51 protein-coding genes (2 of these 51 only partly in view) are annotated in these 57,671 nt (G+C 54.1%); 27 read left to right on the top strand and 24 right to left on the bottom strand.

What is annotated here, in order from left to right; all coding sequences use genetic code 11:
- Positions 1 to 315, bottom strand: the beginning of a protein-coding gene (locus RY075_RS20940) for an efflux RND transporter permease subunit (RefSeq protein ID WP_232967673.1). It extends 2,799 nt beyond the left edge of the window; 315 of the gene's 3,114 nt are visible here — the first part of the coding sequence; it begins with the start codon at positions 313 to 315; the stop codon falls past the left edge of the window.
- Between the two features lie 11 nt (positions 316 to 326).
- On the bottom strand, positions 327 to 1,466 hold the full coding sequence (locus RY075_RS20935) for an efflux RND transporter periplasmic adaptor subunit (protein WP_032660585.1): 1,140 nt from the start codon (positions 1,464 to 1,466) through the stop codon (positions 327 to 329).
- A 398-nt stretch (positions 1,467 to 1,864) separates the two neighbouring features.
- Here RY075_RS20935 and envR point away from each other — a divergent pair, with 398 nt between their 5' ends.
- On the top strand, positions 1,865 to 2,512 hold the full coding sequence (gene envR / locus RY075_RS20930) for an acrEF/envCD operon transcriptional regulator (RefSeq protein ID WP_302378268.1): 648 nt from the start codon (positions 1,865 to 1,867) through the stop codon (positions 2,510 to 2,512).
- Here the strand turns inward: envR and RY075_RS20925 are convergent.
- From RY075_RS20925 to RY075_RS20860, 14 genes are all read right to left on the bottom strand, one after another.
- Positions 2,507 to 4,591 (bottom strand): bifunctional diguanylate cyclase/phosphodiesterase, encoded by a 2,085-nt coding sequence (locus RY075_RS20925; RefSeq protein ID WP_003860371.1) that lies wholly within the window; start codon positions 4,589 to 4,591, stop codon positions 2,507 to 2,509. The genes envR and RY075_RS20925 overlap by 6 nt on opposite strands.
- A 140-nt stretch (positions 4,592 to 4,731) precedes the next feature.
- The gene (locus tag RY075_RS20920; RefSeq protein WP_003860373.1) at positions 4,732 to 4,896 is read right to left on the bottom strand and encodes a DUF2556 family protein; all 165 of its coding nucleotides are present in this window, start codon (positions 4,894 to 4,896) and stop codon (positions 4,732 to 4,734) included.
- Positions 4,897 to 5,074: 178 nt separating this feature from the next.
- Positions 5,075 to 5,371: a DNA-binding transcriptional regulator Fis gene (gene fis, locus RY075_RS20915; protein WP_000462905.1), complete on the bottom strand. Its 297-nt coding sequence runs from the start codon at positions 5,369 to 5,371 to the stop codon at positions 5,075 to 5,077.
- Positions 5,372 to 5,394: 23 nt separating this feature from the next.
- The gene (gene dusB, locus RY075_RS20910) at positions 5,395 to 6,360 is read right to left on the bottom strand and encodes a tRNA dihydrouridine synthase DusB (RefSeq protein ID WP_022651936.1); all 966 of its coding nucleotides are present in this window, start codon (positions 6,358 to 6,360) and stop codon (positions 5,395 to 5,397) included.
- 329 nt (positions 6,361 to 6,689) lie between these two features.
- Positions 6,690 to 7,430 carry a carbonic anhydrase family protein gene (locus RY075_RS20905; RefSeq protein ID WP_109948887.1) on the bottom strand — a complete coding sequence of 247 codons (741 nt, stop codon included), beginning with the start codon at positions 7,428 to 7,430 and terminating at the stop codon, positions 6,690 to 6,692.
- A 137-nt stretch (positions 7,431 to 7,567) separates the two neighbouring features.
- Positions 7,568 to 8,449 (bottom strand): 50S ribosomal protein L11 methyltransferase, encoded by an 882-nt coding sequence (gene prmA / locus RY075_RS20900; protein WP_017382703.1) that lies wholly within the window; start codon positions 8,447 to 8,449, stop codon positions 7,568 to 7,570.
- An 11-nt stretch (positions 8,450 to 8,460) separates the two neighbouring features.
- Positions 8,461 to 9,912 carry a sodium/pantothenate symporter gene (gene panF / locus RY075_RS20895; protein WP_023323805.1) on the bottom strand — a complete coding sequence of 484 codons (1,452 nt, stop codon included), beginning with the start codon at positions 9,910 to 9,912 and terminating at the stop codon, positions 8,461 to 8,463.
- Positions 9,902 to 10,144, bottom strand: a complete 243-nt coding sequence (locus RY075_RS20890) for a YhdT family protein (protein ID WP_022651933.1) — start codon at positions 10,142 to 10,144, stop codon at positions 9,902 to 9,904. Before RY075_RS20890 ends, panF begins: the two co-directional genes overlap by 11 nt.
- A gap of 108 nt (positions 10,145 to 10,252) precedes the next feature.
- Positions 10,253 to 11,602, bottom strand: coding sequence for an acetyl-CoA carboxylase biotin carboxylase subunit (accC, locus tag RY075_RS20885; RefSeq protein WP_003860388.1), 1,350 nt, complete (start codon positions 11,600 to 11,602; stop codon positions 10,253 to 10,255).
- A 10-nt stretch (positions 11,603 to 11,612) separates the two neighbouring features.
- Positions 11,613 to 12,077, bottom strand: coding sequence for an acetyl-CoA carboxylase biotin carboxyl carrier protein (accB, locus tag RY075_RS20880; RefSeq protein ID WP_003860389.1), 465 nt, complete (start codon positions 12,075 to 12,077; stop codon positions 11,613 to 11,615).
- A gap of 21 nt (positions 12,078 to 12,098) precedes the next feature.
- Complete coding sequence (gene aroQ / locus RY075_RS20875) at positions 12,099 to 12,551, bottom strand: type II 3-dehydroquinate dehydratase (RefSeq protein ID WP_003860391.1); 453 nt, start codon at positions 12,549 to 12,551, stop codon at positions 12,099 to 12,101.
- A gap of 234 nt (positions 12,552 to 12,785) precedes the next feature.
- The gene (gene msrQ, locus RY075_RS20870) at positions 12,786 to 13,385 is read right to left on the bottom strand and encodes a protein-methionine-sulfoxide reductase heme-binding subunit MsrQ (protein ID WP_032660525.1); all 600 of its coding nucleotides are present in this window, start codon (positions 13,383 to 13,385) and stop codon (positions 12,786 to 12,788) included.
- Positions 13,386 to 14,387 (bottom strand): protein-methionine-sulfoxide reductase catalytic subunit MsrP, encoded by a 1,002-nt coding sequence (gene msrP, locus RY075_RS20865; RefSeq protein WP_003860395.1) that lies wholly within the window; start codon positions 14,385 to 14,387, stop codon positions 13,386 to 13,388.
- A 77-nt stretch (positions 14,388 to 14,464) separates the two neighbouring features.
- Positions 14,465 to 15,439, bottom strand: coding sequence for an MDR family oxidoreductase (locus tag RY075_RS20860; protein ID WP_032608003.1), 975 nt, complete (start codon positions 15,437 to 15,439; stop codon positions 14,465 to 14,467).
- Between the two features lie 182 nt (positions 15,440 to 15,621).
- Between RY075_RS20860 and csrD the strand changes: the two genes are divergently transcribed.
- From csrD to tldD, 8 genes are all read left to right on the top strand, one after another.
- A complete protein-coding gene (gene csrD, locus RY075_RS20855; protein ID WP_003860399.1) occupies positions 15,622 to 17,562 on the top strand; it encodes an RNase E specificity factor CsrD in 1,941 nt (646 codons plus the stop codon).
- Between the two features lie 282 nt (positions 17,563 to 17,844).
- Positions 17,845 to 18,888: a rod shape-determining protein MreB gene (mreB, locus tag RY075_RS20850; RefSeq protein WP_000913396.1), complete on the top strand. Its 1,044-nt coding sequence runs from the start codon at positions 17,845 to 17,847 to the stop codon at positions 18,886 to 18,888.
- A 62-nt stretch (positions 18,889 to 18,950) separates the two neighbouring features.
- Positions 18,951 to 19,967 (top strand): rod shape-determining protein MreC, encoded by a 1,017-nt coding sequence (gene mreC, locus RY075_RS20845; protein ID WP_003860400.1) that lies wholly within the window; start codon positions 18,951 to 18,953, stop codon positions 19,965 to 19,967.
- A complete protein-coding gene (gene mreD, locus RY075_RS20840) occupies positions 19,967 to 20,455 on the top strand; it encodes a rod shape-determining protein MreD (RefSeq protein WP_003860402.1) in 489 nt (162 codons plus the stop codon). The genes mreC and mreD overlap by 1 nt, the downstream gene beginning before the upstream one ends.
- A gap of 9 nt (positions 20,456 to 20,464) precedes the next feature.
- Positions 20,465 to 21,058, top strand: a complete 594-nt coding sequence (locus RY075_RS20835) for a Maf family protein (RefSeq protein ID WP_109948889.1) — start codon at positions 20,465 to 20,467, stop codon at positions 21,056 to 21,058.
- Positions 21,048 to 22,517 carry a ribonuclease G gene (gene rng, locus RY075_RS20830; RefSeq protein WP_003860405.1) on the top strand — a complete coding sequence of 490 codons (1,470 nt, stop codon included), beginning with the start codon at positions 21,048 to 21,050 and terminating at the stop codon, positions 22,515 to 22,517. The genes RY075_RS20835 and rng overlap by 11 nt, the downstream gene beginning before the upstream one ends.
- A 42-nt stretch (positions 22,518 to 22,559) precedes the next feature.
- A complete protein-coding gene (gene yhdP, locus RY075_RS20825) occupies positions 22,560 to 26,366 on the top strand; it encodes an AsmA2 domain-containing protein YhdP (protein WP_022651930.1) in 3,807 nt (1,268 codons plus the stop codon).
- An 83-nt stretch (positions 26,367 to 26,449) separates the two neighbouring features.
- Positions 26,450 to 27,895, top strand: coding sequence for a metalloprotease TldD (gene tldD / locus RY075_RS20820; RefSeq protein ID WP_003860414.1), 1,446 nt, complete (start codon positions 26,450 to 26,452; stop codon positions 27,893 to 27,895).
- A 49-nt stretch (positions 27,896 to 27,944) separates the two neighbouring features.
- Here the strand turns inward: tldD and aaeR are convergent, their stop codons facing one another.
- Positions 27,945 to 28,871: an HTH-type transcriptional activator AaeR gene (gene aaeR / locus RY075_RS20815; protein WP_003860415.1), complete on the bottom strand. Its 927-nt coding sequence runs from the start codon at positions 28,869 to 28,871 to the stop codon at positions 27,945 to 27,947.
- A 179-nt stretch (positions 28,872 to 29,050) separates the two neighbouring features.
- Here aaeR and aaeX point away from each other — a divergent pair, with 179 nt between their 5' ends.
- The 5 genes from aaeX (at position 29,051) to RY075_RS20790 (ending at position 34,026) form a co-directional block, all read left to right on the top strand.
- Positions 29,051 to 29,254 carry a p-hydroxybenzoic acid efflux pump operon protein AaeX gene (gene aaeX, locus RY075_RS20810; RefSeq protein WP_003860416.1) on the top strand — a complete coding sequence of 68 codons (204 nt, stop codon included), beginning with the start codon at positions 29,051 to 29,053 and terminating at the stop codon, positions 29,252 to 29,254.
- Between the two features lie 7 nt (positions 29,255 to 29,261).
- A complete protein-coding gene (aaeA, locus tag RY075_RS20805; protein ID WP_003860417.1) occupies positions 29,262 to 30,194 on the top strand; it encodes a p-hydroxybenzoic acid efflux pump subunit AaeA in 933 nt (310 codons plus the stop codon).
- Positions 30,195 to 30,199: 5 nt separating this feature from the next.
- Positions 30,200 to 32,167, top strand: a complete 1,968-nt coding sequence (aaeB, locus tag RY075_RS20800) for a p-hydroxybenzoic acid efflux pump subunit AaeB (RefSeq protein ID WP_338627950.1) — start codon at positions 30,200 to 30,202, stop codon at positions 32,165 to 32,167.
- An 86-nt stretch (positions 32,168 to 32,253) separates the two neighbouring features.
- Positions 32,254 to 33,708 (top strand): NAD-dependent succinate-semialdehyde dehydrogenase, encoded by a 1,455-nt coding sequence (locus RY075_RS20795; protein ID WP_045332468.1) that lies wholly within the window; start codon positions 32,254 to 32,256, stop codon positions 33,706 to 33,708.
- Between the two features lie 45 nt (positions 33,709 to 33,753).
- On the top strand, positions 33,754 to 34,026 hold the full coding sequence (locus RY075_RS20790; RefSeq protein ID WP_003860424.1) for a barstar family protein: 273 nt from the start codon (positions 33,754 to 33,756) through the stop codon (positions 34,024 to 34,026).
- A 59-nt stretch (positions 34,027 to 34,085) separates the two neighbouring features.
- Here the strand turns inward: RY075_RS20790 and yhcN are convergent, their stop codons facing one another.
- Both yhcN and argR read right to left on the bottom strand, forming a co-directional pair.
- Positions 34,086 to 34,349, bottom strand: a complete 264-nt coding sequence (gene yhcN, locus RY075_RS20785) for a peroxide/acid stress response protein YhcN (protein ID WP_003860426.1) — start codon at positions 34,347 to 34,349, stop codon at positions 34,086 to 34,088.
- 378 nt (positions 34,350 to 34,727) lie between these two features.
- Positions 34,728 to 35,198: a transcriptional regulator ArgR gene (gene argR, locus RY075_RS20780; protein WP_003860428.1), complete on the bottom strand. Its 471-nt coding sequence runs from the start codon at positions 35,196 to 35,198 to the stop codon at positions 34,728 to 34,730.
- A 397-nt stretch (positions 35,199 to 35,595) separates the two neighbouring features.
- On the opposite strand from argR, the gene mdh reads away from it, so the two are divergent.
- Positions 35,596 to 36,534: a malate dehydrogenase gene (mdh, locus tag RY075_RS20775; protein ID WP_003860429.1), complete on the top strand. Its 939-nt coding sequence runs from the start codon at positions 35,596 to 35,598 to the stop codon at positions 36,532 to 36,534.
- 51 nt (positions 36,535 to 36,585) lie between these two features.
- Here the strand turns inward: mdh and degS are convergent, their stop codons facing one another.
- The 3 genes from degS to zapG form a co-directional block, all read right to left on the bottom strand.
- Positions 36,586 to 37,653: an outer membrane-stress sensor serine endopeptidase DegS gene (gene degS, locus RY075_RS20770; protein WP_003860430.1), complete on the bottom strand. Its 1,068-nt coding sequence runs from the start codon at positions 37,651 to 37,653 to the stop codon at positions 36,586 to 36,588.
- A gap of 92 nt (positions 37,654 to 37,745) precedes the next feature.
- Positions 37,746 to 39,113 carry a serine endoprotease DegQ gene (degQ, locus tag RY075_RS20765; protein ID WP_003860431.1) on the bottom strand — a complete coding sequence of 456 codons (1,368 nt, stop codon included), beginning with the start codon at positions 39,111 to 39,113 and terminating at the stop codon, positions 37,746 to 37,748.
- 170 nt (positions 39,114 to 39,283) lie between these two features.
- Positions 39,284 to 39,682, bottom strand: coding sequence for a Z-ring associated protein ZapG (zapG, locus tag RY075_RS20760; protein ID WP_003860432.1), 399 nt, complete (start codon positions 39,680 to 39,682; stop codon positions 39,284 to 39,286).
- Between the two features lie 189 nt (positions 39,683 to 39,871).
- Between zapG and zapE the strand changes: the two genes are divergently transcribed.
- From zapE to RY075_RS20705, 11 genes are all read left to right on the top strand, one after another.
- Positions 39,872 to 40,996, top strand: coding sequence for a cell division protein ZapE (gene zapE, locus RY075_RS20755; protein ID WP_003860433.1), 1,125 nt, complete (start codon positions 39,872 to 39,874; stop codon positions 40,994 to 40,996).
- A 292-nt stretch (positions 40,997 to 41,288) separates the two neighbouring features.
- Entirely contained in the window at positions 41,289 to 41,717 is a 429-nt protein-coding gene (rplM, locus tag RY075_RS20750) for a 50S ribosomal protein L13 (protein ID WP_003860434.1), read from the top strand.
- Positions 41,718 to 41,732: 15 nt separating this feature from the next.
- Positions 41,733 to 42,125 carry a 30S ribosomal protein S9 gene (rpsI, locus tag RY075_RS20745; RefSeq protein ID WP_003860436.1) on the top strand — a complete coding sequence of 131 codons (393 nt, stop codon included), beginning with the start codon at positions 41,733 to 41,735 and terminating at the stop codon, positions 42,123 to 42,125.
- Between the two features lie 307 nt (positions 42,126 to 42,432).
- Entirely contained in the window at positions 42,433 to 43,071 is a 639-nt protein-coding gene (gene sspA / locus RY075_RS20740) for a stringent starvation protein SspA (protein ID WP_003860438.1), read from the top strand.
- Between the two features lie 5 nt (positions 43,072 to 43,076).
- Entirely contained in the window at positions 43,077 to 43,574 is a 498-nt protein-coding gene (gene sspB, locus RY075_RS20735; RefSeq protein ID WP_003860440.1) for a ClpXP protease specificity-enhancing factor, read from the top strand.
- A gap of 372 nt (positions 43,575 to 43,946) precedes the next feature.
- Positions 43,947 to 44,624, top strand: a complete 678-nt coding sequence (locus RY075_RS20730) for a DUF1120 domain-containing protein (RefSeq protein WP_023323800.1) — start codon at positions 43,947 to 43,949, stop codon at positions 44,622 to 44,624.
- Positions 44,625 to 44,752: 128 nt separating this feature from the next.
- Positions 44,753 to 45,457, top strand: a complete 705-nt coding sequence (locus tag RY075_RS20725; RefSeq protein ID WP_023323799.1) for a fimbria/pilus chaperone family protein — start codon at positions 44,753 to 44,755, stop codon at positions 45,455 to 45,457.
- Positions 45,458 to 45,471: 14 nt separating this feature from the next.
- Positions 45,472 to 47,889, top strand: coding sequence for a fimbrial biogenesis outer membrane usher protein (locus RY075_RS20720; RefSeq protein ID WP_109948892.1), 2,418 nt, complete (start codon positions 45,472 to 45,474; stop codon positions 47,887 to 47,889).
- Positions 47,886 to 48,452, top strand: coding sequence for an outer membrane protein (locus RY075_RS20715; protein ID WP_023323797.1), 567 nt, complete (start codon positions 47,886 to 47,888; stop codon positions 48,450 to 48,452). Before RY075_RS20720 ends, RY075_RS20715 begins: the two co-directional genes overlap by 4 nt.
- Positions 48,453 to 48,620: 168 nt before the next feature.
- Entirely contained in the window at positions 48,621 to 49,286 is a 666-nt protein-coding gene (locus tag RY075_RS20710; RefSeq protein WP_023323796.1) for a DUF1120 domain-containing protein, read from the top strand.
- Between the two features lie 198 nt (positions 49,287 to 49,484).
- Positions 49,485 to 50,156 (top strand): DUF1120 domain-containing protein, encoded by a 672-nt coding sequence (locus RY075_RS20705; RefSeq protein WP_032607996.1) that lies wholly within the window; start codon positions 49,485 to 49,487, stop codon positions 50,154 to 50,156.
- A gap of 56 nt (positions 50,157 to 50,212) precedes the next feature.
- Here RY075_RS20705 and gltD read toward each other — a convergent pair whose 3' ends face one another.
- Together gltD and gltB are read right to left on the bottom strand one after the other, a co-directional pair.
- Complete coding sequence (gene gltD, locus RY075_RS20700; RefSeq protein ID WP_017382721.1) at positions 50,213 to 51,631, bottom strand: glutamate synthase subunit GltD; 1,419 nt, start codon at positions 51,629 to 51,631, stop codon at positions 50,213 to 50,215.
- A gap of 9 nt (positions 51,632 to 51,640) precedes the next feature.
- Positions 51,641 to 56,101: a glutamate synthase large subunit gene (gltB, locus tag RY075_RS20695; protein ID WP_047054288.1), complete on the bottom strand. Its 4,461-nt coding sequence runs from the start codon at positions 56,099 to 56,101 to the stop codon at positions 51,641 to 51,643.
- Between the two features lie 687 nt (positions 56,102 to 56,788).
- Between gltB and RY075_RS20690 the strand changes: the two genes are divergently transcribed.
- Positions 56,789 to 57,671 carry the 5' portion of a TIGR01212 family radical SAM protein gene (locus RY075_RS20690; RefSeq protein ID WP_096888951.1) on the top strand. It continues 59 nt past the right edge of the window, so only the first 883 of its 942 coding nucleotides appear in the window; it begins with the start codon at positions 56,789 to 56,791; its stop codon lies off the right edge, out of view.

Here is a 57,671-nt window from a genome sequence, read left to right as displayed (position 1 = left end):
CACCTGCGCGATATCAGGATCCGTACCCGACTCGAACGTCAGCGTAATGGTGACGTTACCGGCGGAATCACTGGTGGACGACATGTACATCAAATTATCGATACCGTTCATGTTCTGTTCGATAACCTGAGTTACGGTGTCCTGTACCGTCTGGGCATCAGCGCCAGGGTAGGTTGCTGTCACCGCCACCGCTGGCGGCGCAATGGTCGGATATTGCGCCACCGGCAGTTTTAAAATGGCCAGCCCGCCCGCAATCATCAGAATGATGGCGAGCACCCAGGCGAAAACAGGCCGTTGAATAAAGAAATTAGCCATGTCGTTATTCCTTAACTGGCTGGAGTCGCGGCGGTATCAGGAATAGCCACGACGGTAACGCCAGGGCGAACTTTTTGCAGGCCGCTGATAATGACGCGGTCGCCGTTTTTCAGGCCTTCCGTGATCAGCCAGCGATCGCCAATCGCCTGCGGTGCAACGACAGTGCGCGATTCCACCTGGTTTTTATCGTTTACCACAAGCACGGTGGCATCCCCGCGCGGTGTACGGGTTACCCCCTGCTGGGGAACAAGAATGGCATCAGGCTGTGTACCTTCGTCAATGCGTGCACGGACAAACATACCCGGTAACAGCATGTGCTGAGGGTTAGGGAAGAGGGCGCGAAGGGTGATTGAGCCGGTACTTTCATCTACCGTGACATCAGAGAACTGGAGCGTTCCTTTCAGTGGATAAGGCTGGCCATTTTCCATCAGCAACTCGACGCTGCTGGTGTCTCCCTTTTGCAGGCTCGTCTGCTGCTTCAGACGCATAAAATCGCTGCTGGATTGCGTCACATCGACATAAATGGGATCGAGCTGCTGAACCGTCGCCAGTGCAGTCGACTGACCATTTGTAACCAACGCCCCTTCGGTGACGCTGGATTTACCTATACGCCCGTTGATTGGGGATGTGACTTTGGTATAAGCCAGGTTGATCCGCGCGCTTTCAACGCCAGCCTTCGCGGCAACGACGCTCGCATCCGCCTGCTGGGCGGTTGCCACCGCCTGATCGTACTCCTGCTTGCTCACATATTGCGTACCGACCAGCGGAACGTAACGTTTCACCGTCAGATGAGCGATATTGGCCGCCGCCTGTGCTTTTACCAGTTCACCTTTCGCATTGTCGTAGGCTGCCTGATACGTGGCCGGATCGATCTGATAAAGGGATTCACCCGCTTTGACGTCGCTGCCTTCGGTAAAATTACGGTGCAGAATGATACCACTTACCTGGGGACGAACCTCCGCAACACGATACGCGTCAGTTCTGCCAGGCAATTCTGTCTTTACGGCCAGTGGCGCGCTTTTAACAATATGAACACTGACCTGAGGAGCTTGCGCATGCTGCTGTGGGTTTTCTTGCCCATCGCACCCGGTAAGCAGCGCGGCACAGACAATGAAACCGGATAAGGGTAAGCATCTGAAGTGATTCGTCATTACTGTTCCTTAAACTACCCCTGAACCGATATTTGTCATGAATCGGTGAAAGGGTGTGAGGCAAAAAAAGAAATGTAGCTGCGTATAATAATGAGGGTATTTAATGTTTTTTAATTTATAAGTGCTGATGGAGCTTTTAAAAAGTAAAAATCGGAATCTGACCCAGTGCATTCGACACTCTATTTCTGTCAGGATAATCAACGAAATGCTTTTTGGTGAAAGCTATACATATGTTTTATGTATTTAATATATTCAATTTATTCACGAGGTTTATAAATTAAACGAATTGACTTTTTTTGTGCAAAACTAACACGGATTTTGGTTAATACTTTGTCTGACACGACCACGGCAATATCCTTTGATAACGTATCAATCTTGTAAGTAACGAGTAGCAGGTAATGGCGCGCAAAAAGAAAGAAGAGGCTCAAAAGACCCGCCAGCAGCTGATTGAAGCCGCTATCAGGCTATTCGCGACGCGTGGTGTAGCCAGCACCACGCTTACCGACATTGCCGATGCAGCTCAACTCACTCGCGGGGCGGTTTACTGGCATTTCTCGAGTAAAGCGGAAATATTTAACGCAATATGGGAACAGCAATTGCCGCTGCGTGAAATCATTCGTGACAGGCTAATGCTTTCCGAAAATGACGACCCTTTGTTAATGCTTCGTGAACAATTTATTGTTGCGCTGCAATATATTGCGAGCGAACCCCGACAGTATGCGCTTTTACAAATTCTGTATCATAAGTGTGAATTTCATGACGATGTGATTTCAGAATGTGAAATACGCAAGCGGATCGGTTTAAACGATGATTATCTTCGCAAGACGCTTAAGCGATGCATTGTTCATAACATTATCTCTTCGCAAACTAATATTGAACTGGCGCTGATTGTTTTCCATGCCTTTTTTAGCGGAGTCATTAAAAACTGGTTAATGGATAACACCAGTTTTAATCTGTACAAACAAGCGCCGGCGCTGGTGGATAATATTCTGGCGACACTAAATATCACCCGAGTGGCGCCAGTGGTTTACGATACAGCCTTATGACTGCGCCCGGGGTGGCGACATCTCCCCGTGCTGGCACTGTTCCATAATAGCTTGCGCGGTAATTGGTTTGCCCAGCAGATAACCCTGTAGCGTATTGCATCCCAGTTCTGTCAGGAAGGTCTGCTGCGCTGCGGTTTCGACCCCTTCCGCCACGACCTTCAGATTCAGCGTTTTTGCCAGGGCGACAATCGCCGAGACAATTGTCGCATCTTCGCTCTCTCCACTTAACTCTTTCACAAAAGCGCGATCGATTTTCAACTCGCAGGCGGGAAGCCGCTTAAGATAGAGAAGGCTTGAGTAACCTGTACCAAAATCGTCTATTGAGGCTTTTACTCCCGCATCCGTCAGCGCTGTCAGGACGCGTACGCTTTCGTCCGGATTGCTCATTGCCGTGGTTTCAGTCACCTCCAGGATCAACATGCCGGGCGGCACGCTATGGCGCGTCAGACAATCGAGAACCGTTTTAACCAGCGACGGCTGTTCGAACTGCAACGTAGAAAGATTCACCGCCATTGACCAGTCCGTATGGCCCTGAAGATGCCATTCACGCAGCTGGCGGCAGGCCTCGTCGATTACCCAGTTTCCAATCGGAATAATCAGCCCTGTTTTCTCTGCCAGCGGTAGAAACAGGTCGGGGGAGAGTAATCCCTGTTTGGGATGCTGCCAGCGTAACAGCGCTTCGAACCCGATGACCGGCCCGGCAGGGGCGTGGAATTTAGGTTGATAAAGCAGGCGTAACTCATCACGGTCGATGGCCTGCCACAGATCATTCATCAGCTGTAGATGCGTCTGCGCCAGCGTATTCATTGACGGCTGGAAGAAGTGATAGCCGTTGCGACCCATATGTTTCGTGTGGTACATCGCAGCATCAGCGTTAAACATTAGTTCACGATCGGTTTTGCCATCGTGTGGATAGAGCGCAATGCCAATGCTCAGGGTGACCATCAGTTCGTAAGGATCGAGATGGAACGGGCTATCAATGACGCGCACCAGTGAATTTGCCAGTGAGGCAGCATCATCCGGGGTGGCGGTTTCGGCCAGCAGCACGAATTCATCCCCACCGATACGCGCCAGCGTGTACTGACCTTTCAACTGCAACAGCAAACGCTGAGTCACCGCTACCAGAAGCTTGTCACCGACATCATGACCATAGGCATCGTTGACGGTTTTAAAGCCGTCGAGATCCATAAACATCAGCGCGAAAGGGCTTCCTTCGCGATCGGCCTTGCTGATGGCCTGATCGAGGCGATCCTCAAGCAGAATACGATTGGGTAATCGCGTCAGCGTATCATGCAACGCCAGCTGTGCGAGTTCACGATTAGCTTCTGCCAGTGATGAGGCCAGCAGCGAGGTACGAGCCTGAAGGCGGGCATCAAACATCGACACCAGCAGCGTAATCCCCAGAATAGCGAGCGCGACCACGCTAACCAATATCGCCAGCCAGCTCCCGTTAATGCCATGATGGTGGACCATCGTCGACATCGGAAATTGTGCTGCTTCCATGCCAGCGTAATGCATGCCAGCGATAGCGATGCCCATGGTGATCGCCGCCCCCAGCCGCATCAACGCCATTCGTGCGGCTTCCTGACGTAAACGGAACGTCAGCCAAAGAGCGGCCAGTGAAGCGGCAAGGGCTATGACCACAGAGATAGCCACCCACGTTTTATCCCAGACAATACCCGGTGTGACCTCCAGGGCAGCCATACCGGTGTAGTGCATGGCAACAATGCCCGTTCCCATCACGACGGCGCCAGGCAGCAGCCGGCGCAAACGTAGCTGCTCGCCGCTAACGAGCCACAGGGCAAACATTGACGAGCTAATGGCGATAACCATCGAAAGCACGGTCAGGGCCGCGTTGTAACTCATGCTCATGGAAAGATCCATCGCCAGCATACCGATGAAATGCATCGCCCACACGCCAATCCCCATCGAAACACCGCCACCTGCCAGCCAGACGCGTGCAGCGACGCCCTGGCTTCCGGCAACGCGCGCAGCCATATTCAGTGCGGTATAGGCGGCAAGAATGGCAACAACAAAGGAGATGACTACGAGGATTTGGTTGTATTGGCTAACCAGCATGGTCTGTTCACTCGTGTGAGACGTTAAGCAAGAGCGGTTGGAAAGGGGACAGACATTATCGTCGTCAGGAAATGACGAAAAGTGATTTAAGTCCCTGTTTTTATTGGGTGTTAACAGGGTTTTATACAGGATGGAAGCGGTTAGTCCAGCTCTGAGCAGTTGACCAGTTTAAGCGGGTTCACGGAATTCATATTGCGACATTTATCGGTTTCAGTGCTCATCAGTTCAATCCACTGCATCAGCAGCGCATCGAAAATGAAAACAGAGACAGCAAAAACGACCAGCCACCAGTATTTACGAATCATGTGTCATTCCGCGAAAAGAGAGCCTGTAAGTTGGTGGAAATATACACGAAAAGCGGGCGTTGAAAAGTGGGGAAAGGGAAGGTTTACAAAGCGTTGACGGTTGCTCGCCCGAACGATAAAAAAGGCGCTTCCCCATGCCGAAGAGCGCCTTTTTAAACAAGCACTTAACTGATTAGTATCAGTTCATGCCGTATTTTTTCAGTTTCTTACGCAGGGTACCACGGTTGATGCCCATCATCAGGGCAGCGCGGGTTTGATTACCACGGGTGTATTGCATCACCATGTCCAACAGTGGCTGTTCAACTTCAGCCAGTACCAGCTCATACAGGTCATTAACATCCTGACCGTTCAGTTGAGCAAAATAGTTCTTCAGTGCCTGTTTAACCGAGTCACGCAGGGGCTTTTGAGTCACCTGATCCTGAGAGTTAACGGTAGAAACGGTCAGTACGTCAGAATTTACGCGTTGTTCGAACATAGTTCTGTCAGCTCTTTATTTCATTACGCAAGATTTTCGAAGTATGCCTCCAACGCCTCCAGCTGTTCGCTGGCATCCTCAATGGCGTTGAATGTGCGCCGAAACTGGTCATTTGGAGCGTGCTCCTGGAGATACCAGGAGACGTGTTTACGCGCAATTCGGTACCCTTTTGCCTGGCCATAGTGGTCATGCAATTCCCGAACATGCGAACAAAGCAAGCGCTTGACCTCTGCCAGAGGCAGCGGGGCAAGCAGCTCCCCAGTGTCCAGATAATGCTGGATTTCCCGAAAGATCCAGGGTCTTCCCTGAGCGGCACGTCCTATCATCAGAGCATCAGCTCCCGTATAGTCGAGCACAGCTCTGGCTTTAAGCGGGTCAGTAATGTCGCCATTCGCGATAACCGGAATGGAAACTTTCTGCTTAACTGCCCGAATGCTGTCGTATTCAGCTTCACCGTTGAACAAACAGGCGCGAGTGCGTCCATGAATGGTCAGGGCCTGAATGCCACAGTCTTCGGCCAGTTGGGCAATCTCTACGCAGTTACGGTGTTCCGGCGACCAACCCGTGCGAATCTTCAACGTAACAGGAACGTCCACTGCGCTGACAACCGCCGTCAGGATTGACTTCACCTGGTCGGGGTATTGCAGAAGGGCTGAACCTGCAAGCTTGCGATTCACCTTTTTGGCCGGGCAACCCATATTGATATCAATAATCTGGGCGCCACTTTCCACGTTAATACGCGCGGCATCTGCCATTTCTTCAGGCACGCTTCCGGCAATTTGCACGGTGCGGATACCTGGTTCATCCACGTGCACCATCCGAAGGCGGGACTTGTCGCTTTCCCAAACCTGCGGGTTAGACGACATCATCTCGGAAACGGTTAATCCTGCTCCCATCTCGTAGCACAGCGTCCTGAACGGCCGGTCGGTAATACCTGCCATTGGGGCTGCGATCAGGCGATTTCTGAGCTGGTGGTGTCCGATGCGCATGAGTTAAGAAATGACCATACTGTGACTGCAAGGCGGCGTATATTACGCATTTTTTGCACGAGATGAAAGGCCAAACTTTGAACAATCCTCTGTTGTAGATCAAGGAATCGCCAGTCATTCTTTTGGGATAAGATTATTCGCTATTTAAATCATTGTGTTATGAATAAATGAACATTTTGTGGGCGCTTACAATTTCCCGTAACTTCTCATCATTTCTGAATAAATGGATCAATTGTTCGGGATAATCTGCTGCTATAAGCAGCAGATTATGGCGCTTCTTTGCGATCTGCGTCGCATTTCAGCACAGGATATCAACGTAAAAAATCGACTTATTCAACAACCAGACGGCCATGAAGCCGCTGAACCGGGCGGCTGTTTTCGTGGTGCAGAGTGTGAGTAAATTTTTGCAGCTGTTCAGCAGAGACGGTCAGCGGATGCTTGAGGACCAGCCACGTTACCCCTTCTGAACACGGTGGGGTGGTCAGAGAGCCGCTAAAACGCCAGTAAGTTTTATCCGCGGGCAGTAATTTATTCATATCAAGGGTTGGCTTAATCGTGACGTTCTGGTCAACCTGTCCCGGCATCACGCCCCAGAGTTTATCCAGTTCAGTGTTTGCAGCGCCCTGATCGAACATAACGGCAACGACCGTCAGTTCGCCGTCAGCGTTTTTATGGACCAGATGCATTTCCATTGCGTATTTTTTACCGTGCACCGTGTTTTCGGATGGTGCATGGAAATGGAACTGCTGTAACGTCCAGCGCTGTTTATCAAGCGTGATGCTGTCGCGTGTATCGGCATTTTCACTCGCCTGGATAGTATGGCCGTTATTTGTCAGAATGACCGGGCCGTCGATATAGTGCGTTTCCAGCGGAGAGATGTGGGCTTTGACCGTGTTATCTATGTTGACCGGCGACTGATACATTCCGCTTTTACACGTCTTGTACGCCTCGTCCAGTTCGCCCCAGTGTTCCGGTGCGCCTTCTCCTTGATAGCTCCAGTGTGATGCGTAAGCCGTAGCCGAAATCATGCTCAGCGCCAGCAGCGCTGCCTTGCCTGAAATGTGTTTCATCATATTCTTCCTGTGAATTTTATTATCCAAATCAATAATTAACATTGTGATTTGTGGGGTTATTTTATCGAAGAAAGGAAGAAGGCGGGAGAAAAAACCGAAGGGAAAAGGCGTGGTCAGACGACCACGCCAAACGCTTATTTTTTACGACCGGTGATGCGACACCACTCTTCTTTCTCGACCACCGGGTCGAGCGCAAAGAGATCGGCGTAGGCTTCACAGACGCTGTCTGCCTGGCTGGCAAGGATACCGGACAGGCCCAGCAGACCGCCTTCAACCGGCAGCACGCTGATTAACGGCGCCAGCTCGCGTAATGGGCCAGCCAGGATATTCGCGACCACCACATCGGCTTTCATCGCCTCTGGCTGTGCATCGGGCAGATACAGTTCAAGGCGATCGGAAACGCCATTACGCTCGGCGTTATCACGGCTGGCCTGAATCGCCTGCGGATCGATGTCGATCCCGATGGCTTTTGCCGCGCCCAGTTTCAGTGCTGCGATAGCAAGGATCCCGGATCCGCAACCGAAGTCGATCACGGTTTTGCCTTCCAGATCCAGGCCATCCAGCCATTGCAGGCACAGGGAGGTTGTCGGGTGGGTACCGGTGCCGAACGCCAGACCCGGATCCAGCATCACGTTGACGGCGTTTTCATCGGGCACTTCACGCCAGCTTGGGCAGATCCACAGACGCTGACCAAACTGCATCGGATGGAAGTTGTCCATCCACTCGCGTTCCCAGTCTTTGTCTTCCAGCTGTTCAATTTTATGCGCGAAACCCGCGCCCAGCAGCGGATGGTTTTCCAGAATCGCCACGACCTCTTTCATATCGGTTTCTGCATCGAACAGGCCGATAACGTCCGTATCACCCCACAGGCGCGTTTCGCCTGGCAGCGGCTCAAAGACCGGCGTGTCATGCGTGTCCTGGAAGGTGATAGAGACCGAACCGGCCTCCATCAGCGCATCACTCAGTTCTTCGGCGTTCGCGCCGGTTGTGTTCAGTTTTAATTGGATCCACGGCATGGCAAAACTCTTTATTTGTCAGTAGAAATCAGGGCAGTTTGTGGCACCGGTCGACCAAAACGGTTTCCCACCACAAACGCCAGTAAACTTAACAGTAACGAAGGCACGATCGGATGGAAGCCCAGATACTGAATTTTAAACGTAGCGAGAACGGCATACAGGACGCCCCCGACAATCATGCCGCTTAATGCACCCGCGGCATTCGCGCGTTCCCAGTACAGCCCCAGCACCAGCGGCCACAGGAAAACGGCCTCCAGCCCGCCAAAGGCGAGCAGGTTTAGCCAGATGATCATCTCCGGTGGACGCCACGCGGCCAGCAGCAGTAACGCCCCCAGCACCAGGGTAATCACCGCCGACATACGCTTGAGGCGTCGCTCATTTTCGACCTGTTCAGGGCGCAAATTCAGATAGAGATCTTTAATGATCGTAGCGGAACTTTGCAGCAACTGAGCGTTGATGGTCGACATAATGGCCGCCATGGGTGCGGCGAGGAAAATCCCGGCGGCAAACGGCGGAAGCACTTTCACCATCAGGGTCGGAATGACCAGATCCGGTACGGTAAGGTCAGGGATCACCGCGCGGCCCAGCGCGCCCGCCAGGTGCATACCAAACATCAGGATCGCCACCACAATTGTCCCGATAATGATCCCGCGGTGCACCGCTTTGCTGTCTTTATATGAGATGCAGCGCACGGCAGTATGCGGCAGGCCAATCACGCCAAAGCACACCAGCACCCAGAACGAGGTCATAAAGGTTGGAGAGAGGATGTCATCCGCCCCCTGCGGCGAGACCAGTTTCGGATCGATCGCTTCCAGGGTTTCAACCGCATGGCTCAGGCCCCCTGCGGCATGCACGATACCCACCAGCAGAACGAGAGTGCCAATGAGCATCACCATCCCCTGCATCGTGTCGTTGAGTACGCTGGCGCGGAACCCGCCAAACGCGGTATACAGCGCGATACTCACACCGAAAATGACCAGGCCCGTCTCATAGGGGATACCGGCTGCCGTCTCCAGCAGACGTGCGCCGCCGATAAACTGCACCGTCATTGCGCCAATAAACGCCACCAGCAGACTCAGGCTTGCCAGCCATACCAGCAAGCGACTCTGATAGCGGGCAAACAGCATATCGTTCAGCGTTACGGCATTGTAGCGACGGGCCAGAATGGCAAACTTTTTACCCAATATGCCCAGAGAGAGCCAAATGGCAGGCAGCTGGATCATGGCCAGCAGTACCCAGCCCAGCCCGTACTTATAAGCGGCGCCCGGGCCACCGATAAACGAGCTGGCGCTGATGTAAGTAGCGGTCAGCGTCATGGCCAGCACGACGCCACCCATTGAGCGGCTCCCGAGGAAATACTCGTTCAGAAAGGTGCCGGTCGAACGTTTACGCATCGCATAAACCGACAGGCCAAACACCAGGAACAGGTAAGCGATAAGGGGCAGAATGACTTCAAGCTGCATCATCGTCCTCCAGTGAAATATCGCGATAGATGAATTTCACCATCGCCCAGCACAGCAGGATAAACATCAGCGGCAGCAGCAGGCAGGCCATTTCAAACCAGTGCGGGAGGCCGGTAATGCCAATCGCCGAATCAGGTAAGTAAGCAGTTACTAACCATGCGGCGAGATAGAGAAGGGTCAGCCACAGCGCCCAGCGCGCTTCTTTATGGGCCTGAACAAAACGTTTGTCCATTTTTTGTCCCTTGTGGATGAAGAAAGCGGGGATTGTACATGATGGGGCTTAGCGATCCCCAGAAATAAAAAAGGCCGGATAATCCGGCCTTTTAGCAACACTGATCTCTTACTTCTCGTTCAGACCGAGTTTTTTCTCCAGGTAGTGGATGTTAGTCCCACCATTCTGGAAGTGCTCGTCGCTCATAATGCGCATCTGGAGATCAACGTTGGTTTTGATCCCGTCGATGATCAGCTCCTGAAGGGCGTTCTTCATGCGGGCAATGGCCACGTCACGGTTTTCGCCGTAGCAGATCAGCTTACCGATCATTGAGTCATAGTACGGCGGTACGGTGTAACCGGCGTAGATATGGGACTCCCAGCGCACACCAAAGCCACCCGGCGCGTGGAAACGCGTGATTTTACCCGGGCTTGGCAGGAAGGTGTTCGGGTCTTCGGCGTTGATACGGCACTCTACCGCATGGCCTTTAACCACAACTTCTTCCTGTTTGATGGACAGCGGCTGACCGGCTGCGATACGCAGCTGTTCTTTAATCAGGTCAACGCCGGTGATCATTTCGGTAACCGGGTGTTCAACCTGAATACGGGTGTTCATCTCAATGAAGTAGAACTCGCCGTTTTCGAACAGGAACTCAAAGGTACCCGCCCCGCGATAGCCGATATCGACACACGCTTTGGCGCAACGCTCACCGATGTAGCGACGCAGTTCCGGCGTAATGCCCGGCGCTGGCGCTTCTTCGACGACTTTCTGGTGACGACGCTGCATGGAGCAGTCACGTTCTGCCAGATAGATCGCGTTACCCTGACCGTCAGCCAGCACCTGAATTTCGATGTGGCGTGGGTTTTCCAGGTATTTTTCCATGTACACCATGTCATTGCTGAAAGCCGCTTTCGCTTCCGCTTTGGTCATGGAGATGGACTGCGCCAGTTCAGCATCGCTGCGTACAACGCGCATACCGCGACCGCCGCCGCCGCCGGACGCTTTGATGATCACCGGGTAGCCAATGCGTTTAGCATGGGCGCGGTTAGCATCCATATCGTCGGTCAGCGGGCCGTCAGAGCCCGGTACGGTTGGCACGCCAGCTTTTTTCATCGCGGTGATGGCAGACACTTTGTCACCCATCAGGCGAATGGTGTCAGCTTTCGGGCCAATGAAGATAAAGCCAGAGCGTTCAACCTGCTCAGCAAAGTTGGCGTTCTCAGAGAGGAAACCATAACCCGGGTGAATCGCGACCGCGCCAGTGATTTCGGCGGCGCTGATGATCGCCGGGATGTTCAGATAGCTTTTTACGGACGGAGCCGGACCGATACAGACCGTCTCATCCGCCAGCAATACGTGTTTTAAATCGCGATCCGCGCTTGAATGCACGGCCACGGTCTTGATGCCCAGTTCTTTACAGGCACGAAGAATACGCAGTGCAATCTCGCCACGGTTGGCGATAACAATTTTATCCAGCATGTTCGCCTCGTTACTCGATGACGACCAGCGGCTCGTCAAATTCTACCGGCTGACCACTTTCGACCAGGATCGCTTTCACAGTACCTGATTTGTCTGCTTCGATCTGGTTCATCATTTTCATGGCTTCAACGATGCACAGGGTATCGCCTACGTTGACTTTCTGACCCACTTCGATGAACGCCTTCGCGTCCGGGCTCGGGGTGCGGTAGAAAGTACCAACCATTGGGGAACGTACGATGTGACCACTGATTTCTGTTGCAGCCGCAGGTGCCGCTTCTGCTGCCGCTGGCGCAACGGCTGCGGAGAGCGCAGGCTGCTGCACTGGCGCAGCATAAGCTTGCTGCATTACCGGGAAGCTAGCGGCTGGGGCTGCACGGCTGATGCGTACAGACTCTTCGCCTTCAGAAATTTCCAGTTCGGAGATGCCTGATTCTTCAACCAGCTCGATCAGTTTTTTAATCTTACGAATATCCATGAGTGGGTTCCGTACTCTTGTTTAGTGTGATTGTGACAAGCGTTTTACCGCTGTCTGTAAAGCGTATGAATAGCCGTCTGCACCCAGCCCACAAATCACGCCAGCGGCGATATCTGACAGGTAGGAGTGGTGGCGGAACGGCTCTCGGGCGTGCACGTTACTCAGGTGAATCTCGATAAACGGGATACTCACCGCGAGCAGTGCGTCGCGTATAGCAACACTGGTGTGCGTAAACGCGGCCGGATTGATCAGGATATAGTCCACAGTGTCTTTAGCCTGATGAATACGGTCGATGATTGCGTACTCCGCGTTAGACTGAAAATGGTCCAAATCCACATTCAGCGACGCTGCTTCCGTACTCAGACGGTTAACAATTTCGCTCAATGTTAGCGTGCCGTACTTCTCTGGCTCACGGGTGCCGAGCATGTTCAGGTTCGGTCCGTTTAAAACTAAAATTTGGAATTTATCAGCCATTATGCCGCTATCTCCTGCGATTTTCGGGTAAAAAACAACATATACCCTCAAAGCGCAATTGTCACCCTTTCAGAGGCCTAAAACCCCTGTCCGGAAAACCGAAGTCGCACATTATAACGATTTCGTAGCATTTGGCAGCTAAATACTGGTCTTATCAGGGAAGATTATCAACCGCTATCCGAAAAAGATTCGCGGTTGATAAATAATCTGCGGGAAAACGCACAGTTTCGTGAACTATCGCAACCACTGGCGGAACTTCTTGTAACGCCACGCTAAAAGGGCCAGGGCCAGCAGGGCGTAGATGACCGGCTGAGGGGATAAAATCTTCACCGACCACAGGTAATGAATAGGGGCGAGGATCGCGACAAGATAGACGAAGTTATGCAGTAGTTGCCAGCGTCGACCCAGTTTTCGCTGCGCATACTGCGTGGATGTCAGCGTCAGCGCCAGTAAAACCAGCCAGCTTACGATACCCAGCGTCAGATAGGGACGCGTCACCAGTTCGCTGCCAAGGAGTGCCAGGTTGTTAATGCCCAGTTCCAGCAGGGCGTAGCTGGTGAGATGCAGCGTTGCCCAGGCGAAACACCATAGCCCTAAAAGCCGACGGGTGCGTATCAATAATGGCTGTTTAGCGTAGCGCGCCAGCGGTGAGACGAGCAAGGTCGCCAGCAAAAATTTCAGAGCCATCCGACCCGTAAAATGCTGAATATCTTTCGCCGGATCGGCACTGAACTGTCCCTGGCTGGCTGCCCAGAAGAGCCAGATAAAGGGGAGAAATCCGGCTAAATGCAGGAGTACCTTCAGCCAGGTTATCTGCTTTGCCGTTAAACGCACTTAGAAGTTCTCCCGTAAGTTCAGACCACGGTAGAGGGATGCCACCTCATCCGCATAGCCGTTAAATAGCAGCGTTGGCTGGCGTTTAACATCCAGCGCGCCGCCGGAACCGATAAAACGTTCTGTTGCCTGCGACCAGCGCGGATGGTCAACGTGCGGGTTAACGTTGGCAAAAAAACCATACTCGTCAGGCGCTGCCAGGTTCCAGGTGGTGGGGGGGCGTTCACGGGTGAGCTTAATGCTGACGATCGATTTGATGCCCTTGAAACCGTATTTCCACGGTACGGTCAGGCGAATGGGCGCCCCGTTTTGCGGCGGCAGCGCTTTGCCATAAACCCCGACGGTGAGCAGCGTAAGCGGATGCATGGCTTCGTCGAGACGTAAACCTTCAACGTAGGGATACTCCAGCCCGCCGCCGATAAACCGATCCTTCTGGCCTGGCATCTCGTCCGGGGCATAGCGCGTCTGGAAAGAAACATACTTCGCGTTGCTGGTGGGCTCAACCAGCGCCAGCAGTTTATGCAAAGGGAAACCTACCCACGGCACCACCATCGACCAGGCTTCCACACAGCGCATACGGTAAATGCGTTCTTCAAGGGGGAAGCGGGTGGTGAGGTCATGATGATCCAGCGTCAGCGGTTTTGCCACCTCGCCATCTATCTTCAGCGTCCAGGGATCGGTTTTCATGCTCCCGGCGTTGGCGGCAGGATCGGCCTTATCAAGACCAAACTCATAGAAGTTGTTATAGCCGGTGACTTTATCTTCCGGCGTCAGCGTCAGTTTATTCTGCCACTGTGCCGGTTTGGTGAAGTCAAGCGGTGCGCCGGAGGGGGCTTTCGGGCGATCGTTGCCCTTAAACCAGTCGAGCAGATCGGCATGGGCCGCAGGGGTGAGCGTCAGGGCAGTGGCGCTGATGCCAAGCATTTTCAGGATCTGGCGGCGCTGTAGCATAAAGACAGATTCAGACGTTACGTCGGCTTCCGTCAGTTTTCGGGTTTTCATGGCATCCTCCGTCAGGCGTTTTTCTAAGCATGACGGAGGAGGAGGGTTAGCGCGAATATGTCACGAAAATTTGAAGATTAGGCGATTTTAACCAGCGCACGACCGTGGAACTGGTTGTCCATGATTTTATTGGCGAACTCTGGCGCCTGGCTCAGGGTGATCTCAGTGGCGCTCTGCTCATAGAATGAGGCTGGCAGATCCTGCACCAGACGTTCCCAGGCCTCAGCCCGCCGCTCGGCTGGGCTCATGACCGAATCGACACCCTGAAGACGCACGTTACGCAGAATAAATGGCATCACCGTCGTCGGCAGGGCAAAACCACCCGCCAGACCACAGGCCGCCACGCAGCCGCCGTAATTCATTTGCGCCAGCACCTTCGCCAGCACTTTGTCGCCGACGGTATCTACTGCGCCAGCCCAGATCTGTTTTTCCAGCGGGCGGGTCTCGGCGAATTCGTCGCGGCTCAGAATACGGCTTGCGCCCAGCTGACGTAGATAATCATGCGTACTTTCGCGGCCAGAGACGGCGGCGACCTGATACCCCAGCTTGTGCAGCAGCGTGACGGCCGTGCTGCCCACGCCGCCGCTGGCGCCGGTGACGACAATTTCGCCCGAGTCAGGACGAATCCCGGCCTCTTCCAGCGCCATCACGCACAGCATGGCGGTGAAGCCTGCCGTGCCGATGATCATCGCCTTACGACCGTCCAGGCCTTTCGGCATCGGGACCAGCCAGTCACCTTTGACGCGCGCCTGTGCTGCCAGTCCGCCCCAGTGGTTTTCACCTACGCCCCAGCCGGTGAGCAGCACCTGCTGTCCGGCGTGAAAACGCGGATCTTCACTGGTATGCACGCGGCCTGCAAAGTCGATTCCTGGCACCATCGGGAAATTTCGGATGATTTTACCTTTTCCCGTAATCGCCAGTGCATCCTTATAGTTCAGGCTGGACCAGTCGATATCTACGGTCACGTCGCCCTCCGGCAGGCGGTTCTCCTCAATGGCTTGCACCGAGGCAACGGTTTTGCCGTCCTGCTGTTCTAAGATCAAAGCCTGCATACAGGGTCCTCACTAGGTTTGATGATGGGAAAATATGTCCTGATGACTATACTCGCTCAATGAAACGCAGTGCCGATTTAACGCAATAAATTGCCAGATACACCAGGTTTGGTAGTATGTCGCATTTAAAATGCAAGTTAGTGCTCACTTGCCCCCCTTCAACCCACGGAGTAATCTCAAGGATGCGATTAACGACGAAGTTCTCAGCTTTTATTACCTTGCTGACGGGGCTGACCATATTTGTCACGCTAATCGGCTGCTCGCTGAGCTTTTACAATGCCATCCAGGATAAGCTGGTTAACCGGGTTGAATCGGTTGCATCGGTTATCGACACTCGCCTGATAACGTCCTCCTTCCCGGCGCTTTCGCGTGAGCTGGATGAGTTAATGGTGCCTGTGGATATAGTGCAGATCGACATTAAACAGGGGAAGCAGACCGTTTTCAGCCATACCCGCCAGGGCAGCTATCGTCCTGCCGGCACGGTAGATCAGTATCGGGACGTCACGGTTAATTCACTTAAACATCCGGGTATGACAATTCATCTGATGTACCAGGATCCGATGAGCAACTATTTACGCTCGCTTATGACCACCGCGCCCTTAACCATCGCCGTTGCTTTTATCGTACTGCTGATTTTCCTCGCCGTTCGCTGGCAGCGTCGTCAACTTTCCGGCCAGGAACTGCTGGAAACACGCTCCGTGCGGATACTGAATGGCGAGCGGGGTCCGCAGGTGCGGGGATCGGTTTATGAATGGCCATCACGCACCAGTAGCGCCCTGGACGTGCTGCTCTCCGAAATCCAGTTTGCCAGCGATCAGCGTAGCCGTATGGACACGTTGATTCGCTCTTATGCCGCGCAGGATAACAAAACGGGCCTCAACAACCGTCTCTTCTTTGATAATCAGCTGGCTACGCTTCTTGATGACCCCGAAAAGGTGGGTACGCATGGCGTGGTAATGATGATTCGCCTGCCCGACTTCGATCTGCTCCGTGATACCTGGGGTCAGCGCGTGGCGGAAGAGAACCTCTTTACGCTGATTAACCTGCTGTCCACCTTTATTATGCGCTACCCCGGCGCGTTACTGGCACGCTACCACCGCAGCGACTTTGCCGTCTTGCTGCCGCATCGCACCTTAAAGGAATCCGAGAGTATCGCCAGTCAGCTGCTGAAAGCCGTCGATGCGCTGCCCCAGAGCAAAATGCTCGACAGAGACGACATGGTGCATATAGGCATCTGTGCCTGGCGCGGCGGTCAGTCGACGGAGCAGGTGATGGAACATGCGGAAGCGGCAACGCGTAACGCCGTATTGCAGGGGGCGAACGGCTGGGCGGTCTATGATGATACGCTGCCGGAGAAAGGGCGCGGCAACGTGCGCTGGCGAACCCTGATTGAACAGATGCTGAGCCGGGGCGGACCGCGCATCTATCAAAAACCGGCGGTCATGAAGAGTGGTCATGTCCATCATCGTGAGCTGATGTGCCGTATTTTTGATGGCACCGAAGAGGTTATCTCCGCAGAATATCTGCCCATGGTGTTGCAATTCGGATTGTCCGAAGAGTATGACCGTCAGCAAATCACCCGCCTCATTCCGTTTTTATCGTACTGGCCTGAAGAAAATCTGGCTTTACAGGTGACCGTCGAATCGCTGATCCGTCCGCGCTTTCAGCGCTGGTTACGTGACACGTTAATGCAATGCGAAAAATCGCAACGCAAACGCATTATTTTTGAACTTGCAGAGGCAGATGTAGGTCAACACATCAGCCGGTTGCGCCCGGTGGTGCGTTTAATCAATGCGCTTGGGGCTCGCGTGGCGGTAACCCAGGCGGGTCTGACGCTGGTGAGCACCAGCTGGATCAAAGAGCTGGATGTTGAATTATTGAAGCTGCATCCGGGTCTGGTAAGGAATATTGAAAAACGCACGGAAAACCAGCTGCTGGTACAAAGCCTGGTGGAAGCGTGCAAAGGAACGCAAACGCAAGTATTTGCCACAGGCGTACGTTCACGAAGTGAATGGCAGATGTTGACAGAGCGCGGCGTGACGGGCGGTCAGGGGGATTTTTTTGCCGCCTCTCAGCCGCTTGACACCAATGTGAAAAAATATTTGCAAAGATACTCTGTTTGACCTGCCGTTTACTTTGTTTTCACGTAGAATATCGCGCCTGTAGCTTTGAGTAAGACGAGCATAAAAGCCAGTGAACGACCTTTAATGGGTTACAAGTGAAAGTGAGGGACGCTGCTGTTTACTCAGCCCTGAGGGATTCAGGGGATGAATTTGTAACAAAGGAAACGTGCTGCACTAATTTTCACCGTAGCAGACGATTTTTGCGCCTTGTCGCTGCTGCGTGTGGTTGGTAAAGTAAGCGGATTTTGTTTTCCGCCCCAGCTTTCAGGATTATCCCTTAGTATGTTGAAAAAATTTCGTGGCATGTTTTCCAATGACCTGTCCATTGACCTGGGTACCGCGAATACCCTTATTTATGTAAAAGGACAAGGCATCGTATTGAATGAGCCTTCCGTTGTGGCCATTCGTCAGGATCGTGCCGGCTCGCCAAAAAGCGTGGCCGCAGTAGGTCATGATGCGAAGCAGATGCTGGGCCGTACGCCGGGCAACATCGCCGCGATCCGCCCAATGAAAGACGGCGTTATTGCTGACTTCTTCGTGACCGAAAAAATGCTTCAGCACTTCATCAAGCAGGTTCACAGCAACAGCTTCATGCGCCCAAGCCCGCGCGTGCTGGTGTGTGTGCCGGTTGGCGCGACCCAGGTTGAACGCCGTGCAATCCGTGAATCTGCTCAGGGTGCCGGTGCGCGTGAAGTCTTCCTGATTGAAGAACCGATGGCTGCGGCAATTGGTGCGGGTCTGCCGGTTTCTGAAGCAACCGGTTCTATGGTGGTGGATATCGGTGGCGGTACCACTGAAGTGGCCGTTATCTCCCTGAACGGCGTGGTGTACTCCTCTTCCGTGCGTATCGGCGGCGACCGTTTCGACGAAGCTATCATCAATTACGTTCGCCGTAACTACGGCTCTCTGATCGGTGAAGCGACCGCAGAGCGCATCAAGCACGAAATCGGTTCTGCCTACCCGGGTGATGAAGTGCGCGAGATCGAAGTTCGCGGTCGTAACCTGGCGGAAGGCGTGCCACGCGGATTCACCCTGAACTCCAACGAAATCCTGGAAGCGTTGCAGGAGCCACTGACCGGTATCGTGAGCGCGGTGATGGTTGCGCTGGAACAGTGCCCGCCAGAGCTAGCCTCCGATATTTCCGAGCGCGGTATGGTTCTGACCGGTGGTGGTGCGCTGCTGCGTAACCTCGACCGCCTGTTAATGGAAGAGACAGGTATTCCTGTCGTAGTTGCAGAAGATCCACTGACTTGCGTCGCCCGTGGTGGTGGCAAGGCGTTGGAAATGATCGACATGCACGGCGGCGACTTGTTTAGCGAAGAGTAGTCGGGTGTGAGAGGGTAGCAATTTGCTACCCTTTCTCTCTGACGCGAGAATACGCATAGCCTATGAAGCCAATTTTTAGCCGTGGCCCGTCGCTACAGTTTCGCCTGATCCTGGCGGTTCTGGTTGCGCTCGGGGTCATTATTGCCGATAGCCGCCTCGGTACGTTCAGCCAGATCCGAACGTACATGGATACCGCCGTCAGTCCTTTCTACTTTATTTCAAATGGTCCCCGTGAACTGCTCGACTCCGTGTCGCAAACGCTCTCATCGCGTGACCAGCTCGAACTCGAAAACCGTGCGTTACGCCAGGAATTGCTGCTGAAAAACAGCGAGCTGCTGATGCTGGGGCAATATAAGCAGGAAAACGCACGCCTGCGTGAACTGCTTGGCTCGCCGCTGCGCCAGGATGAACAGAAAATGGTCACCCAGGTGATCTCCACCGTAAACGATCCGTACAGCGATCAGGTGGTGATTGATAAAGGCAGCGTGAACGGCGTATACGAAGGTCAGCCTGTCATCAGCGATAAAGGCGTCGTGGGCCAGGTTGTGGCGGTTGCCAAACTGACCAGCCGCGTGCTGCTGATTTGCGATGCCACCCATGCACTGCCGATTCAGGTGCTGCGTAACGATATTCGCGTGATTGCCGCCGGTAACGGCTGCACGGACGATCTGCAACTGGAACATCTGCCCGCCAACACGGATATCCGCGTGGGCGACGTGCTAGTGACGTCCGGTCTGGGCGGTCGTTTCCCTGAGGGCTACCCGGTTGCGGTTGTCTCTTCCGTGAAGCTCGACACTCAGCGTGCCTACACCGTGATTCAGGCGCGTCCAACGGCCGGCTTGCAGCGTTTGCGCTACCTGCTGCTGCTATGGGGCGCCGATCGTAACGGAGCTAACCCGATGACCCCGGAAGATGTGCATCGCGTGGCGAATGAACGCCTGATGCAGATGATGCCGCAGGTACTGCCTGCGCCGGATGCGATGGGACCACCTGCACCCGTACCGGCTCCGGCGACGGGGTTAACGCAGCCGCTGCCGGATGCGCCGCCACCGCCGCAAGTCTCGGGTGGAGGGCAGTAGTGGCCAGTTATCGTAGCCAGGGGCGCTGGGTAATCTGGCTCTCATTCCTCGTTGCACTGTTGCTGCAAATTATGCCCTGGCCGGACGACATTCTTGTTTTCCGGCCAAACTGGGTATTGCTCATTTTGCTCTACTGGATCCTTGCCCTGCCGCACCGCGTAAATGTCGGCACAGGTTTTGTGATGGGTGCCATACTGGATCTTATCAGTGGCTCTACGCTTGGCGTCCGCGCCTTATCCATGAGCATTATTGCGTATCTCGTCGCACTCAAATTCCAGCTCTTTCGTAACCTTGCGCTCTGGCAACAGGCGCTGGTGGTGATGTTGTTGTCGCTCGCTGCGGATATCGTTGTTTTCTGGGCAGAGTTTTTAGTGATCAACGTCTCTTTCCGACCGGAAGTGTTCTGGAGTAGTGTAGTAAACGGTGTGCTCTGGCCGTGGCTGTTCCTGCTGATGCGTAAAATTCGCCAGCAGTTTGCCGTGCAATAAAAGGTTTCTATGACGTCTTTGTATCTTGCCTCCGGTTCTCCGCGTCGCCAGGAACTGCTCTCGCAGTTGGGTGTCTCCTTCGAACGCATCGTTACCGGTATTGAAGAAAAACGTGCTGAGGGTGAAAGCGCTCAGCAGTATGTCTCTCGTCTGGCGCGTGAAAAAGCGCAGGCGGGCGTGGCATGCGTGCCGCGTGACTTACCGGTGCTGGGTGCGGATACCATTGTCATTCTCAATGGTGAGGTGCTTGAGAAACCCCGCGACGCAGACCATGCGGCGCGGATGCTGCGTAACATGTCCGGACAAACCCATCAGGTGATGACGGCGGTAGCGCTGGCAGACAGCCAGTACGCTCTGGATTGCCTTGTGGTAACGGAAGTGACGTTCAGAGTACTCACCGACGAGGAGATCGCCGGCTATATCGCCAGCGGTGAACCTATGGATAAAGCAGGTGCATACGGTATTCAAGGGTTGGGTGGCTGTTTTGTCAGGAAGATAAATGGCAGCTATCACGCCGTAGTCGGCTTACCGCTGGTGGAAACGTATGAGTTGCTGAGCAATTTTAACTCACTGCGTGAGGGAAGGGATAATTATGACGGCTGAATTGTTGGTAAACGTAACGCCATCGGAAACCCGTGTGGCCTACATTGATGGTGGCATTCTTCAGGAAATTCATATTGAGCGTGAAGCGCGACGCGGAATCGTAGGCAATATCTACAAAGGTCGTGTCAGTCGTGTCCTGCCGGGTATGCAGGCGGCTTTTGTAGATATTGGGCTCGATAAGGCGGCGTTTTTACATGCCTCCGATATCATGCCGCACACCGAATGTGTGGCAGGCGAAGAGCAAAAGCAGTTTGCCGTGCGCGACATCTCTGAGCTGGTGCGTCAGGGCCAGGATCTGATGGTGCAGGTGGTAAAAGATCCGCTGGGCACTAAAGGCGCGCGTCTGACCACCGACATCACCCTGCCTTCACGCTACCTGGTGTTTATGCCGGGGGCGTCGCACGTCGGCGTGTCACAGCGTATTGAGAGCGAAAGCGAGCGTGAGCGCCTGAAAAAGGTGGTCAGCGCCTACTGCGACGAGCAGGGCGGGTTTATTATCCGTACCGCGGCGGAAGGGATCAGCGAAGAAGATCTCGCCTCGGATGCGGCCTACCTGAAGCGCGTCTGGACCAAAGTGATGGAGCGTAAAAAACGCAACCAGACCCGCTACCGGCTGTACGGTGAGCTGGCGCTCGCTCAGCGCGTATTACGTGATTTCGCCGACGCCCAGCTTGACCGCATCCGCGTGGACTCCCGTCTGACGTACGAAGCCTTACTGGAGTTCACCGCCGAGTACATCCCGGAAATGCCGGGTCTGCTGGAGCATTACACCGGACGCCAGCCGATATTTGACCTCTATGACGTTGAAAACGAAATCCAGCGTGCGCTGGAGCGTAAGGTTGAGCTGAAATCGGGTGGCTATCTGATCATCGATCAAACCGAAGCGATGACCACCGTCGATATCAACACCGGCGCGTTTGTCGGCCATCGCAACCTCGATGACACCATCTTCAACACCAACATCGAAGCGACGCAGGCCATCGCGCGTCAGCTTCGCCTGCGTAATCTGGGCGGCATTATCATCATCGACTTTATCGATATGAACAATGAAGATCACCGCCGTCGCGTGCTGCACTCTCTGGAGCAGGCGCTGAGTAAGGACCGCGTGAAAACCAGCATCAATGGCTTCTCGCAGCTCGGTCTTGTGGAAATGACCCGGAAACGGACCCGCGAAAGCGTGGAACATGTCCTGTGTAATGAGTGTCCAACCTGCCATGGACGCGGAACGGTAAAGACGGTGGAGACGGTCTGCTACGAGATCATGCGTGAAATTGTCCGTGTCCATCATGCCTACGACTCAGACCGTTTTCTGGTCTATGCTTCCCCTGCGGTGGCGGAGGCCCTGAAAGGGGAAGAGTCGCACGCGCTGGCGGAAGTGGAAATCTTTGTCGGCAAACAGGTAAAAGTGCAAATTGAGCCGCTCTATAACCAGGAGCAGTTTGACGTCGTCATGATGTAAACGCAGTTCGCTGCGAGATTTAAGGCTGACAAGGAGAGACGCGTGAGGCGATTGCCGGGGATTTTACTGCTTACAGGGGCAACGCTGGTCGTGATTGTCGCGTTGCTCGTGAGCGGGCTGCGTCTCGCCTTGCCGCATCTGGACAGCTGGCGTCCGCAGATACTGGCAAAAATCGAATCCGCCACCGGCCTGCCGGTGGACGTGAGTCATATCGAGGCAAGCTGGCAGAACTTTGGCCCGACGCTAGATGCGCGGGATATCCGCGCCAGCCTGAAAGATGGCGGCCACCTCAAAATCAAACGCGTCACCCTGGCGCTGGATGTCTGGCAAAGCCTGCTGCATCTGCGCTGGCAGTTTCGCGATCTCACCTTCTGGCAACTTCAGCTGATGACTAACACGCCGCTGCAAAGCGGCGACAGCGATCGAGGGCTGGAAACCAGCCGTATCAGCGATCTGTTCCTGCGGCAGTTCGATCATTTCGATCTGCGCGACAGCGAAGTGAGCTTTATTACTCTTTCCGGTCAGCGCGCTGAGCTGGCGATCCCACAGCTGACCTGGTTAAACGGGAAAGATCGCCACCGCGCCGAGGGGCAGGTGAATCTCTCCAGCCTGAACGGGCAGCACGGGGTTATGCAGGTGCGGATGGATCTGCGTGACGACAATGGCCTGCTGAACAACGGCAGGGTCTGGCTACAGGCGGACGACGTGGACGTGAAGCCGTGGCTCGGTGAGTGGCTACAGCAGAACATGCAGCTGGAGACCGCGCGCTTCAGCCTGGAAGGCTGGATGACGCTGACGAACGGGGCGTTCGCCAGCGGCGATATCTGGCTTAAGCAGGGGGGCGCGAGCTGGAAAGGGGAAAACCATCAGCATCAACTTTCCGTCGATAACCTCACCGCACACGTGACGCAGGATAAAGGCGGCTGGCAGTTCGCCATTCCGGATACGCGCATCTCCATGGATAACAAACCCTGGCCGCGCGGCGCGCTGACGCTGGCGTGGATGCCGGAACAGGACGTCGGCGGGATAAACGGTAAACGCAGCGACGAGCTGCGTATCCGCGCCAGTAACCTGGATCTGACGGCGATCGAAGGGCTGCGTTCAATGGCCGCAAAACTTTCACCGGAGCTGGGCGAAATCTGGCTGGCGACGCAGCCGAGCGGGCAGATAAACCGACTGGCGCTGGATATTCCGCTCCAGGCTACGGAAAAGACGCGTTTTCAGGCGGCATGGAAAAATCTCGCATGGAAACAGTGGAAATTGCTGCCGGGTGCCGAGCACTTCAGCGGTAAACTGGAAGGCAGCGTGGAAAGCGGCAGGCTGACGGCAGAAATGCAGGACGCGAAAATGCCGTACGAAACGGTCTTCCGTGCGCCACTGGAGATCGAAAAGGGAAATGCCACTCTCAACTGGCTGAAGAATGACAAAGGTTTTCAGCTCGATGGCCGCGATATTGATGTAAAAGCCAAAGCGGTACATGCCCGCGGTAATTTCCGTTATCTACAGCCTGAAGGCGATGAGCCGTGGCTGGGTATTCTGGCGGGCATCAGCACGGATGACGGTTCGCAGGCGTGGCGCTACTTCCCGGAAAACCTGATGGGGAAAGCGCTGGTGGACTATCTCAGCGGCGCTATTCAGGGCGGCCAGGCGGATAACGCCACGCTGGTCTACGGCGGCAACCCGCACCTGTTCCCGTATAAGCACAACGAAGGCCAGTTCCAGGTTCTGGTGCCGCTACGCAACGCCACCTATGCCTTCCAGCCAGACTGGCCGGCGCTGAAGAATCTGGATATTGAACTCAACTTCCTGAATGACGGCTTGTGGATGAAGACGGACAGCGTCGCGCTGGGCGGCGTAACGGCAAGCAACCTGACGGCAAACATCCCGGATTATTCCAAAGAGAAGCTGCTGATTGATGCGGATATTAAGGGGCCGGGTAAAGCGGTTGGCCCGTACTTTGAAGATACGCCGCTGAATGACTCCCTGGCAGCCACCCTTCAGCAGTTGCAGTTAGATGGCGATGTGAATGCTCGCTTACATCTGGATATCCCGCTGGACGGTGAATTGACCACCGCCAAAGGCGACGTTCGCCTTAATAACAACAGCCTCTATATCAAGCCGCTGGACAGCACCCTGAAAAACCTCAGCGGTCAGTTCAGCTTTGTTAACGGCACGCTGAAAAGTGAGCCGCTTAAAGCGACCTGGTTCAATCAACCCGTTAATATCGATTTCTCCACCACCGAGGGCGATAAAGCCTACCAGGTGGCGGTCAATATGGACGCGAACTGGCAGCCGTCACGCATGGATGTTCTGCCGAAGCCGATTGAGAATGCGGTGGACGGTGCGGTGTCATGGAATGGCAAGGTCGCCATCGACCTGCCTTATCATGCCGGTGCGCGCTATAACGTCGACATTACGGGCGATCTAAAAAACCTCAGCAGCCAGCTTCCCGCGCCGCTGAATAAAAAAAGCGGTGAAGCATTGCCCGTCAACGTTAAGGTTGCGGGCAACCTTAACAGCTTCGATTTAACCGGAAACGCGGGCGGAACAAACCACTTCAACAGCCGCTGGCTGCTTAACCGCAAGCTGACGCTGGACAGGGCGATCTGGACGACGGACAGCCGTACCACGCCGCCGCTGCCGGAGCAGGCGGGCGTTGAACTGAATCTCCCGCCGATGGATGGCGCAGAGTGGCTGGCACTGTTCCAGAAAGGTGTCGGGCAAAACGTCGACCAAACGGCGCAGTTCCCGCAGTCCATTACCTTGCGCACGCCTGCGCTGACGCTGGGCGGGCAGCAGTGGAACAACCTGAGTATTGTCTCCCGGCCGACGGTAAACGGCTCAAAGGTCGAGGCGCAGGGGCGTGAGATCAACGGTTCGTTGATCATGCGCGATCACGCGCCATGGCAGGCGGCTATCCGTTATCTCTATTACAATCCGACCTTTACGGCGTCTAAAGCAGAGTCGACAAGCACTTCTCCTGTCAGTGGCAATGGGACGTCGCGCGTGGATTTCAGCGGCTGGCCCGATCTCCAGCTGCGCTGCGCGGAGTGCTGGCTGTGGGGACAGAAATATGGCCGTATCGACGGTGATTTTGCCATTCAGGGAAATACGCTGAGCCTCTCTGGTGGGCTGGTGGATACCGGCTTTGGCCGCATGACTGCCGCGGGCGAATGGGTGAACAAACCGGGTGAACAACGCACCTCGCTGAAAGGCGATATTAAAGGCAATAAGCTGGACGCCGCGGCTAACTTCTTCGGCATTAGCACGCCGCTTCGCGGATCGTCCTTCGATGTGAATTACGATCTGCACTGGCGCGCTGCGCCGTGGACACCCGATGAAGCTTCGCTTAACGGCATCCTGAAAACCAACTTCGGTAAGGGTGAGATTGCCGACGTGAGCACGGGGCGCGCCGGGCAGATCCTGCGCCTGCTGAGTTTTGATGCGCTGCTGCGCAAGCTGCGCTTCGATTTCAGCGACACCTTCAGCGAAGGTTTCTACTACGATTCCATTCGCAGTACGGCGTGGATCAAAGACGGCGTTCTGCATACGGACGATACGCTGGTGGATGGCCTGGAAGCGGATATCGCCATGAAAGGCTCGGTCAACCTCGTGCGTCGCGAACTGGATATGGAAGCCGTGGTGGCGCCGGAAATATCCGCAAGCGTGGGCGTTGCGGCGGCCTTTGTGGTGAACCCGATTGTCGGTGCGGCGGTGTTTGCCGCCAGTAAAGTGCTGGGGCCGCTGTGGAGCAAGGTCTCTATTCTGCGCTATCGCATTACCGGTCCGGTCGATAAACCGCAGATTAACGAGGTGCTGCGCCAGCCGCGCAAAGAAGCACCGCAATGATTTGACGTGGGCAGGTAATTGCCTCACTCTCAATAAATACGATCTTTATACCGCCACGGGCGGCAACGAACGAGTAGCAATAGATGAGTCTGAACCTGGTAAGTGAACATTTGCTCGCAGCGAACGGCCTGAGCCATCAGGACCTGTTCTCCATTCTTGGTCAACTGACCGAACGCCGCCTCGACTACGGCGATCTCTATTTCCAGTCGAGCTATCACGAATCCTGGGTTTTAGAAGACAGCATCATTAAAGATGGCTCTTACAACATCGACCAGGGCGTCGGCGTGCGCGCCGTCAGCGGGGAGAAAACCGGTTTTGCTTATGCCGATCAGATTAGCCTCGCCGCACTTGAGCAGAGCGCGCAGGCCGCGCGCACCATTGTGCGTGATACCGGAGATGGTCGCGTGAAAACGCTGGGTGAAGTGCAGCACGCTGCGCTCTATACCAGCATCGACCCGCTGCAAAGCATGAGCCGCGAAGAGAAGCTCGACATCCTGCGTCGCGTGGACAAAGTGGCTCGCGCGGCGGATAAACGCGTGCAGGAAGTCTCTGCCAGCCTGACCGGTGTTTATGAACTGATCCTGGTGGCGGCGACGGACGGTACCCTGGCGGCGGATGTTCGCCCGCTGGTGCGTCTCTCTATCAGCGTGCAGGTTGAAGACGACGGCAAGCGCGAGCGCGGCTCAAGCGGTGGCGGCGGTCGTTTTGGCTACGACTGGTTCCTCGGCGACGTTGACGGCGAAGCGCGCGCGGATGCGTGGGCAAAAGAAGCCGTGCGCATGGCGCTGGTCAACCTGTCTGCCGTGGCGGCTCCTGCCGGTACGCTGCCGGTGGTTTTGGGCGCAGGCTGGCCTGGCGTGCTGCTGCACGAAGCGGTCGGTCACGGCCTTGAGGGTGATTTCAACCGTCGCGGGACGTCCGTATTCAGCGGTCAGATGGGGCAGCTTGTCTCCTCCGAACTGTGTACCGTGGTGGATGATGGCACCATGCTCGACCGTCGCGGCTCGATTTCTATCGACGATGAAGGCACGCCGGGCCAGTACAATGTGCTGATCGAAAACGGCGTACTGAAAGGCTACATGCAGGACAAGCTTAACGCGCGCCTGATGGGCGTAGCGCCAACGGGTAACGGCCGTCGTGAATCCTACGCGCACCTGCCGATGCCGCGCATGACCAACACCTACATGTTGCCGGGCAAATCCACGCCGCAGGAGATTATCGAATCCGTTGATTACGGGATCTTCGCGCCAAACTTTGGCGGCGGTCAGGTGGATATCACCTCCGGCAAATTTGTCTTCTCTACCTCAGAGGCGTATCTGATTGAGAAGGGCAAAGTGACCAAAGCGGTGAAGGGTGCAACCCTGATTGGCTCCGGCATTGAGGCCATGCAGCAGATTTCCATGGTCGGTAACGATCTGAAGCTGGATAACGGCGTGGGCGTTTGCGGCAAAGAGGGCCAGAGCCTGCCTGTGGGCGTCGGTCAGCCTACGCTGAAAGTAGATAATCTGACGGTGGGCGGCACGGCGTAAATTTTCCCCCGCACCCTAACCCTCTCCCCAACGGGGAGAGGGGAAAAGCCTACTCTTTCCTTCTGCCCCGCATGCCCTGAAACAGCTCCGCCACTTCCACAAAATAGTCCGTCAGATAGTTAATACAGACCTGCACCTTCAGCGGCAGCTTGTCCTTTTCCGTATAGAGCGCGTACACCGGACGCGGATCGGACTGGTAGCGCGGGAAGAGGATCTCCAGCACGCCGCTGTTGATCTCGTTGATCACCCACATCAGCGGTACGTAGGCGATCCCGGCCCCGGCCACCAGCCAGCGTGAGATGGTCATCGGATCGTTGGTGACGAAGCGGCCTTCAGGCAGCAGTTTAGTGGAAAGCCCTTCCGGCGCGATCAGTTCAAATTCGTTATCTGGCCGAACGCTGTATTCCAGCCACGAGTGGTTGCTCAGATCGGCAGGTTTCTCCGGCACGCCATACTGTGCCAGGTAGCTTTTCGAAGCGCAGACCACCATCGGCATGCTGCCCAGTCGACGCGAGAACAGGCTAGAGTCCTGCAACGCGCCAACGCGGATCACCACGTCTAACCCATCGGCAATCAGGTCCGGTGCCGGAATGCCCGTAACCAGATTAACGGTTAAACCGGGATACTCTTTCAGCATTTCCGCCGTCATGGCAGCGAGAACATTTTGTGCCATAGTTGAAGAACACCCGATACGCAGCGTGCCGATAGGCGTGTTGTTAAAGGCATAGAGCTGCTCGTGAACGTCCTGCACTTCATGCAGCATTCGACGGCAGCCCTGATAGTAAATTTTACCCGCTTCCGTCAGCCCGATGCTGCGGGTGCTGCGGTTGAGCAGCTTCACCTGAAGCTCATCTTCCAGTTTTGACACTGTCTGGCTAATGGATGAGACGCTCATTTGTAGCTGACGTGCTGCGGCGGTAAAAGAGCCTTGCTCAACCACTTTCGCAAAGACGGACATGCGTTTTAGACGTTCCATTATTCACTCTGGCTTAAAAGTGATTTAGATCACATATGATAGATAACAGCATAACAGTTACGTTAATATATTATTAATTACATAACGGCTGCGCCACTCTCGCCCGGCAATTCTTGCTCTCCTGCGGCGGCGCGAGCTTAAAAATCCAGTAACCTGCACTCTCTTTAATCAAGGTCAACATGAGTCTGTTTCCCGTTATCGTGGTGTTCGGTTTGTCGTTCCCACCGATATTTTTCGAGCTTCTTTTATCACTGGCGATCTTCTGGCTGGTGCGCAAGGTGCTGGTCCCTACCGGGATTTATGATTTCGTCTGGCATCCTGCATTGTTCAATACCGCGCTGTATTGCTGCCTGTTCTATTTAATATCGCGCATGTTTGTCTGAGGTTGATGTGAAAACGCTAACAAGAAAAATCTCCCGCACTGCCATCACTATGGCGCTGGTCATCCTGGCGTTCATCGCTATTTTTCGCGCCTGGGTTTATTACACCGAATCCCCGTGGACGCGCGATGCGCGTTTCAGCGCGGAGGTGGTCGCGATAGCGCCCGATGTCGCCGGTCTCATTACGGCAGTCAACGTCCACGATAACCAACTGGTGAAAAAAGATCAGGTGCTGTTCACCATCGACCAGCCGCGCTATCAAAAAGCGCTGGAAGAAGCGGAAGCCGACGTGGCGTATTACAACGCGCTGGCCTCTGAAAAACGCCGTGAAGCAGGACGCCGTAACAAGCTGGGCATCCAGGCCATGTCCCGGGAAGAGATTGACCAGTCCAATAACGTGCTGCAAACCGTGCTGCATCAGCTGGCAAAAGCGCAGGCGACGCGCGATCTGGCGAAGCTCGATCTGGAACGTACCGTTATCCGCGCCCCGTCCGATGGCTGGGTGACCAACCTCAATGTCTATGCGGGCGAGTTTATCACGCGCGGCTCTACGGCCGTGGCGCTGGTGAAACAGAACTCTTTCTACGTCCTCGCCTATATGGAAGAGACCAAGCTGGAAGGCGTGCGTCCGGGCTATCGCGCCGAAATCACGCCGCTCGGCAGCAACCGGGTCCTGAAGGGAACCGTGGACAGCGTGGCCGCGGGGGTGACCAACTCCAGCAGTACCAATGATTCAAAAGGGATGGCGACCGTCGATTCTAACCTCGAGTGGGTTCGTCTGGCGCAGCGCGTACCGGTACGCATTCGTCTGGATGAGCAGCAGAGCAACCTCTGGCCCGCAGGCACCACGGCGACGGTGGTGATCACGGGTGAAAAAGACCGTGATGCCAGCCAGGATTCGATCTTCCGACAAATCGCCCATCGCCTGCGCGAGTTTGGTTGATCGCTATGGGCATTTTTTCCATCGCCAGCCAGCACATCCGCTTCGCCGTGAAGCTGGCATGCGCCATTGTGCTGGCGCTGTTTGTTGGCTTCCATTTCCAGCTTGAAACGCCGCGCTGGGCCGTTCTGACCGCCGCGATCGTCGCCGCCGGTCCTGCCTTCGCGGCGGGTGGCGAACCTTACTCCGGGGCAATTCGCTATCGCGGGATGCTGCGTATTATCGGCACCTTTATCGGCTGTATCGCCGCCCTGACCATTATCATCCTGATGATCCGCACGCCGCTGCTGATGCTGATTGTATGCTGTATCTGGGCGGGTTTTTGCACGTGGGTCTCTTCGCTGGTGAAGGTGGAGAACTCGTACGCCTGGGGTCTGGCGGGATATACCGCGCTGATTATTATCATCACCATTCAGAGTGAACCGCTGCTTGCTCCGCAGTTCGCCGTGGAACGTTGCAGCGAGATTGTCATTGGTATCGTCTGCGCGATTGTCGCAGACCTGCTCTTCTCTCCGCGATCCATCAAGCAGGAAGTCGATCGTGAGCTGGACGCGCTGATTGTTGCTCAGTACCAGCTCATGCAGCTGTGCATTAAGCACGGCGACAGCGAAGAGGTCGACAAGGCCTGGAGTGCGCTGGTGCGCCGCACGCAGGCGCTGGAAGGGATGCGCAGTAACCTCAATATGGAGTCTTCCCGCTGGGAGCGGGCCAACCGTCGTCTGAAAGCGATCAATACCGTCTCGTTAACGCTGATCACCCAGGCGTGTGAAACCTACCTGATTCAGAACACCCGCCCCGAAGTGGTAACGGATACTTTCCGCGAACTGTTTGATGAGCCTGTGGAGACGGTGCAGGACGTGCATCGACAGCTTAAACGCATGCGTCGTGTGATTGCGTGGACAGGAGAACGGGATACGCCAGTCACCATTTATACCTGGGTAGGCGCCGCAACGCGCTACCTGCTCCTGAAACGCGGCGTGATTAGCAACACCAAAATCAGTGCGGCGGAAGAAGAGGTGTTACAGGGCGAAGTGGTGATCAAACCTGAATCCGCCGAGCGCCATCATGCGATGGTTAACTTCTGGCGTACCACCCTGGCCTGTAGACTCGGCACGCTGTTCTGGCTGTGGACCGGCTGGACGTCTGGCAGCGGCGCGATGGTGATGATTGCCGTCGTCACCGCGCTGGCGATGCGTCTGCCCAACCCGCGCATGGTCGCGATCGATTTTCTGTACGGCACCATTGCGGCGTTACCCATTGGCGCGCTCTACTTCCTGGTGATTATTCCCTCGACGCAGCAAAGCATGCTTTTGCTCTGCATCAGCCTGGCGGTGATGGCGTTCTTTATCGGGATTGAGGTACAAAAACGCCGTCTGGGATCGTTAGGCGCACTGGCGAGTACGATTAACATCATCGTGCTGGATAACCCGATGACCTTCCATTTCAGTCAGTTCCTGGATAGCGCACTAGGTCAGCTGGTGGGCTGTTTCCTGGCAATGATGGTGATCCTGCTGGTGCGGGATAACTCTCAGGCGCGGACAGGGCGCGTGCTACTGAATCAGTTTGTATCGGCCGCCGTATCGTCCTTGACCACCAACACCGCGCGGCGCAAGGAGAACCACCTGCCGGCGCTCTATCAGCAGCTGTTCCTGTTGCTGAATAAATTCCCGGGCGATGTCGCCCGCTTCCGCCTGGCGTTAACCATGATTATCGCGCACCAGCGTCTGCGGAACGCGCCAGTGCCGATCAACGACGATTTGTCCGCCTTCCACCGCCAGCTACGGCGCACGGCGGACCATGTGATATCGGCATCCAGTGATGACAAACGTCGCCGCTACTTTAAGCAACTGCTGGAGGAGCTGGATATCTACCAGGAGAAACTGCGGATCTGGGAAGCGCCGCCGCAGGTTACCGAGCCGGTAGAGCGGCTGGTGTTTATGCTGCACCGCTACCAGAATGCGCTGACAGACAGCTAACGAAGAGAAAACCGACGCCAAAAGTGTCGGTTTTTTTGTGGCTATACTTATTTTTGCAGGTTCAAACATTCAGGAAGGGAGGACACATGACAACCCAGGCTCTTCAGGACAGTATTCTTTTTCAGACCGGGTATCTGGTCAACGGTATCTGGAAAACACTCGACACCACGTTTGATGTGCTAAACCCGGCCACGGGCGAGGTCATTGCGAAAGTGGCGAAAGCAGGAAAAGCCGAAACCGAAGAGGCCATTGTGGCCGCGACGAAGGCCTTTCCCGCATGGCGCTCAAAAACGGCAAAAGAGCGTTCCGCGATCCTCTATCGCTGGTATGAACTGATTATCGAGAACAAAAGCTGGCTCGGGCGGCTGATGACTACCGAGCAGGGCAAGCCGCTGAAAGAGGCTGAAGGTGAGGTGGACTACGCTGCCAGCTTCATTCAGTGGTTTGCCGAGCAGGCCAAGCGCGCCAACGGTGAAATCATTCCTCCGGTTAAACCTGGCTCCCGTATTCTGGCCACTCGTGAACCTGTCGGGGTGGTTGCTGCTATCACGCCATGGAATTTCCCGATGGCTATGCTCACCCGTAAGCTCGGCCCGGCGCTGGCAGCAGGATGTACCGGCGTGATCAAACCTGCAAACAACACGCCGCTGAGCGCCTTTGCGCTGCTGACGCTGGCGAAGCAGGCCGGTGTGCCGGATGGTGTGCTGAATGCGGTCGCGGGGAGCACCTCAGAAATTAGCGACGCCATTATGGCCAGCCATGACGTGCGCAAAATCTCGTTTACGGGTTCAACCGCCGTCGGGAAAACGCTGGTTCGCAATTCCGCAGAGACCATGAAAAAGGTATCGATGGAGCTGGGCGGTAATGCGCCGTATATCGTTTTCGAGGACGCGGATATTGATGCCGCCGTCAAAGGCGCGATCGCCAATAAGTTCCGTAACGCCGGGCAGGTCTGCGTCAGCGTAAACCGTTTCTATATTCAGGAGACGGTCTATGACAAGTTCGTCAATCAACTTGCCGATGCGGTGAAGGCGCTGAAGGTGGGTAACGGTCTGGACGAGGGCGTCGTTGTCGGCCCGCTGATTGAGCCTTCGGCTGTCGAGAAAGTGCGTGAGCACGTCGAAGATGCGGTAGCGAAGGGCGCCACGGTGCTGGCTGGGGGTAAACCGCACGAACTTGGCGGCAACTTCTGGATGCCAACCGTACTCGGTGACTGCCATGAAGGCATGAAGCTGGCAGAAGAGGAGACCTTTGGTCCCGTAGCCGCCTGCTTCCGCTTCACGTCGGAAGACGAAGTGGTTATGCGCGCTAACAATACGCCTTACGGGCTGGCGGCCTACTTTTATACCCAGAATCTTTCGCGCGTGTTCCGCGTCTCACAGGCCATTGAGAGCGGCATGATCGGAATTAATGAATGTGCGGTCTCGACCGAACTGGGTCCGTTTGGGGGCGTAAAAGAGTCCGGGCTGGGCCGCGAGGGGTCCGTGCTGGGGCTGGAGGAGTTTCTGGAAGTTAAAACCCTGCATATCGGGGGATTATAATAGACAGGGCGGCATTTGCCGCCCGCCTGTACCGGGTGGCTGGCAATGAAAATTTATACCTTTGATTTTGACGAAATTGAGAGTCAGGAAGACTTCTATCGCGAGTTTATTCGGGCGTTCGACCTGGAGCGGGGCAGCGTAAGCAATCTTGATATGCTGTGGGATGTGGTTACCGGCGACAGGCTGCCGTTACCGCTGGAAATCGAATTTACCCATCTGCCTGAAAAACTGCGCAGACGCTTTGGCGCATTGATTTTATTGTTTGATGAAGCGGAGGAGGAGCTGGAAGGGCAACTGCGTTTCAACGTGCGCCAGTGATAAAAAAGCCCCTGACCGGGAGGTCAGGGGCAAGTCGTATGATGAGATACGACGAGGGTTTATTTGTACAGTTCTGCGGTAGCGTGCCAGTGGTCGCCACTGCGCGCTTCGATGATGCGATAAGATGACGCACCCTGTTCTTCCGCTTTTTTGTTCAGCATTTCGTGCATGTCCATCGGAGACGTACCGATGGCACCAACAGAAACAGTCCCGATAGCCTGACGGGATTGTGCCTGTTCGGCATTAATGGTGTCGGCTGCAAACGCACCGAATGACAGGACTGACAGTACGCTCAGGGTAGCTACAGTGGTTTTAATTTTCATGATTATTTACCTCGTCAATTATTTTACTGGGGTCTTTGTTCTGTGACCCTCATCACAAAATCAAGCATACACTAATCACGCTAAAAATTAATACCAGGCTAATGGTTTCCTCTGTTATTACGTGTTAAAAAAATCATTTTTTATAACGCGAATGCATAAAAAAGGACGCCACAATGCAAGGTTTATGGTTTTTTCTTTCCTAAATCAAAGGGATAGATCAATTTGATTTTTTGTGCGGTTTTGCGGCAGATCATTCACTGAATGAATGTTAACAGGCGGTAAAAAGCACTATTTGCAAAAACAGCAGGCAGAGAAAAGCAGGGTAAAACGCGGAAGCAGCAGAATGATCCCCGCAGTCAGGCGCTACGGGGCAGACAATTACAGCTCCTGTTCGAACAGGACCAGAATCGCTTCGTAGAGGTCTTTCACCGAGAAACCATTTGCCGGGGTGGTAAAAATGGTGTCATCACCGGCGATGGTTCCGAGGATCCCCTCTGCTTTACCCAGCGAGTCCAGCAGGCGGGCAATCAGCTGGGCTGCGCCCGGGCTGGTGTGGATCACGACCACGGCATCGTTATAGTCGATGTCCAGAACCAGGTTTTTCAGCGGGCTGGAGGTCGTTGGCACGCCAAGTTCAGCAGGCAGGCAATAAACCATTTCCATTTTGGCGTTGCGCGTACGCACCGCTCCAAACTTGGTTAACATGCGAGAGACCTTCGACTGGTTGATGTTGTCGAAGCCTTGTTCCTGCAACGCCTGAACAATTTCTCCCTGAGAACTGAATTTCTCTTCTTTGAGTAGCGCTTTAAACGCCTTCACTAATTCTTCTTGCTTAGACGAGCTTCGCATAAGTCACCCGGAATATGACGATAGAAACAACATTATTATGCATGTGGATGAATTTTTATGCAAATTATCTACCTGGCGCCAGGCTGAAATAATGTTATGAAAGGGAGAGATTTTATCAGATTTCGTTATCGGAAAACATGCCTGGGTCACGCCGCGCAAATAACCTTAAAAGTAAATTAAATGTTATCAAAATGATGTTGTTTTGGTGGCGTGGCAGGGTGTATTGTAACCCCCTCTTAATTCGTTGTTGCCTACAGCCCGATAGTATTCAGGTGAAGGTGAAAGACGTGCGACCTCAAATTCTTTAGCGATGAAAATTGTAATTAATGACGTGCTGAATTATGGTCGCCGCAACGGAGTTACAGATACTTAAGTTAACCATAATAAGGAGTTTAGGATGAAAGTCGCAGTCCTCGGCGCTGCTGGTGGTATCGGCCAGGCGCTTGCCCTACTACTGAAAACCCAACTGCCTTCAGGCTCAGAACTCTCCCTGTACGATATTGCTCCGGTAACCCCAGGTGTGGCGGTTGACCTGAGCCACATCCCGACAGCTGTGAAAATCAAAGGCTTCTCCGGTGAAGATGCGCGTCCTGCGTTGCAGGGTGCCGACGTGGTGCTGATCTCCGCGGGTGTTGCACGTAAACCGGGTATGGATCGTTCAGACCTGTTCAACGTCAACGCGGGCATCGTGAAAAACCTGGTTCAGCAGATCGCTGAAACCTGCCCGAAAGCGTGCATCGGTATCATCACCAACCCGGTGAACACCACCGTTGCCATCGCAGCAGAAGTACTGAAGAAAGCAGGCGTTTACGACAAGAACAAACTGTTCGGCGTAACTACGCTGGATATCATCCGCTCCAACACCTTCGTGGCTGAGCTGAAAGGCAAGCAGCCAACGGAAGTGGAAGTGCCGGTTATCGGCGGTCACTCTGGCGTGACCATCCTGCCTCTGCTGTCGCAGATCCCGGGCGTGAGCTTCACCGAGCAGGAAGTGGCTGACCTGACTAAACGCATTCAGAACGCAGGCACCGAAGTGGTGGAAGCGAAGGCGGGTGGCGGTTCTGCAACCCTGTCTATGGGGCAGGCGGCGGCACGTTTCGGCCTGTCTCTGGTTCGCGCGTTGCAGGGCGAAAAAGGCGTTGTTGAATGCGCCTATGTTGAAGGCGACGGTGAACACGCGCGCTTCTTCTCTCAGCCGCTGCTGCTGGGTAAAAACGGTGTTGAAGAGCGTAAGTCTATCGGCACGCTGAGCGCGTTTGAGCAAAACGCGATGGAAGGCATGCTGGATACGCTGAAGAAAGACATCACGCTGGGCGAAGAGTTCGTTAACAAGTGATCTTGTCCCGGTAAAAAAAACGGAGCGCTAAGCTCCGTTTTTTTATGCCCGTCAGTTAGTGGCCGGGTATTCCTGGATGGTGACCTGGATCGTCAGCTTCTTGTCATTACGCATGACTTCAACAGGGATGATGGAGCCCGGGCGAATCTCAGCCACCTGGTCCATGGTTTCCAGCGCAGAGACCGCTGGCGTACCGTTGACGGAAAGGATAACGTCGTTCACCTGGATACCTGCATTGGCCGCCGGGCCGCCAGGCGCCACTTCGTTGACCACAATCCCCTGGATCTGATCGATACCACCGCCCTGCGTATGCATCGGTGCGATTTCACGCCCACCAATACCGATGTAGCCACGGATCACGCGGCCATCGCGGATCAGCTTGTCCATGATCTTGGTCGCCAGCTGGAATGGAATGGCAAAGCCAATCCCTTCCGGTGTTTCGCCGTCGTTGCTCTTGTCGAAGGAGAGGGTGTTAATGCCCATCAGTTCGCCCAGAGAGTTCACCAGCGCACCGCCGGAGTTACCGTGGTTGATAGAGGCATCGGTTTGCAGGAAGTTCTGCCGCCCTGACGGGTTCAGGCCGATTCGACCGGTCGCGCTGATGATCCCCTGAGTGATGGTCTGGCCCAGGTTGTACGGGTTACCGATCGCCAGTACCACATCGCCGATATGCGGCGTTCGTTTGCGATTAATCGGGATAGTCGGCAGACCGCCGGTGGCGTTGATCTTCAGCACCGCCAGATCGGTCAGGCTGTCCGACCCCACCAGCAGGGCTTCAAACACGCGGCCATCCTGCAAGGCGACGATAATCTGGTCGGCATCGTTAATGACGTGTTTATTGGTGATGATGTAGCCCCGGTCATCCATGATCACACCGGAACCGAGCGTGCGGATCTCCAGCTGGTTATGAGCAGAACTGTTAAGCCCGCGGTTATAGACGTTAACCACGGCGGGGGCGGCACGGCGTACCGCCTGATTGTACGTCGCAGGCGTTTCATCCGTGCTGTCGAACTGAGGAGCCGACAGTTTGTTGAACTGGCGTAAAGATGGCATAGCCACCAGCAGCAGACCGGCAACGATCAAACCAATGACAATTGAACGAAAGAGCTTTAAAAGCATGATGCGTGTGTCGTTAAAAAAGGAACGGTTTGCAGCATAACATGAGTTATCCGGACATCACACGCAGCGGCGATGCCCGGAGTCGCAAATGGTTAACGCAGTAAAATGTAGAGGGTATCGTTGCCACGGATAATTTGCAGGGCAATGACCGCCGGTTTACTCTCCAGCACCTTACGCATTTCGGCAATAGACTGCACGCGAGTACGGTTCACGCCCACGATCACGTCGTCCTGATGCAAACCTGCCTGCGCGGCCGGGCTGCTCTTCTCAACGGTAGTGACAGAAATGCCTTTCGTGCCGTTTTTAAGCTGACCATCGCTCAGCGTAGCGCCCTGTAGAGCCGGGGAGATCTGTTCTGCGCTGGCGGAAGAGGAGGTGCTCTTGTCCAGCGTCACTTCCACGGTCAGCGGTTTGCCCTCGCGGATCAGGCCCAGCTTCACTTTAGCGCCAGGCTCCGTGGTGGCAATACGCGAACGTAATTCAGCGAAGCTGCTCAGCGGTTTATCGTTCAGGCTGACAATAACGTCACCGGATTTCACGCCCGCTTTCGCAGAGCCTGAGTTGGGCAACACTTCGCTGACAAACGCCCCGCGCTGGACGTTAAGCTTAAAGGCTTTGGCGATATCGGCGCTCATCTCCATGCCTTTGATGCCCAGCAGACCGCGCTTAACCTCGCCAAACTGAATCAGCTGTTGAGACAGAGTTTTCGCCATGTTGCTCGGAATGGCAAAACCAATCCCGATGCTGCCGCCGCCTGGCGCGAGGATAGCGGTGTTGATGCCGATCAGCTCACCGTTCAGATTAAGCAGCGCACCGCCGGAGTTGCCCCGGTTGATGGAGGCATCGGTCTGGATGAAATTTTCCAGCCCTTCGAGATTCAGGCCGCTGCGCCCCAGAGCGGAGACAATTCCGGAGGTGGCGGTCTGGCCTAAGCCGAACGGGTTACCGACCGCGACAGCAAAATCACCGACGCGCAGCTTATCGGAATCAGCAATGGCGATCTGGGTCAGGTTGCTGGGGTTTTGTACCTGTAGCAGGGCGATATCACTCTGATCGTCACCGCCGATCAGTTTGGCGTCAAACTCCCGGCCATCGTTCAGCTGAACGCTGATTTTATCGGCCTGGCTGATCACGTGGTTATTGGTCAGGATATAGCCCTTAGCCGCGTCGATAATCACCCCTGAGCCCAGACCTTCAAACGGCTGAGCCTGCTGATCCGGCGCGTCTTCGCCAAAATATTTCTTCAGCTCTTCGGGAATACGCTGGCTTTGGCGTGCCGTCCCTTCCACCTGAACGCTGACTACCGCAGGCAGGACTTTTTCAAGCATCGGCGCAAGGCTGGGAATGGCTTCTTGTCCAGGCACCTGCGAAGGCAGTGCCGCACTGACGGGGAAGGACGCCGAGAGAGATAACCCGACACTTAACGCTAAGGCGCTCAACAGCTGGTTTTTTTTCTTCATCGATGCTGACTCTCGTATCCTGGAATGAAAAAGAACGGCCCCAAAAACATCTTGATGTTATTGAATTTTCAACCGCTGAACAATGAGGTGTTTGACTAAATAATAGCTGGGGACGGGAAGAAAGGACGGGCGCATAAGGTGCGCCCGTAAAATTTATTCAGGTTGTGCGATTAATCGCGTTTTACGCCACCGCGCAGCAGGCCGGACGCGCCGTCTGAATAGTCGCGTGGCATCTGAACCGGTGCCTGATCGTTACCGGCTTCAGAATCAGCCAGACGATTGCGGAAGGGGTTGGTCTCCGCGGTCATTTCCGGCAGCAGGCTGCTGGAGCTTTTCGCCATGTGCTGGTAGAGCTGGCGATAATCCGTCGCCATGTTGTCCAGCAGCTCAGCGCTACGGGCAAAGTGGCTGACCAGCTCTTCGCGATATTCTTCCAGTTCGGCTTTGTTCTTTTCCAGTTCGTATTGCAGTGACTGCTGCTGACGCAATTTGCGGTTACCGAAACGCATGGCCACAGCACCAATGATGATGCCGACGACTAAACCGATTAGCGCATATTCCCAGGTCATGAACTTCTCCCGTTGTCTTGTTGTTCCGTAGGGTGTTGGCTCGGCTCCTGCCTGTGCCTGATTATGCCACTATAACCGCTATTTCCGCAGAAGTGGAATCCTGACGTATCATCGCGTAGTGTAGAACGGCCTTTTTTTCATCAGCCACGCGCGCTGGTGAGGTATAACTAAAGGAATAACAACAACATCATGCAAAACCTGTCCCCTTCATCGCGTTACCAACTGGCCCTGAGCGAGGGCACACACCAGCCGGATGATGTCCAGCGTGAAGCGGTTAACCGCCTGGACACGATTTATCAGGAAATTCTGGCGAAACCCGCCGATGCGGTGCAGAGCAGTGGGCTGAAGGCGGCATTCGGCCGTTTACTGGGCAAAAAAGAGCCCACGGTAAACGCACCGGTTCGTGGATTATATATGTGGGGTGGCGTTGGGCGGGGTAAGACCTGGCTGATGGACATGTTCTACCAGAGCCTGCCCGGCACGCGTAAGCAGCGTCTGCACTTTCACCGTTTTATGCTGCGGGTCCATGAAGAGCTGACTGCGCTCCAGGGCGAAACCGACCCGCTGGAGATTGTGGCCGATCGCTTCAAGGCGGAAACGGACGTGCTCTGCTTCGACGAGTTCTTTGTTTCCGATATTACGGATGCCATGCTGCTGGGGGGCCTCATGAAAGCGCTGTTTGCGCGTGGGATCACCCTGGTGGCGACCTCAAATATCCCGCCGGATGAGCTTTATCGCAATGGTCTTCAGCGGGCGCGTTTCCTGCCAGCCATAGATGCCATTAAACAGCACTGCGACATCATGAATGTCGATGCCGGCGTCGATTATCGTCTGCGCACATTAACGCAGGCGCACCTGTGGCTTTCACCGCTGAACGCCGACACAGCCAGCGAGATGGATAAACTGTGGCTGGCGCTGGCAGGGGCGCCGCGGGATAACGCGCCAGCGCTGGAGATTAATCATCGCCCGTTGTCGACGCTTGGCGTAGAGAACCAGACGCTGGCCGTCTCGTTTGGAACGCTCTGCGTGGACGCCCGCAGCCAGCATGACTACATTGCGCTTTCACGTCTGTTCCATACCGTTATGTTGTGGGATGTGCCCGTTATGACCCCACTAATGGAGAGCGAAGCGCGCCGCTTCATCGCGCTGGTAGATGAGTTTTACGAGCGCCACGTTAAGCTGGTGGTCAGCGCCGAGGTGCCTTTATATGAGATCTATCAGGGCGAGCGCCTGAAGTTTGAGTTCCAGCGCTGCCTGTCGCGCCTGCAAGAGATGCAGAGCGAAGAGTACCTCAAGCGTGAGCATATGCCGTAATAAATGCGCCCCTCTCCCCGTGGGAGAGGGGCTGGGGGTGAGGGCACCAGACCGCACAGTACGCAACCCCGAAAAACCCATTCCAAATCACATTTAAGGGTCGATCTTTGACCTCAACTTCTCTATAATCTTGCGACCCCACGTTACGAGAAGGTTTTTTTCCCGAAACTTTCTATGTGTCGGCATGTGCTATTCGAAGGGGTAGGTTTGCCGGACTTTGTCGTGTGAACCTCAACTGACTAAACGTTTGGGTGTTCACCAACGTGTAACTTATTATTTGGGTAAGCTTTTAATGAAAACTTTTACAGCTAAACCAGAAACCGTACAGCGCGACTGGTATGTTGTTGACGCGACCGGTAAAACTCTGGGCCGTCTGGCTACTGAACTGGCTCGTCGCCTGCGCGGTAAGCATAAAGCGGAATACACTCCGCACGTTGATACCGGTGATTACATCATCGTTCTGAACGCTGACAAAGTTGCTGTTACCGGCAACAAGCGTACTGACAAAATGTACTACCACCACACCGGCCACATCGGTGGTATCAAAGAAGCGACCTTTGAAGAGATGATTGCCCGCCGTCCTGAGCGTGTGATTGAAATCGCGGTTAAAGGCATGCTGCCAAAAGGCCCGCTGGGTCGTGCTATGTTCCGTAAACTGAAAGTTTACGCAGGCAACGAGCACAACCACGCGGCACAGCAACCGCAAGTTCTTGACATCTAATCGGGATTATAGGCAATGGCTGAAAATCAATACTACGGCACTGGTCGCCGCAAAAGTTCCGCAGCTCGCGTTTTCATCAAACCGGGCAGTGGTAAAATCGTAATCAACCAGCGTTCTCTGGAACAATACTTCGGTCGCGAAACTGCCCGCATGGTAGTTCGCCAGCCGCTGGAACTGGTTGATATGGTAGAAAAACTGGATCTGTACATCACCGTTAAAGGTGGTGGTATCTCCGGTCAGGCAGGTGCGATCCGTCACGGTATCACCCGCGCTCTGATGGAGTACGACGAATCCCTGCGTTCTGAACTGCGTAAAGCTGGCTTCGTTACTCGTGACGCGCGTCAGGTTGAACGTAAGAAAGTGGGTCTGCGTAAAGCACGTCGTCGTCCACAGTTCTCCAAACGTTAATCCATTCTGCTTACGCAGAACGATTGGCGAAAAACCCGCTTCGGCGGGTTTTTTTATGGATAATACGCAGGTTATCCACAGTAACATTTCATATATCTTCTCTTTTTCCACATTTCCGGAATCCCCTCACCACAAAGCCATCAAAATCTGGTAAACTATCATCCAATTTTCTGCCCAAATATCGGTGAATACTCGATTTTTGTTCGATTCTTGAACAATGTGTCTTCTCTGGGATGGGCGATACATCATCTGGCTGGCCCCGTTGGGCTGGTAGCAGTAAAAATTCTGAATATACCTGGAGGTTTTCATGGCTGTCGCTGCCAACAAACGTTCGGTAATGACGCTGTTTTCTGGTCCTACTGACATTTATAGCCATCAGGTTCGTATCGTGCTGGCCGAGAAGGGTGTCAGTTTTGAGATCGAGCATGTGGAAAAGGATAACCCGCCTCAGGATCTGATCGATCTCAACCCGAGCCAAAGCGTACCGACGCTGGTGGATCGCGAGCTGACCCTGTGGGAATCCCGTATCATTATGGAATACCTGGATGAGCGTTTCCCGCATCCGCCGCTGATGCCTGTTTATCCTGTTGCGCGTGGTGAAAGCCGCCTGTACATGCAGCGTATCGAGAAAGACTGGTACTCGCTGATGAACGTTATTGTCAACGGTTCCTCTTCTGAAGCGGATGCTGCACGTAAACAGCTGCGTGAAGAGCTGCTGGCGATTGCGCCGGTATTTGGTCAAAAGCCTTTCTTCCTGAGCGACGAGTTCAGCCTGGTAGATTGCTACCTGGCTCCGCTGCTGTGGCGTCTGCCAACCCTGGGCGTAGAGTTCAGCGGTCCTGGCGCGAAAGAGCTGAAAGGCTACATGACTCGCGTCTTTGAACGCGACTCTTTCCTGGCATCCTTAACTGAACCGGAACGTGAAATGCGTCTCGGCCGAGGCTAATGACTGTGGAAATGTCACAACTTTCACCACGCCGTCCGTATCTGCTGCGCGCCTTCTATGAATGGCTGCTGGATAACCAGCTCACGCCGCACCTGGTTGTGGATGTGACGTTGCCGGGCGTGCTGGTTCCAATGGAATACGCGCGCGACGGACAGATTGTACTGAATATTGCGCCACGCGCAGTGGGTAACCTGGAGCTGGCGAACGACGAAGTGCGCTTTAATGCGCGCTTCGGCGGCGTGCCGCGTCAGGTTTCCGTGCCGCTGGCAGCTGTGCTGGCTATCTACGCCCGTGAAAACGGTGCGGGCACAATGTTTGAGCCGGAAGCAGCTTATGATGAAGAGGTTGCGAGCCTGAACGATGAAGAGGGCGGCGTTGGGACCGAGAGCGAAACGGTGATGTCTGTGATTGATGGTGATAAGCCCGATCGCGAAGATGATAACGATCCTGATGACGATCCGCCGCCGCGCGGAGGACGTCCGGCATTACGCGTTGTAAAATAACGCTAACTCAATTTTAATCTTAACGGTCAGGTTTATGCCTGGCCGTTTTTTTTTGGAGAAAATTATATATTTTTTAAATTGATCGAAAAATAAGAATATGAGACTGCATTTTTCGTTTTTTTTTTATCTCGAGAAGAATGGTTACAATAATAAACGCAATGAATAATTTAAGCGGGTAGCCTTGCGTAATACCCGATTTAATAATTCATGATTATTATATCAGAGAAACTAAAAGTATAAATTAAATTTGCTAAATTGCATATATTTATAAAAATAATATTATAAAGTTCCCCAGTGACAGCTCATATTGCAAAAATAGTTTTGTACCTGATGGAAACCTATTTTTAATTATCATATGTTAAGGATTAACGAATGAAAAAAGTTCTTATTGCCACCGCACTGTCTCTTTGCGTCGCTTCCGCATTTGCTGCTGATACCGCAGTATTGCAGGTAAAAGGTAAGCTGACAAATGCTGCCTGTACTCCAGAATTAAGTAAAGGTGGTGTAGTAGATTACGGTACTATTCACCTTGGTTCATTGTCTGCCAGCGCAGTAAACCAGTTAGGTCAGAATAATATCGATCTAACCATCACTTGTTCTGCTGCGACGAAAGTTTCGTGGACTATGGTTGACGATCGTGCAGAGACGAATGCGGGTTTAACCGTTAATAACGCAATGTTTACCGGTGCAAGCCTATCCAATTCTAGTCAGACCTACGGTGTAGGTAAAACAACGGGCGGCGTGAACATCGGCAGCTATGCAATGTTTGTTAAGGTTGATAGCGTAACCGCTGACGGGGCGACAGTTGATCCTATTTACACTCAGAATGGTGATACCTCCAAGTGGACCACGAGCACGAATGGTTCTAGTCAGGCTCAAAACATCCGTGAGTTTACTGTTGCAAAATCTGGCGAAAAAGTTCCATTGGCATTCCTGAGTGCAACATTCCCGCTGGTGACATCACTGGCTATTCAGGATACTACCACGCTGGCCATTACCGACGATACCACACTTGATGGTCAGCTGACTATCAGCCTGAAATATTTATAATATTTTAAAAGTTATAATATTTTAAAATCGGGATATTAATTAAAAAGGGAATAAACATATCTTGTTTATTCCTTTCTAACTACACGTGAACATGGAATGTTGTGTTGTGGATTAAAGGAGTGATAATTATGTCTTGTTTAAAGAAAACCTTACTGAAGTCCGTTATTGCTGCCGCTCTGTTTTCAGCTCAATTCTCGACGTATGCAGCAGGAATGGTTCCTGAAACCAGTTTACTGGTAATTGATGAGGCAACGCACAGCGGTACGATCAACGTCAAAAATACGGACAGCTTTCCGGCTCTGTTATATACCAATGTCCTTGATTTACCGGACGATCAGGGTTTAAAACTGATTTCCACCCAACCAGTGGTACGTCTGGAGCCTGGCCAGACCCAGCAGCTTCGTTTTATTTTACAAAATAAAGAACCGCTGGAGGCTGAGCACTATAAACGTGTGACGTTCGAGGGTATTCCGCCGAAAAGCGATAACAAGAACATTAAGATCGGATTTAATCTTCGTCAGGATTTGCCTGTGCTTATCCGTCCGGCGAAACTGGCGGTTGTTACCGATGCATGGAAGTACCTGGAATGGAACGCAACGGGTACAACGCTTACGGTGAAAAACCCCAGCAAATACGTTGTGCGTTTGGCACAAAACGTTATGACTCAGCCATCTGGCACCGCAGGCACGCTGCCTAAAACGTATATTTTACCAGGCCAAAGTATGACCGCAACGCTGAAGAAAACGGTGAGCGGCGATAATAAAGTGAAATTTTTCCCGGCCAGTCGCTACGGTGTGGAAGTACCGAGCTTTGTTTCAGAATTAAATAAATAACACTCAATAGGGATATGACGGTGTGTAAAAAAAGCCGCCTTGCACTTTGTGTCCGCGCTATTCTTTGCGGCACATTACCTCTGGTAGTCCTCGCGTCACCCTCTTTGTATGCGAGGGAAGTGACGTTTGATACGGGCATTATTCAGTCACGTGGATTAAGCCCCGATTTAAACCATTACTTTGCACAAGCGCCACGATTCTTACCCGGCACACACTCTGTACAGGTTAAAGTGAATGGGAAAGATCGCGGTACGGCCGCTGCACGTTTTAATGAAGACGGCGAGCTCTGTATTGATAAAGATTTTCTGGATTTTGCCGGGATTATGCCTGTCCCGCTCAAGGCTGGCGAAGCGTGCCATGATATCCGCAGCGATTATGCGCAGGCGGTTGTCAACGCATTACCAAACCAGGACGCGGTAGAGCTTTATTTACCCCAGGAGGCAATTAACAGTTTAACCTCCAATATTAAACACTTTCAGCAAGGTGGCACGGCGGGGTTACTGAACTACTCATTATTCAGTACCCGTAACGAATATGGCGACAGCGATAACAGCCGCTATTCGCAGGCTAGCCTGGAGGCTGGCTTTAATACGATGGACTGGTCTGTGCGCAGCCGTTATATCCTGACGGATGATGATGGCGATAAAAATGCGGAAAGCATTTACACCTACGCGGAGCATGTATTTGTTCCCCAGCGCCTGACCATGCAGGTGGGTGAAATTAACGCCATGTCCGGTGTATTAAGCGGCGTGCCGATTACGGGGGTGCAGCTCATGCCCACCAACGGCCTGGAAAGGGACGGGACTGGCGTAAGCGTATCGGGTATCGCCCGTTCCTCGCAGGCGCGCGTTGAGGTGCGCCAGAGTGGTCGTCTCGTCTACAGTACGTTAGTGCCGGCGGGTCCGTTTACCCTGGACGATGTGCCAGTTGTCAGAAATAACGTCGATCTCGACGTGACTGTCGTGGAATCAGATGGCTCTTCAAGCCACTTCATTGTGCCTGCTTCCGCAGTCAGAACCCGCAAGCTGGGGCGTCCGCAGGGATTGACCATGTCTGTGGGCCAGGTACGGAGTATTGACAGCGATTATAGCGATCCGCTGGTCGCGAACGTCTCTGACGGCTGGCGTATCACACCATGGATGAACGTACTGGCATCCGGCGCAGTGGCAGAAAAGTATCAGGCTGCGGGCGGCAGCGCGGAGTTTATGCTCTCTGATATATGGGGCATCACGACTACCGCTGCGGCAAGTAAAGAGCAGTTTGGCGACAGTAATAGCGGGCTCAAAACCGAGCTGCAAAGCGATTTAACGCTGGGTGAACACGTGAGCCTTTCCGCCAGCGCAACGCATTTTAGCAGCGGTTACCGCGAGCTTGCCGATGCGCTGGATGATGAATTTCAGCCTAATGATAATACTTACAGCGGCAACGTAAGTTTTGCGACAGGAATTGCGGGTACGTTTAGCGCAGGGTTTAACTACAACCAGAGCGCAAACTACGAGGACAGCCGCTACCTGCTGCTGTCGTGGGGTAAAACCTTTAAATATGCCAGCATCACCGTGAACTGGCAGAGCGCCGTCGGAAATACTGATGACGAGCAGGATGACGATATGCTCTACGTCAACCTGAGCATTCCACTCGGCGGCTCGCAAAGCCTGAGCAGCTATATGCGCAAGCAGGGTGACAGAACCACCTATGGTGTCGCGAACAGCGGCGCCATTGGCGATAACACCAATTATTATATCTCTGCGGATCGTGATAACGATGACAATGAGAATAGCTTTAACGGCAATATCAACACTAACCTGCACTATACCCAGTTGAGCGTTGGTGGGGGCAGCAGCGGTAGTAACCAGCGCAACTATAGCGCAACGCTGACGGGCGGTATTGCAATGCATAAAGATGGCGTGACCTTCTCGCCGTACGCTATTAAAGATACGTTCGCCATCGCTAAGCTGAACGAGCCGAAGAGTGGCGTAGAGATTTCAACGCCGCAGGGCACCATCTGGACCGACCATTGGGGACAGGCTGTGGTACCGGGGCTGAATGAGTGGCGTAACTCCCGTATTGAAATTGATGCCAATAAGCTTCCGCGAAGCATGACGCTGGCGAACGGCATTAAATACGTTGCGGCAGGGCATGCTTCCGTCAGTGAAGTCAGCTTTAAAATTCTGAATAGCCGTCGCGTGATGCTGCGGGTGAAGAGAGCGGATGGTACACCACTGGCGAAGGGGTTATCCATTGTTGATGAGAAGGGCAATTATATCGTCACCAGCGTGGATGACGGCCATGTGTTTATCAATGATGCCGATCAGCTGAAAGGGCTGTATGCCATGGATGACAATAACAATCGGCTTTGTCAGATTCACTATACCTTAAGTGATAAAAAAGATGACGAAGCGTTCTATGAGGAAGTAAACGGAGTATGCCAATGAAGACTCAGCGCGTAATCAAAGTAGCGACGTTTCTGGCGTTTTGTTTACCCGGTTTGACGCTTGCCGAAGATTGTCAGATCACGCTTTCTCAGCCCATTGTAGATTATAAACAGCTCAAGCGTGACGATATTGTTACGTCTCAGCAAAGCTGGCATAAATTGCCGGAACGGGAAGTTACCGTGAATGTGTTTTGTCCAGACAAACAGAAGCTGGCAGTGCTTTTACAGGGTAATGCTGGAGAGAAAGGTCGCTTCCGTTTTGGTCAGAATGGCGGTGTCGCAGTTAAAATTGATGATATGAATGTTGATGGCAAAAGCTATACCGTGGGTAAAACGGTTGATCAGCTTAACTTTACGCCGGAAAGCGGGTCGCCTTCGCCATTCTATTTAAGAAATAATGAAGCCGTCGTCGCGGTTGAAAATAACCAGGCCGTTACGGGCCAGCAGATGACATTTACAGCTACGATATTCCCTGTGCTTAATGAAAGTGCATTCAGTAATAATGCCGATCAAACAACGCTGGAAAGCGATTTAAGCTGGAAAATATTGCAAAATAATCCATAGGCAATGTGGTGATGATATCGTAATAACGTTATCTTTAAGCGTTGCAGGATTGTTTTATCACGAATGGTACGCCATTCAATTAGTAAGTGCGGAATATACAACCCATTCTTTACATGAATAAAAGATTGGGTTGGGTTTCCGTGAATCAATAATGTTAAGGATTAACAAATGAAAAAAGTTCTTCTCGCTACCGCGTTGTCTCTTTGTGTCGCTTCCGCATTTGCTGCTGATACCGCAGTATTGCAGGTAAAAGGTAAGCTGACAAATGCCGCTTGTACTCCTCAGTTAAGTAACGGCGGTGTCGTAGATTATGGCACTATCCATTTGGGTGAGCTCTCTGCAACAGCTGTTAACCAGTTAGGTGACAAAGATATTAACCTGACGATTACATGCGGTGCGCCTACTCAGGTTGGTTGGGTTGTGAATGACGATCGCGAGTCAAGTAAGGCTGGTATTAATGTCGATTTCAACGGCACAATGCAAAACATTTCTTACTATCAGTATGGCGTAGGTAAAACCACAGGTGGTGTGAATATTGGTAACTATATGCTTTTCATCAAAAATAAGAAAGTCACCATTGATGGGCAAGAGGGCGACGAAATTTTTTCAAACGTCGACTGGAATGGCTCTAAATGGGAATCAGGCGGTGCGGTTCGCAGCGACGGTATCTCCATTATCAGTGCCGCAACCACAGGCACAACGACCCCTGTTGCATTTACCACTGCGGTTTTCCCACTGGTTACCTCTCTGGCTATTCAGGGGACCGATACGCTGGCGATTACTGACGATACATCTTTAGATGGTCAGGCAACAATTACCCTGAAATACCTTTAAGTTATTTGGGTATTAATATCCCGCTCTGTCGTTGTGTAAGGCTATATTAGCATTTACGCTTACAGCGGATTATTTAGGTTTGAATATGTAGAGGGAGTAACTTCCCTCTTTGTTTAGAAAATTCTGTTTTTAATAGCGAGAGTAGCCCACTTTATTAAAAGCAGAAAGAACATTTACATTAACGTTAAGAATTAACAAATGAAAAAAGTTGTATTGGCTTCTATGCTTGTCATGTTTGTATCTTCTGCCTTTGCCGCAGACACCGCCGTACTGAAAGTCACAGGCGTTCTGACAAATAGCAGTTGCACCCCTGAAATCAGCGGCGGTGGCGTGGTAGATTACGGTACGATCCACCTGTCAGCCCTGAACACCACTGCTATTAACCAGCTGGGCCAGAAAGATTTCTCTCTTTCTATTACCTGCCCTGCGCTGACCAAAGCGGGCTTTAGCGTTTCTGACGACCGTACTGGTACTGCGCCAAACATTATGGTTAAAGATGGTGCGGGTAACGGTAACGATATTATTCAGCCGCTCAATATGTTTGGTCTGAATAAGACCGCAGGAAACGTTAACATCGGTAACTACACCATTTTCGTGAAAAACGACACGATTACTGCTGATGGTGCCACTGTTGGGGCGATCTACAGCGCAGACAACGGCACCAGCTGGTCTGATAACGGCACACTGATGGTTAATGACGGTAGCCAGATTGTATCCGTTGCTACAGTTGGCAGCACCGCGCCAGTTGCGTTTAAAAACCTGGTCATTCCGATGGCGGTTTCTGCTGCGATTCAGGATACCAATACGCTGGCTATTACTGATGATACCAACATGGATGGTCAGGCAACGTTTACCATCAAGTATCTGTAATATTCAGAAACTGGCAGAATATAAAAATAATGCCCGGCATTGCCGGGCATTATTATTTACACTTCGAGGAAGTTCATGATCCCATCAGCCGCTTTACGGCCTTCGGCAATCGCCGTGACCACCAGGTCAGAGCCACGAACGATGTCGCCACCGGCGAAGATTTTCGGGTTGCTGGTCTGGAACGCGTTGTCGCTGCCTTCTGGCGCAATGATGCGGCCCTGAGAGTCCAGCTCTACGCTGTGCTTCGCCAGCCACTCCATGCTGTGAGGACGGAAACCAAACGCCATCACCACGGCGTCAGCCGGGATCACGTGTTCAGAACCGGCCACGATCTCCGCGCGACGACGGCCTTTCGCATCTGGCGCACCCATCTCCGTGCGCGCCATCTTCACGCCGCTCACTTTACCGTTGGCATTCACTTCAATACCCAGAGGCTGAATGTTGAACTGGAACTCGACGCCCTCTTCACGCGCGTTTTTCACTTCGCGTTTAGAACCCGGCATGTTCTCTTCGTCACGACGGTAGGCACAGATGACATGCGCCGCATTCTGACGAATGGAGGTACGCACGCAGTCCATCGCGGTATCACCGCCGCCCAGCACCACCACGCGTTTGCCTTCCATACTGACGAACGGCTCATCGGCGGTCTCGCCGTAGCCCATTAGCTGTTTGGTATTCGCAATCAGGAACGGCAGCGCGTCGTACACGCCTGGCGCATCTTCGTTCTCCAGACCACCGCGCATGGACTGATAGGTTCCCACGCCCAGGAACACGGCGTCGTAATCTTTCAGCAGGTCGTCGAGCTGTACGTCGCGGCCCACTTCGGTGTTGAGTTTGAACTCAATGCCCATGCCGGTGAAGATTTCGCGGCGGCGGGTCATGACCTCTTTCTCCAGCTTGAAGGCCGGGATACCGAAGGTCAGCAGGCCGCCAATCTCTGGGTGGCGATCGAAGACCACCGCCTTCACGCCGTTACGGGTCAGCACGTCCGCACAGGCCAGGCCTGCCGGGCCCGCGCCGATAATCGCCACGCGCTTGTCGGTTTGACGCACACCGGTCATATCCGGACGCCAGCCCATCTCGAACGCTTTATCGTTGATATAGCGTTCGATGTTGCCGATGGTCACCGCGCCAAACTCGTCGTTCAGCGTACAGGATCCTTCACACAGACGATCCTGAGGGCACACGCGGCCGCACACTTCCGGCAGGGTGTTGGTCTGATGAGACAGCTCGGCGGCTTCAAAAATACGCCCTTCGTTGGCCAGCTTCAGCCAGTTCGGGATGTAGTTATGGACCGGACACTTCCATTCGCAGTAAGGGTTACCGCAGGACAGGCAGCGGTCTGCCTGTGCTTTGGCCTGGCCTTCTGAAAACGGCTCATAGATTTCAACAAATTCAATTTTACGGATCTTCAGCGGTTTCTTTGGCGGATCAACACGCTGAAGGTCGATAAACTGGTAAACGTTCTGGCTCATCTGAATTCCTTACTGCGCCTGCACGCGCAGCTCTGCTGCGCTACGACTACGGTGACCCAACAGGGCTTTAACATCGCTGGACTTCGGCTTAACCAGCGCGAATTTCGCAGAGAACGCCGGCCAGTTGGCCAGGATCTCTTCGCCGCGCGAAGAACCGGTATGCTGCACGTGTTCGGTAATTAAGCCGCGCAGGTGTTCTTCGTGGATGGCCAGAGTATCAACGTCCAGCACTTCCACCAGCTCAGGGTTCACGCGTTTGCGGAACTCACCGTCTTCATCCAGGACGTAGGCAAAACCGCCCGTCATGCCCGCGCCAAAGTTCACGCCGGTTTTACCCAGGACGCACACAATTCCGCCCGTCATGTATTCACAGCCGTTATCGCCGATGCCTTCCACCACGGTGATGGCGCCGGAGTTACGCACCGCAAAACGCTCGCCCGCACGGCCCGCGGCAAACAGACGACCGCCGGTTGCACCGTACAGACAGGTATTGCCAATGATGCTTGCTTCATGGCTGCGGAAGGCTGAACCAACCGGAGGACGCACCGCCAGCAGACCGCCCGCCATGCCTTTTCCGACGTAGTCGTTGGCATCACCGGTCAGGTATAACTCAACGCCACCCGCGTTCCACACGCCGAAGCTCTGACCCGCGGTACCGCTGAAATGCGCGGTAATCGGATCCGACGCCAGACCCTGATCACCGTGCGTTTGCGCGATGTAACCGGAGAGAGACGCACCCACGGAACGGTCGGTGTTGCGGATATCAAACCAGAACGTTTTGCTCTGCTTCTCATCCACATACGGCTTCGCCTGTTGCAGCAGCTGTGCGTTCAGCACGCCGTTATCGAACGGCGGGTTGTTCTCGGTACAGTAAACCGCTTTGCCAGGATGCGGCTGAGCGGTTTCCAGCAGCTTGGACAGCTCCAGCTTCTGCTGCTTGGCCGTGAAGCCCTCAAGCTCTTTCAGCAGGTCGGTACGGCCAATCAGATCCACCAGACGCTTCACGCCCAGCTGCGCCATCAACTCGCGGGTTTCACGGGCGATGAAGTCAAAGTAGTTAGTCACTTTGAACGGCAGGCCGTGATAGTGGTTCTTACGCAGCTTTTCGTCCTGGGTAGCAACGCCCGTTGCACAGTTGTTCAGGTGGCAAATACGCAGGTATTTACAGCCGAGCGCAACCATTGGGCCGGTACCAAAGCCGAAGCTTTCCGCTCCCAGAATCGCCGCTTTGATGATGTCGAGGCCGGTTTTCAGCCCACCGTCCACCTGCAAACGGATCTTGTGACGCAGGCCGTTAGCGACCAGCGCCTGCTGGGTTTCCACCAGGCCGAGCTCCCACGGACAGCCCGCATATTTCACGGAGGAGAGCGGGCTTGCGCCGGTGCCGCCGTCGTAACCGGCGATGGTGATCAGATCCGCATAGGCTTTCGCCACGCCGGTGGCAATGGTGCCAACGCCCGGTTCGGAAACCAGCTTCACGGAGATCATCGCTTTCGGGTTGACCTGTTTCAGGTCGAAAATCAGCTGCGCCAGATCCTCGATAGAGTAAATATCGTGGTGCGGCGGCGGGGAGATCAGCGTCACGCCTGGCACCGAGTAGCGAAGCTTAGCGATGTACGGGGTGACTTTATCACCCGGCAGTTGACCGCCTTCACCCGGTTTTGCCCCCTGAGCGACCTTAATCTGGATCACGTCGGCGTTAACCAGGTACGCAGGCGTTACGCCAAAGCGACCGGACGCCACCTGCTTGATACGGGACACTTTGTTGGTGCCGTAGCGGGCCGGATCTTCACCGCCTTCGCCGGAGTTGGAGTTGCCGCCGATGCTGTTCATGGCTTCCGCCAGCGCTTCGTGGGCTTCCGGGCTCAGCGCGCCGATGGACATCGCCGCGGTATCGAAGCGTTTGAACAGCTCAGACGCGGGTTCAACCTCGGCAATGCTGACCGCTTCCTCACCCGGATTGAGGGCAATGAGATCGCGCAGCGTCGCCGCGGGACGGTTGTTCACCAGCTCAGCATACTGCTGATAATCGCTGTACTCGCCGCTCTGCACCGCCTGTTGCAGCGTGCGCACTACGTCCGGGTTATAAGCGTGATACTCACCCCCGTGGACATATTTCAGCAGGCCGCCCTGTTCCAGCGGCTTACGTGCCAGCCAGGCGCGTTTCGACAGGTTAACCAGATCCTGCTGGAAGTCAGCAAAACCAGCGCCACCGATACGGCTGACCACGCCCTGGAAGCAGAGGTTGGCGACCTCGTTATGCAGGCCGACCGCTTCAAACAGCTTCGAGCAGCGGTAAGAGGCGATGGTCGAGATGCCCATTTTGGACATGATCTTGTACAGACCTTTGTTGATGCCGTTACGGTAGTTCAGCATCACAGCACGGTAGTCTTTGTCGATCGCGCGGGTATCTACCAGGCGTGCCAGCGTTTCGTAGGCCAGGTACGGATAAATCGCCGTGGCGCCAAAGCCTAACAGCACCGCAAAGTGGTGCGGGTCGCGCGCGCTCGCGGTTTCAACGATGATGTTGGCATCGCAGCGCAGGCTCTTGTCCACCAGACGCGTCTGGATAGCCCCCACCGCCATGGGTGCAGGCACCGGCAGACGGTTTTTCGCGATGTTGCGGTCAGACAGCACCAGCAGAACGGTGCCGTTACGTACCATCTGCTCGGCTTTGTCGCACAGCGCGTTCACCGTCTCTTCGAGGCTCGTTTCGGTCACGTCGAAGGTGATATCGAGCGTGTCGGCGCGATAGTGCTCCTCGGTCATGGTGGTGAGCTGTTTGAAATCGGAGTACAACAGGATCGGTGATTTAAAGGTCAGACGGTGCGCCTGGCCTTCGGCTTCACAGAATACGTTCATCTCACGGCCGATGCTGGTGGCCAGCGACATGACGTGGGCTTCGCGCAGCGGGTCTATTGGCGGGTTAGTGACCTGCGCAAACTGCTGACGGAAATAGTCGTAAATAATGCGTGGCTGGCTGGAAAGCACGGCAAACGGGGTATCGTCACCCATTGAGCCGACCGCTTCCTGGCCGTTTTCGCCGAGCACGCGAATAACCGAGTCCAGTTCTTCCGCGCTGTAGTTAAACTGCTTCTGGAAGCTCGCGAGGGTGTCATCGTCCAGCTCGCGGCTGCCCACTTCTTCGTCCGACAGATCTTCAAACGGCACCAGACGACGCACGTTTTTCTCCATCCACTCTTTGTACGGATGGCGGCTCTTCAGATCGTTGTCGGTTTCGGCGGAATGCAGAATACGCCCACCGCGGGTGTCGATCACCATCAGCTCGCCCGGACCGACGCGGCCTTTTTCGACCACTTCGTCAGGCTGGTAATCCCAGATCCCGACTTCAGAGGCGCAGGTGATGAGCTTGTCTTTAGTAATAACGTAGCGCGCCGGACGCAGACCGTTACGGTCCAGGTTACAGGCGGCAAAACGACCGTCGGACATCACGATGCCCGCCGGGCCGTCCCACGGCTCCATGTGCATGGAGTTAAAGTCGAAGAACGCGCGCAGCTCAGGGTCCATATCCGGGTTGTTCTGCCAGGCCGGTGGCACGAGCAGACGCATGGCGCGCACGATATCCATCCCGCCCGCCAGCAGCAGCTCCAGCATGTTATCCATGGAGCTGGAGTCCGAGCCGGTTTCGTTGACGAACGGTGCGGCATCGTGCAGGTCCGGGATCAGCGGGGTCTGGAACTTATAGGTACGGGCGCGAGCCCACTGGCGGTTGCCGGTAATGGTGTTGATCTCACCGTTGTGCGCCAGGTAGCGGAACGGCTGAGCCAGCGGCCAGCGTGGAACGGTGTTGGTGGAGAAGCGCTGGTGGAACAGGCAAATGGCCGATTCCAGACGCAGATCCGCCAGGTCCAGATAGAAGCGCGGCAGGTCAGCCGGCATACACAGACCTTTATAGATGTTCACCAGGTTAGAGAGGCTACAGACGTAGAACTCTTTATCGTCCTGGAGACGTTTTTCAATGCGGCGGCGTGCGATAAACAGACGGCGTTCCATATCACGCGGACGCCAGCCCGCAGGCGCGTTGACGAAAATCTGTTCAATACGAGGCAGCGAGGAGAGGGCGATTTCACCGAGCACCCCTTCGTTGGTTGGCACATCGCGCCAGCCGACAATCGACAGGGTTTCACGCTGAAGTTCTTCTTCAACGATGCGGCGTGACGCGGCAGCTTTTTCTGGATCCTGATTCAGGAACAGCATACCGACAGCGTAGTTTTTGGCTAAACGCCAGCCGCGCTCTTCCGCCACGATGCGGAAGAAACGATCCGGTTTTTGCAGCAGCAGGCCGCAACCGTCGCCGGTTTTACCATCGGCAAGGATGGCGCCACGGTGCTGCATACGGGCCAGTGCGTGAATAGCAGTACGCACTACCTTGTGGCTAGGTTCGCCTTCTATGTGGGCGATCAGGCCGAAACCACAGTTATCCTTCTCAAGGGATTTATCGTACAACATATCAGTGAACCTCCCCAGGCTCGTCGGGCTTCCCACTGAACTTTACCGTGGCGCACAGGCGCAGAAAGAGCATGGCGACGGGGTTAGCGTTTCATACGCGGACCTCGCATTCGCCCTCTTTTTCATCCTTTTGCGCAGGTAAACAAGTTTGAGGACTTGCTTCAGAGGGAATCTCAATTACTGCATAAATATGATGAGCAGGCCGCTCATCCAGAAAGCTTCCAGCGGATTTCCAACTTATCGGGAATTGGTACACAGGTCAAATGGCAATCTTATTTATACAAAAATGTGCTAAAGCGTTATTATCTAATTGTTTTTATTGTGTATTTAACTATTTTTACAACCGCTTAAAGCACCGGGCAGGTGCAGGGGAGTGTGATCTGACTCACTATATGAAAGCGGTATTATCGATGCAGCGTGCTGAAATGCAGATTTATAGCAGAATATTAATCTGGTGTTGCATTCAATGCCGCATAAAATCACTGTTTTTCAGTCCTGGCGCTATAAATGAAAAAAACCATCAGAACATAAGGAAAAGTAATTACGTTCAGGGTGAATGAAATGTCGGTAATCGTGATTATTTATTCAAATAGATAAAAGCCGTCCAGGGCGATTGATCCAGGTCATCGCCGACAGAGGCTAAAAATGGCAGGCTTGTCCCCTTTCTTCGGGACGGTCTATCAGATTATGCAGTTACAGAAATTAGTCAATATGTTTGGTGGGGATCTTTTGCAGCGCTACGGACAAAAGGTTCATAAACTGACGCTGCACGGCGGCTTTAGCTGCCCGAACCGCGATGGCACCATCGGGCGTGGTGGCTGCACCTTCTGTAACGTGGCCTCGTTTGCTGACGAGGCCCAGCAGCATAAATCTATCGCTGAACAGCTCGCCCATCAGGCGAGTCTGGTGAACCGCGCGAAGCAGTATCTGGCCTATTTCCAGGCCTATACCAGCACGTGGGCGGAGGTGCAGGTGCTGCGCTCGATGTATCAGCAGGCGGTTGCTCAAGCGAACATTGTCGGGCTGTGCGTGGGGACGCGTCCGGACTGCGTGCCGGACGCCGTGCTGGATTTACTTAGCGAGTACAAAGAGAAGGGCTACGAGATCTGGCTAGAGCTGGGCTTGCAGACCGCGCATGACAAAACCCTGCACCGTATCAATCGCGGGCATGATTTCGCCTGCTATCAGCGCACCACGCGTCTCGCCCGCGAGCGTGGATTAAAAGTCTGCTCGCATCTGATTGTCGGCTTGCCGGGAGAAGGGCAGCAGCACGGGCTGGAAACGCTGGAAAAAGTCGTTGAGACCGGCGTGGATGGCATTAAGCTGCATCCGCTGCATATCGTGAAGGGCAGCATAATGGCGAAAGCCTGGGAAGCGGGGCGGTTATGTGGTATCGAACTCGACGAGTATACGGTGACTGCGGGGGAAATGATTCGCCATACGCCGCCGGAGATTGTTTACCACCGCATCTCGGCAAGCGCCCGCCGTCCAACGCTTCTGGCACCGCTATGGTGTGAGAACCGCTGGACGGGGATGCTGGAAATCAACCGCTATCTACAGGAGAACGGCG

This window comes from Enterobacter sp. JJBC (assembly GCF_036936505.1).
Classification (GTDB): Bacteria; Pseudomonadota; Gammaproteobacteria; order Enterobacterales; family Enterobacteriaceae; genus Enterobacter; species Enterobacter hormaechei_C.
The sequence above is the reverse complement of the archived record's forward strand: the minus strand, read 5'-3'. Positions and strand labels throughout refer to the sequence as shown.

Excerpts from the sequence above, each read along its gene's own strand:
- degQ (WP_003860431.1), bottom strand. The coding sequence starts at position 39,113 with ATGAAGAAAAAAAACCAGCTGTTGAGCGCCTTAGCGTTAAGTGTCGGG.
- aaeR (WP_003860415.1), bottom strand. The coding sequence starts at position 28,871 with ATGGAACGTCTAAAACGCATGTCCGTCTTTGCGAAAGTGGTTGAGCAA.
- RY075_RS20715 (WP_023323797.1), top strand. The coding sequence starts at position 47,886 with ATGAAGACTCAGCGCGTAATCAAAGTAGCGACGTTTCTGGCGTTTTGT.
- rng (WP_003860405.1), top strand. The coding sequence starts at position 21,048 with ATGACGGCTGAATTGTTGGTAAACGTAACGCCATCGGAAACCCGTGTG.
- RY075_RS20860 (WP_032608003.1), bottom strand. The coding sequence starts at position 15,439 with ATGCAGGCTTTGATCTTAGAACAGCAGGACGGCAAAACCGTTGCCTCG.
- RY075_RS20725 (WP_023323799.1), top strand. The coding sequence starts at position 44,753 with ATGTCTTGTTTAAAGAAAACCTTACTGAAGTCCGTTATTGCTGCCGCT.
- sspA (WP_003860438.1), top strand. The coding sequence starts at position 42,433 with ATGGCTGTCGCTGCCAACAAACGTTCGGTAATGACGCTGTTTTCTGGT.
- RY075_RS20920 (WP_003860373.1), bottom strand. The coding sequence starts at position 4,896 with ATGATTCGTAAATACTGGTGGCTGGTCGTTTTTGCTGTCTCTGTTTTC.
- aaeB (WP_338627950.1), top strand. The coding sequence starts at position 30,200 with ATGGGCATTTTTTCCATCGCCAGCCAGCACATCCGCTTCGCCGTGAAG.
- rplM (WP_003860434.1), top strand. The coding sequence starts at position 41,289 with ATGAAAACTTTTACAGCTAAACCAGAAACCGTACAGCGCGACTGGTAT.
- RY075_RS20705 (WP_032607996.1), top strand. The coding sequence starts at position 49,485 with ATGAAAAAAGTTGTATTGGCTTCTATGCTTGTCATGTTTGTATCTTCT.
- RY075_RS20835 (WP_109948889.1), top strand. The coding sequence starts at position 20,465 with ATGACGTCTTTGTATCTTGCCTCCGGTTCTCCGCGTCGCCAGGAACTG.
- gltD (WP_017382721.1), bottom strand. The coding sequence starts at position 51,631 with ATGAGCCAGAACGTTTACCAGTTTATCGACCTTCAGCGTGTTGATCCG.
- RY075_RS20890 (WP_022651933.1), bottom strand. The coding sequence starts at position 10,144 with ATGGACAAACGTTTTGTTCAGGCCCATAAAGAAGCGCGCTGGGCGCTG.
- RY075_RS20795 (WP_045332468.1), top strand. The coding sequence starts at position 32,254 with ATGACAACCCAGGCTCTTCAGGACAGTATTCTTTTTCAGACCGGGTAT.
- RY075_RS20790 (WP_003860424.1), top strand. The coding sequence starts at position 33,754 with ATGAAAATTTATACCTTTGATTTTGACGAAATTGAGAGTCAGGAAGAC.
- tldD (WP_003860414.1), top strand. The coding sequence starts at position 26,450 with ATGAGTCTGAACCTGGTAAGTGAACATTTGCTCGCAGCGAACGGCCTG.
- RY075_RS20720 (WP_109948892.1), top strand. The coding sequence starts at position 45,472 with ATGACGGTGTGTAAAAAAAGCCGCCTTGCACTTTGTGTCCGCGCTATT.
- prmA (WP_017382703.1), bottom strand. The coding sequence starts at position 8,449 with ATGCCGTGGATCCAATTAAAACTGAACACAACCGGCGCGAACGCCGAA.
- zapE (WP_003860433.1), top strand. The coding sequence starts at position 39,872 with ATGCAAAACCTGTCCCCTTCATCGCGTTACCAACTGGCCCTGAGCGAG.
- rpsI (WP_003860436.1), top strand. The coding sequence starts at position 41,733 with ATGGCTGAAAATCAATACTACGGCACTGGTCGCCGCAAAAGTTCCGCA.
- RY075_RS20925 (WP_003860371.1), bottom strand. The coding sequence starts at position 4,591 with ATGCTGGTTAGCCAATACAACCAAATCCTCGTAGTCATCTCCTTTGTT.
- dusB (WP_022651936.1), bottom strand. The coding sequence starts at position 6,360 with ATGCGCATCGGACACCACCAGCTCAGAAATCGCCTGATCGCAGCCCCA.
- degS (WP_003860430.1), bottom strand. The coding sequence starts at position 37,653 with ATGCTTTTAAAGCTCTTTCGTTCAATTGTCATTGGTTTGATCGTTGCC.
- argR (WP_003860428.1), bottom strand. The coding sequence starts at position 35,198 with ATGCGAAGCTCGTCTAAGCAAGAAGAATTAGTGAAGGCGTTTAAAGCG.
- panF (WP_023323805.1), bottom strand. The coding sequence starts at position 9,912 with ATGCAGCTTGAAGTCATTCTGCCCCTTATCGCTTACCTGTTCCTGGTG.
- accC (WP_003860388.1), bottom strand. The coding sequence starts at position 11,602 with ATGCTGGATAAAATTGTTATCGCCAACCGTGGCGAGATTGCACTGCGT.
- csrD (WP_003860399.1), top strand. The coding sequence starts at position 15,622 with ATGCGATTAACGACGAAGTTCTCAGCTTTTATTACCTTGCTGACGGGG.
- aaeX (WP_003860416.1), top strand. The coding sequence starts at position 29,051 with ATGAGTCTGTTTCCCGTTATCGTGGTGTTCGGTTTGTCGTTCCCACCG.
- envR (WP_302378268.1), top strand. The coding sequence starts at position 1,865 with ATGGCGCGCAAAAAGAAAGAAGAGGCTCAAAAGACCCGCCAGCAGCTG.
- RY075_RS20905 (WP_109948887.1), bottom strand. The coding sequence starts at position 7,430 with ATGAAACACATTTCAGGCAAGGCAGCGCTGCTGGCGCTGAGCATGATT.
- yhcN (WP_003860426.1), bottom strand. The coding sequence starts at position 34,349 with ATGAAAATTAAAACCACTGTAGCTACCCTGAGCGTACTGTCAGTCCTG.
- RY075_RS20710 (WP_023323796.1), top strand. The coding sequence starts at position 48,621 with ATGAAAAAAGTTCTTCTCGCTACCGCGTTGTCTCTTTGTGTCGCTTCC.
- RY075_RS20730 (WP_023323800.1), top strand. The coding sequence starts at position 43,947 with ATGAAAAAAGTTCTTATTGCCACCGCACTGTCTCTTTGCGTCGCTTCC.
- RY075_RS20935 (WP_032660585.1), bottom strand. The coding sequence starts at position 1,466 with ATGACGAATCACTTCAGATGCTTACCCTTATCCGGTTTCATTGTCTGT.
- aroQ (WP_003860391.1), bottom strand. The coding sequence starts at position 12,551 with ATGGCTGATAAATTCCAAATTTTAGTTTTAAACGGACCGAACCTGAAC.
- accB (WP_003860389.1), bottom strand. The coding sequence starts at position 12,077 with ATGGATATTCGTAAGATTAAAAAACTGATCGAGCTGGTTGAAGAATCA.
- msrP (WP_003860395.1), bottom strand. The coding sequence starts at position 14,387 with ATGAAAACCCGAAAACTGACGGAAGCCGACGTAACGTCTGAATCTGTC.
- mreB (WP_000913396.1), top strand. The coding sequence starts at position 17,845 with ATGTTGAAAAAATTTCGTGGCATGTTTTCCAATGACCTGTCCATTGAC.
- mreC (WP_003860400.1), top strand. The coding sequence starts at position 18,951 with ATGAAGCCAATTTTTAGCCGTGGCCCGTCGCTACAGTTTCGCCTGATC.
- fis (WP_000462905.1), bottom strand. The coding sequence starts at position 5,371 with ATGTTCGAACAACGCGTAAATTCTGACGTACTGACCGTTTCTACCGTT.
- mdh (WP_003860429.1), top strand. The coding sequence starts at position 35,596 with ATGAAAGTCGCAGTCCTCGGCGCTGCTGGTGGTATCGGCCAGGCGCTT.
- zapG (WP_003860432.1), bottom strand. The coding sequence starts at position 39,682 with ATGACCTGGGAATATGCGCTAATCGGTTTAGTCGTCGGCATCATCATT.
- gltB (WP_047054288.1), bottom strand. The coding sequence starts at position 56,101 with ATGTTGTACGATAAATCCCTTGAGAAGGATAACTGTGGTTTCGGCCTG.